Consider the following 57,671-nt stretch of genomic DNA (forward strand, 5'->3'; position numbering starts at 1 on the left):
ATCAGTCGTTATGCAGGGCTGGACGTGCGACTGACCCAGTCTGGAACGAGCATCGACAAGCCCGGACGCCTGAGCAAGGGTGGCAACGCCTACCTGCGCTCGGCGATGTTCATGCCTGCCATGTCAGCGATCCGCTGCGATCCTTATGTGAAGGCTTTTTACGACGTGCTAGTCGGTCGTGGAAAACGAAAAATGCAGGCCATCTGTGCGGTTATGCGCAAATACCTGACAGGCTTGTGGGCCTGCATACGCGCTGGAGAGGATTTCGATACGGCCAAGCTTTTCAGCGAAAAACATCTNCTAAAAGCTTGACCGTGAACAGAGTATCTACAGGTTATGTGTTGGCCGTGAGGTCCGCGCATCCCTGTAGGAGCGAGGCTTGCCCGCGAAGGCGTCGTCACATTCAACACATTCGTTGACTGACATTCCGCTATCGCGGGCAAACCCGCTCCCACAGGATTTTGTGTGGTGCTTAAGATCTGCGCGCCCCCCTACCAACGCACGCCGCCACCTCCTTCGAAAGTAGCATTCGGGCAGTTGGCGCCCCGTGCATTAATGGCTCTACCGGAATCGTCCGGCACAAGAAGAGGAATGACCCATGTGGCATAAACCCGCGTTTACCGATCTGCGCATTGGCTTCGAAGTGACGATGTATTTCGCCAACCGTTGATTGATCGCCCGGTCAGCCGTCGCGTTGGCCGGGCCTGCTTTCTGGAGCCTGCCATGCACATCCGCGTTCTCGGTTCCGCCGCCGGCGGCGGTTTTCCGCAGTGGAACTGCAACTGCCGTCAATGCGCGGCGATGCGCCGCGGCACCCTGCACGCGCAACGCCGCACGCAGTCGTCCATTGCCCTGAGCGACGACGGTGTGGAATGGATACTCTGCAATGCGTCACCAGACATCCGCGCCCAACTCGAAAGCTTCCCGACGCTACAACCGGCCCGCCGCGTGCGTGACACGGCGATTGCCGGCGTGGTCCTGCTGGACAGTCAGATCGACCATTGCACCGGCCTGTTGAGCCTGCGCGAAGGCTGCCCGCATTCGGTCTGGTGCACCGAGCGGGTGCATGAAGACCTGAGCAGCGGCTTCCCGTTGTTCACCATGCTCAAGCACTGGAACGGTGGTTTGCAGTGGCAACCCATCGAACTGGACCGTGAGCCGTTCAGCATCGCAGCCTGCCAACACCTGCAATTTCGCGCCATTCCATTGGTCAGCAACGCGCCGCCGTATTCCCCCAACCGTGGCAACCCGCAGCCGGGGGACACCATCGGCCTGTTCATCGAAGACCTGCGCAACGGTGCATCGGTGTTCTATGCGCCGGGTCTGGGGCAGGTTGACGACGAGGTATTGAGCTGGATGCAGCGCGCCGATTGCCTGCTGCTGGACGGCACGCTGTGGCGCGACGATGAAATGCGCGTATGCGAAGTCGGCCAGAGCCTGGGCCGCGAAATGGGCCACCTGCCGCAAAGCGGCCCCGGCGGTATGCTCGAAGTGCTGGAGGGCTTCAATCGCCAGCGCAAGGTGCTGATCCACATCAACAACACCAACCCGATCCTCGACGAAGACTCAGCCGAGCGGGCGTTGCTGGAGCGGCGGGGGATTGAAGTGGCTTATGACGGCATGAGTATTGAGCTGTAGCGGACTGCCTCATCGCAGAACCCAACGGTTATTCCCCGGAGAACCGCAATGACTGACACCCCCATGACCCCCACCGAATTCGAAGCGGCCCTGCGCGCCAAAGGCGCCTATTACCACATCCATCATCCATTCCACCAAGCCATGTACGCCGGGCGCGCCACCCGCGAGCAGATCCAGGGCTGGGTCGCCAATCGCTTCTACTATCAGGTGAACATTCCCCTGAAGGACGCGGCAATCCTCGCCAACTGTCCGGACCGCGACGTGCGGCGGGAATGGCTGCAACGGATTCTCGACCATGACGGCGCCCCCGGCAGCGAAGGCGGTATCGAAGCCTGGTTGCGTCTGGGCGAAGCGGTGGGGCTGGATCGCGAACAAATTCTCTCGCAAGAGTTGGTGCTGCCGGGTGTGCGATTTGCCGTGGACGCCTACGTCAATTTCGCCCGCCGTGCTTGTTGGCAGGAAGCGGCCAGCAGTTCGCTGACCGAACTGTTCGCGCCGCAGATCCATCAGTCCCGGCTCGACGCCTGGCCCGCCCATTACCCATGGATCGACCCGGCCGGTTACGACTATTTTCGTACGCGCCTGAGCCAGGCCCGGCGCGATGTCGAGCATGGTTTGCGCATCACCCTGGCGCATTACGTCACGGTCGAGGGCCAGCAGCGCATGCTGGAGATTCTGCAGTTCAAGCTTGATGTGCTGTGGAGCATGCTCGACGCGATGAGCATGGCCTATGAGCTGGACCGCCCGCCGTATCACACCGTCACCACCGATCGGGTCTGGCACCGGGGGATCGCCCTGTGAACGCGATCGAGCAGCAACCCGGCCCACCGTTGTGGCTGTTGGCGGAGCTGACCTATCGCTGCCCGCTGCAATGCCCGTATTGCTCCAACCCATTGGATTTCGCCCAACAGGGTGAGGAGTTGAGCACAGAAGAGTGGATCCGGGTGTTTCGCGAAGCCAGGGAGATGGGCGCCGCGCAACTGGGCTTTTCCGGTGGCGAGCCGTTGGTGCGCCAGGACTTGGCCGAGCTGATCAAGGCCGCGCGGGACATGGGTTACTACACCAACCTGATCACCTCGGGTATCGGCCTGACCGAGCAGAAGGTCCGCGACTTCAAGGTCGCCGGACTGGACCACATCCAGATCAGCTTTCAGGCCGCCGACGAAGCGGTCAACAACATGCTCGCTGGCTCGCGCAAGGCCTTCGCCCAGAAACTGGCCATGGCCCGAGCGGTAAAAGCCCAGGGCTACCCGATGGTGCTGAACTTCGTCACCCATCGGCACAACATCGACCAGATCGCGCAGATCATCGAACTGTGCCTGGAGCTGGAGGCGGATTTCGTCGAGTTGGCGACCTGCCAGTTCTATGGCTGGGCCGAACTTAACCGCGTGGGCCTGTTGCCAACCCGCGAACAATTGCTGCGCGCCGAGCGCATCACCAACGACTATCGCCAGCGGCTTGAGGCCGAGGGCCACCCGTGCAAGTTGATCTTCGTCACCCCGGACTACTACGAAGAGCGCCCCAAGACCTGCATGAATGGCTGGGCCAACCTGTTTCTCGACATCACCCCGGACGGCACGGCGCTGCCTTGCCACAGCGCTCGCCAGTTACCGGTGCAGTTCCCCAATGTGCGCGAGCACAGCGTCGAACACATTTGGAACGACTCCTTCGGCTTCAATCGTTTTCGCGGCGACGACTGGATGAAAGAGCCGTGCCGTTCCTGCGATGAAAAACATAAGGACCTGGGCGGCTGCCGTTGCCAGGCATTCATGCTCACGGGGGACGCGAGCAACGCCGACCCGGTGTGCAGCAAGTCGCCGCACCACAGCGTCATCCTCAAGGCCCGGGACGAAGCCGACGCGCCGGGGCAGGGCATGGAACACCTGACCTTGCGCAATGAAAAGGCTTCGCGGCTGATCTATCGCGGATAAATTGCGAACGCGAAGCCCCCACCCCAGGCAGTTGCTACCCATTGGTCTGATTGCATTCGCAGCCGGATGCTTTAGTGTTGGCTTTACCTTTCAAAACAATAAAAACAGGCTTTCCAATGAGCCAGAATCTCAGTCAACTGCGTAAATTCGTTTCACCTGAAATCATCTTCGGTGCCGGCTGTCGGCATAACGTCGGCAACTACGCCAAGACTTTCGGTGCCCGCAAGGTGCTGGTGGTCAGCGACCCCGGGGTGATTGCCGCCGGTTGGGTTGCCGATGTCGAAGCCAGTCTGCAGGCCCAGGGCATCGATTATTTCGTGTACAGCGACGTTTCGCCCAACCCGCGGATCGAGGAAGTGATGCTCGGCGCCGAGCTGTACCGGGAGAATCACTGCGATGTGATCGTCGCGGTCGGCGGCGGCAGCCCGATGGATTGCGGCAAGGGCATCGGCATCGTCGTCGCCCACGGGCGCAACATCCTTGAATTCGAGGGCGTGGACACCCTGCGCATGCCCAGCCCGCCGCTGATCCTGATCCCGACCACCGCCGGCACGTCGGCCGATGTGTCGCAATTCGTGATCATCTCCAATCAGCAAGAACGCATGAAATTCTCCATCGTCAGCAAGGCTGCGGTGCCGGACGTGTCGCTGATCGACCCGGAAACCACCTTGAGCATGGACCCGTTCCTGTCGGCCTGTACCGGCATCGACGCGTTGGTCCACGCCATCGAGGCCTTCGTTTCCACCGGCCACGGGCCGCTCACCGACCCGCATGCGCTGGAGGCGATGCGGCTGATCAACGGCAATCTGGTACAAATGATCGCCAACCCCGGCGACATCGTCCTGCGGGAAAAGATCATGCTCGGCAGCATGCAGGCCGGGCTGGCGTTTTCCAACGCGATTCTTGGCGCGGTGCACGCCATGTCCCACAGCCTCGGTGGATTCCTCGATCTGCCTCACGGTTTGTGCAACGCGGTGCTGGTGGAACACGTGGTGGCGTTCAACTACAGCTCGGCGCCGGAGCGCTTCAAGGTGATCGCCGAGACCTTCGGCATCGATTGTCGCGGCCTGAACCACCGGCAGATCTGCGGACGTCTGGTCGACCACTTGATCGCCCTCAAGCATGCCATCGGCTTCCACGAAACCCTGGGTCTGCACGGGGTCAGCACGGCAGACATTCCGTTCCTGTCGCAACATGCCATGGATGACCCGTGCATCCTTACCAACCCGCGCGAGTCCAGTCAGCGCGACGTCGAGGTCGTCTATGGCGAAGCCCTCTGACGAACAGCAACGGGCGCTGACCGGGTTACTCGGCCTGGGCAATCACTCGGCGCGCAAGAGTCATTACCCGGAACTGGCCGCGCGCCTGGATGAACTGGAGGCCGAGCGCAATCGCTACAAATGGTTGTTCGAAAACGCCGTGCACGGAATCTTCCAGGCCAGCCTGCAGGAAGGCATGCGCGCCGCCAACCCGGCGCTGGCGCGGATGCTTGGCTATCAGGACCCGCAGGAGGTGCTGTTTTCCCTGACGGACCTGGCGGGCACGCTGTTCGTCGGCGGCGCGCAAGAGCTGGAAGGCATCGGCGAAGTCCTCCAGCGTGAGCGCAGCCTGCTGGGCTATGAAACCCAGCTGCGGCGCAAGGACGGCACTGTCCTCGACGTGTTGATGAACCTGCTGCTCAAACCGGATCAGGAAGGCCTGGTGGAGGGGTTCGTCGCCGACATCACCGAACGAAAACAGGCCCAGGAGCGCTTGCAACAGCTCAATGATCAACTGGAGCAACGGGTCACCGCGCGCACCAATGAGTTGCTGGAAGCCGCCGAAGCCTTGCGCGACGCCCGTGATGCCGCCGAAGCGGCCAATCGCAGCAAGGACAAATACCTCGCCGCCGCCAGCCACGACTTGCTGCAACCGCTCAACGCCGCGCGTTTGTTGATCTCGACCTTGCGCGAACGGCATTTGCCCGACGTCGAACAGGTGCTGGTGGAGCGCACCCATCAGGCACTGGAAGGGGCCGAAGACCTGCTCACCGACCTGCTGGATATTTCCCGGCTCGATCAGGCTGCGGTGAAACCGGACATCGCCCTGTACCGCCTCGATGAATTGTTCGCGCCACTGGTCTCGGAGTTTCAGTCGGTGGCCGCGGCGACCGGGTTGAACCTGCGGGTGCACATGGGTGATTACGCGATTCATACCGACTTGCGCCTGATGACCCGCATTCTGCGCAACTTCCTCAGCAATGCCTGCCGCTACACCGACGACGGCAGCATCCTGCTGGGTGCCCGGCGCCGGGGCGACGTACTGCGAATCGAAGTCTGGGACACCGGGCGCGGGATCCCGGCGGATCGTCTCGATTCGATCTTCCTTGAATTTAACCAACTGGACGTTGGCCGCGCCGCCGATCGCAAGGGCGTGGGCCTGGGACTGGCGATTGTCGAACGCATCGCCAAGATCCTCGATTACCGGATTCAGGTGCATTCACTGCCGGGGCGCGGTTCGATGTTCAGCATCGAGGTGCCGATATCCCATGAGATTCCACTGCCGATCAGTCAGGCCGCACCGCAGCCGAGTACCGGCAACCCGTTGCCGGGCCGGCGCCTGTTGGTGCTGGACAACGAAGTCAGCATCCTTGAAAGCATGAGCGCGCTGCTCGGGCAGTGGGGCTGCGAGGTGGTTACCGCCACCGATGAGGCCACCGCGCTGGCGGCCTTGCAAGGGCAGGCGCCGGAACTGATTCTGGCGGACTACCACCTCGATCACGGGGTGGTGGGCTGTGAAGTGGTCCGGCATCTGCGCGAGCATTTCAGCCGGACGATACCGGCGGTGATCATCACCGCCGACCGCACCGATCAGTGTCGACGCTCGTTGCAGCGACTCGACGCGCCATTGCTGAACAAACCGGTGAAGCCCGGCAAGTTGCGTGCGGTGTTGAGTCAGTTGTTGGCGTAGCGAGCCTTGAAAAGATCGCAGTCTGCGATCTTTTCATTCCGGTTTTGGCGGTGATTTGGCTCAGTGGTTGTACGCCGCCTCGGTGTTATCGATCAGCGGGTTCTTTTCGGTCAGCACGATCTGGGCAATCTGATCCTTGCGCATGAAGCTGACCTTCGGATGGGACTTGGCGTAACGGATGAAACGTTCCACCGCCTCGACCATCGCCGGGGTGCCGCCGATCCGGTCATGCAGGCTCACCGACATCATCCGCCGCCGGCTGGCGCCTTCGGCGTACAGGCGGTCGAATTCCAGCACCAATTGCCGGTAGAACTGTTGCGCCGAGAAGTGCCGGCCTTCAATCAACACGATATCGTTGTTGCGCAGGGTGTAAGGCACTACGGCGAATTTCTTGCCACGAACCAGTGTCACAAACGGCTCGTCGCGGCTGACGTCATCGATGTGATAGGTGAAGTTCAGATCCTGCAGCACTTTCAGGGTATTGGGGCTGCGCCGCAGCCAGTTGGCGTTGTAGCCCACGGAGCGCTGGCCGGTGAGTTTCTGCACCGCGTCGACGCCGTCGCCGATGAAGGCTTTCTCTTGTTCGTAGCTCATGTTGTAGGAGTCGGCCCAGCGCATGCCGTGGGCGGCGACTTCATGGCCTCGGTCGGCGATCGCCCGCACCAGTTCGGGGTGTTTCAACGCCGCTTCGCCCACCACATGGGACGTGACCTTGATGCCGTTGCGGTCCCATAAGTCGAGCATCCGCCACAGGCCTTCCTTGTAGCCATAGTCGAACCAGGTCTGTGCCGGCATGTCCGGGTAACCCTTGGGCAATGGAGTGCCGGAGAACGGACTTTCGGCACCGTCGGGCTGGCCGCCGGTTTCGAATTGCATAGAGAACGAAATCACCAGTTGCGAGCCATCCGGCCACGGGCGTTCCTGGGCGAACGCGAGGGACGGCAGCAGCAGGGCGGCGGCCAGCAGATTTTTCAGCCAGCGGGGGGAGCGTTGCCAATGGGCAGTGGTCATAGGGGGCACCTTTTGAGTTGAACAGTGCCGTGAGGGTGTCATTTGGCGCACCCCGGAAAAATCCGCCGCGAGCGAGAAGACTTTTAAACAGAATTTACGAATCCCGCCGAATACACAGTCCAGTGTGGGAGAAGTCCTGTGGCGAGGGGGCTTGCCCCCGTTGGGGCGCGAAGCGGCCCCTATTTTTTCCTGCATGTCGAGTTGTCTGAATTGCGACTGCTTCGCAGCCGAACGGGGGCAAGCCCCCTCGCCACAGGCTCGTGTTTGCAAGGGTGTGTTCTCCCCGTGATTTTGCGGCAAACTGACAACACTCCTTGAACCAAGGCCATCGAATGAATCACTACACCCCGCGCGACTGGCAGCCCCACGAGCGGCCCAGCCTGCCCGGATCGCCCTCGACGCCGTTGCACTCCAACCCCAGGCGGCTGGCCTACGCGCTGGTGGGTGTGTTGGTGGCATTGACCGGTGGTCTCGGGAACTCGCTGGTGGTCGCCAACCTTCCGTACCTGCAAGGCGCGCTGGGCGCGACCACCGCCGAGATGGCCTGGCTGCCGGCGGCCTTTGTCATGACCAACGTGTCGATGAACCTGCTGCTGGTGAAGTTTCGTCAGCAGTTCGGCCTGCGGGCGTTCACCGAAGTGTTCCTGATGCTCTATGCGCTGGTGACCTTCGGCCATTTGTTCGTCAACGACCTGAGTTCGGCGATCGCCGTGCGCGCGGCCCACGGCATGGTCGGCGCAGCGCTGAGTTCGTTGGGCCTGTATTACATGATCCAGGCCTTCCCGGCGAAATGGCGGATGAAGGCGCTGGTATTGGGCCTCGGCACCTCGCAACTGGCCTTGCCCATGGCGCGGTTGTTCTCCGAAGACCTGTTGCAAATCGCCGAATGGCGCGGGCTGTACCTGTTCGAACTGGGCATGGCGCTGTTGTCTTTGGGCTGCGTTTTTCTACTGAAACTGCCGCCGGGTGACCGTTTCAAGACCTTCGAAAAACTCGACTTCCTGACCTTCGCCATCCTCGCCAGTGGCGTGGCCTTGCTCTGCGCGGTGTTGTCTTTGGGGCGGATCGACTGGTGGCTCGAGGCGCAGTGGATCGGAGTGGCCTCGGCGGCTTCGATCGTGTTGATCCTCACGGGCCTGGCCATCGAGCACAATCGCAGCAACCCGATGCTGATGACCCGCTGGCTCGGCAGCGGGGCGATGATTCGCCTGGCCCTGGCGGTGATCCTGATCCGCATGGTGACGTCGGAGCAGTCCACCGGCGCGGTGGGGTTCATGCAAGCGCTGAACATGAGCAGTCAGCAGCTGCACAGCCTGTATGTGGTGATGTTGATCGGCAGTATCGCTGGCCTTGCCACCAGCGCCCTGACCATCGACCCCAAGCACCTGATCATGCCGCTGAACATCTCCTTGGCGCTGATGGCGGTCGGTTCGGTGATGGACAGTTATTCGAACAACCTGACCCGCCCGGAAAACCTTTATTTCAGTCAGTTTCTGCTGGCCTTCGGCGGGACGTTTTTCCTCGGTCCGACCATGGTCTATGGCATGCGTAACGTGCTGTCCAGCCCGCGCAACCTGGTGAGTTTCTCGGTGCTGTTCGGTATCTGCCAGAACCTCGGTGGCCTGATTGGCGCGGCACTGCTGGGGACGTTCCAGATCGCGCGCGAGAAGTTTCATTCCAGTCACATCGTCGAGCAGCTGACGTTGCTCGACCCGCGTGTGGCGGCGCGGGTCCAGAGCGGCGGCAACGCGGTCGGCTCGATAATTGCCGACCCGAGCCTGCGCAACCTGCAGGGCATCCGTAGCCTGGCCGTCGCCGCCACCCGCGAGGCCAATATCCTGGCCTACAACGACGTGTTCATGCTGATTGCCGTGATCGCGGTGCTGACCATGATCTGGATTTCCATTCGCGCCCTGTGGCTGATGAGCACTACCCAAGCCGTCGCCCCGGCGCCTGCCACTCCAACCAAACAATCCAGCGGTGCCACTTCTTCATGACCGAACCGACCACCACGACCACCAACACTATTGCCGCCACCCCCGAAGGCGTGACGCCGCCATCCTCGCCGGGCTCTGAACCGCGCTCGCTGGGGGTGCGGATCATCTCGTCCCTGGGCTTTGCGGCGATTGCTCTCGTCGGTGTACTGATCGTGTTGTACGCCTGGCAACTGCCACCGTTCAGCAGCGCGGTCGAGACTACGGAAAACGCCCTGGTGCGCGGGCAGGTGACGATCATCGGCCCGCAACTCAGCGGTTACGTGTACGAAGTGCCGGTGCAGGATTTCCAGTTCGTGAAGGCCGGCGATTTGCTGGTGCGTCTCGACGACCGCATCTACAAGCAGCGTCTCGATCAGTCCCTGGCGCAACTGGCGGTGCAGAAAGCCGCGCTGGCCAACGTGGTGCAGCAACGCAACAGCGCCGAGGCGACCATCAAGTTGCGTCAGGCCGCCGTCGCCGACGCCCAGGCGCAGTTGCGCAAAAGTGAAGCGGATCTGCGCCGCAACAAAGAGCTGGTCGGTGATGGCTCGGTGTCGAAACGCGAGCTGGACGTAACCCTGGCCGCCAACGCCCAGACCGTTGCCGCCGTGGCGCAAGCCCAGGCCAATCTGGACATCGCCCGCCAGGATCTGCAAACGGTGATCGTCAATCGCGGCTCGCTGGAAGCGGCGGTGGCCAGTGCTGAGGCGGCGGTGCAACTGGCGCGGATCGACCTGTCGAACACCCGCGTGGTGGCGCCGCGCGACGGTCAACTCGGGCAGATTGGCGTGCGCCTCGGCGCCTACGTCAACTCCGGGGCGCAGCTGATGGCGTTGGTGCCGAACCAGTTGTGGGTGATCGCCAACATGAAGGAAACCCAGATGGACAACGTGCGGGTCGGCCAGCCGGTGAGCTTCACCGTCGATGCGCTGAACCACCAGAAATTCCACGGGCGGGTGCAGCGGATTTCACCGGCCACAGGCTCCGAGTTCAGCTTGTTGCAGGCTGACAATGCCACTGGCAACTTCGTCAAGATCGCCCAGCGGGTGCCGGTGCGGATCAGCGTCGATGCCGATCAGGAACAGAGCGAACGGCTGCGGCCGGGGATGTCGGTGGTGGTGAGTATTGATACCGCTGCCGAAGGGGATCCCAGTACCCCTGACTAACGCATAACTCTTGTGGGGGGTGACCTGTGGCGAGGGGGCTTGCCCCCGTTTGAGTGCGTAGCACTCACAGGATTTTTGGTACAACAGAAACTTTGGGGCTGCTTCGCAACCCAACGGGGGCAAGCCCCCTCGCCACAGGTCGCTCCTACAGATGGGGTGTGATTCAGGGGGCGATCATCGGGGGCAGGGTGCCCAGCAGTGAAACCGCTGCTACCGCGCCGATCCCCAGTATCCATTCCAGCATGACGCTGGTGCGCAACAGCCCCGGACGCTGCTGGCAATCCTTGACCCGCAGCCGATTGAACAGCGCCAACCCCAGCATCGCGATCACCAGCACAACCTTGATCAACAGAATCAGCGCAAACCCGGACAGCAACGGCGTCGGCCAGAACACGCCGGTCAGTACACGCACGTTGATCAGGCCGGTCATCACCAACCCTGCCACCAACGCGTAACCGATCCCGCTGAAGCGTTGCAGTATTGCGCTCAAGGGATGATCGTCCGGTTGGCGCAGGATCATCACCAGCAACATCAACCCACCGAGCCAGGCGCCGACGCACGTCAGGTGAACAATCTGGTTGAGGATTAACAGCCGGCCTTGCAGACCATCGAGCATGGCGCCATGACCGACCGGAGCCAGGGTCGCCAGCAGCAGGCTGGCAAGGCCGATGCGCAGGAGCATGCTTGAACGCCAGGGTGTCAGCAGCAACGCCACGAGCAACAGATTGAATAGCAGATGCCAGCGCCAGACCTGACCGAAATAGGTATTGCTCAGCACCAGGCCTAGCGTCGCCGGGTCGAATGCCGCCTCCGGGGAACTGGCCATGCTGGCGGTGATCAGCAGCAACCAGCCGACGCCGCTGAGCAACGCCACCACGCTGAGCCAGCGGGTCACTCGCGCCAGTGCCGGATCCAGCCATTTCGTTTCGCGGCCCAACAGCAAAGGCCTGAACACCCAGGCCCCAAACAGCATCAGCACCACGGTGAAATGCAGGAAGCGGCACAGCACCAGCGCCTCGGTCATGAATTACTGACCCACCTTGAAGCGGTAGGCGCCTTCACTTTTATGGGTGTCGACCGACACGGCATGCCATTCGACCTTGTAATCGCCAGCGGCCAACGGCGCTGCCGGGGTGACGACCAGGGTTTTCTTGTCGCTGCCTTCGGTGACGAGGCTTTTTACCGGTACGTCGGCACCGTCCTTGCTGATTTTCACTTTGGTGAACGTTGCTTCAACCCCTTCGGAAAACACCAGGCGCAGTTCCGTTGGCGCCTGCACGGTGCTGTCGGCCGCCGGGGTCTGGCTTTTCAGATGGGCGTGGGCAAACACCGATGAGGCGGCGAGCAGCGAGCCGAGCAGGGCAGCGGTGGTCAGGGCGTTCTTGATCAGCATCGTGAAGACCTCAGCGGCAGGTTCAAAGTGGCGGGCAGTTTACCTGCCGCAGGGCCGCTGTACGAAGTTTCGTTTTCCCCTGTCGCCGCGACGTAGAGCGGATGCTAGTCTTGAGCAACGCTGTTGTCAGGGAGCCCTCATGGGCAATCACAAGATCGAGATTCGTCGCAGTAACGTCGAAAAAATCCTGTTGGCGGCCGAAAAGGTCTTCGCCGAAAAAGGCTTCGGCAGCACCGCCATGGCCGACATCGCCGCCGAAGTGCAACTGCCGCGCTCCAACCTGCATTACTACTTCAGCACCAAGAGCGAGCTGTACAGCGCGGTGCTCCTGGGTTTGCTGGAGGTCTGGAAGCAGGACGCCCTGTGCTTCGAAATGTTCGACGACCCGCGCGTGGTGCTCAGCAGCTACATCCGCGCCAAGATGAACCATTCCCGCAGCCGGCCGTACGGTTCGAAAGTCTGGGCCAACGAAATCATCCACGGCGCGCCGACCCTGGGTGAGAAGCTGGACGCGAGCCTGTACGACTGGGCCAAGATGAAGGAAGCGAAAATTCGCCAGTGGGTGGAAGACAAACGCATCCTGCCGGTGGAGCCTTCCAGCCTGTTGTACATGATCTGGGCCTCGACCCAGCACTACGCCGACTTCGATCATCAGGTGAACATCTTGAATGATCATCAGCCGTTGTCGGACATGCAGTTCGAACGGGCGGTGCAGACGGTGACCAGTGTGATCTTGCGCGGGATCGGGTTGGAGCCGTAACCAGATCATTCCCACGCAGAGCGTGGGAATGATCGGCGATCAAACCACAACGTGATACGGATTGCGGGGATCATGGTTCCAATCCAGAAACGGCTTGCCCGTATCCACCGGCACCATCTCGATGCAATCCTGCACCGGGCAGGTGATCTGGCACAGGTTGCAGCCCACGCACTCCTCATCGATCACTTGATATTTATGTGTGCCATCGGCCTGTTTGAGGCTGGCAATCGCCTGGTGCGAGGTGTCTTCGCAAGCGATGTGGCAGCGACCGCAACCGATGCACGCCTCCTGATCGATTTTCGCAATCACCTGATAGTTGATGTCCAGGTACTTCCAGTCCGTGGTATTGCCCACTGCGCGCCCGGAAAAATCCGACACGCGGGCGTAGCCCTGACTGTCCATCCAGCGTGACAAACCGTCCTTCATCTCCTCGACAATCCGGAAGCCATGCAGCATCGCCGCCGTGCACACCTGCACCGAGCCGCTGCCCAGGGCAATGAATTCCGCCGCATCGCGCCAACTGCCGATGCCGCCAATGCCGCTGATCGGCAAGCCCTGGGTCTGCGGGTCGCGGGCGATCTCGGCGACCATGTTCAACGCAATCGGCTTCACTGCCGAGCCGCAATAACCGCCGTGGGTGCTTTGGCTGCCGACGGCGGGATTGGCGACCATGCGCTCCAGATTGACGCTGGTGATCGAGTTGATGGTGTTGATCAACGACACCGCATCGGCGCCGCCACGGTGGGCGGCACGGGCGGCGACGCGGATGTCGGTGATGTTCGGCGTGAGCTTGACGATCACCGGCAACGAGCAATAGGTCTTGCACCAGCGAGTGACTTGTTCGACGTATTCCGGCACCTGGCCGACCGCCGCGCCCATGCCCCGTTCCGGCATGCCGTGGGGGCAACCGAAATTCAGCTCGATGCCATCGGCGCCGGTGGCTTCCACCAGTGGCAGGATGTTTTTCCATGACTCTTCGACGCAGGGCACCATCAGCGACACGATCAGCGCGCGGTCCGGCCAGTCCTTTTTGACCTGGGTGATTTCCCGCAGGTTTATCTCCAGCGAACGGTCGGTGATCAACTCGATGTTGTTGAAGCCCATCACTTCACGGTTGGCACCGAAGTGCGCCGAGTAGCGTGAGGACACGTTGACCGCCGCCGGGTCTTCCCCCAGGGTTTTCCAGACCACGCCACCCCAGCCGGCCTCGAACGCACGGACCACGTTGTAGGCTTTGTCGGTCGGCGGCGCGGAAGCGAGCCAGAACGGGTTGGGGGCCTTGATGCCGGCGAAGACAATCGAGAGATCGGCCATTTACGCAGCCTCCACGTTGAGCATGAGTTGAGCGTTGATCGCCTCGGCGGCCAGCTTGCCGTGTTGCACGGCTTGCACGGTAAGGTCCTGATCGAGGCTGGTGCAGTCGCCACCGGCATACACGCCGGGAATGCTGGTGCGCAGCTGTTCATCGACCTGAATCCGATCGCCCTGACGCTTGAGTTCACGGGCCAGCGGGTCGGCGAGGGCGTCGGTGTCGAAGGCTTGACCGATGGCTTTGAAGATCGCGTCGGCGGCCAGTTCGAAAGTTTCGCCGGTGGTTTGCAGGCGACCTTCCACCAATCGGGTACGGGCGAAGCGCATGCCGCGCACATTGCCCTGATCGTCGAGCAGCACCTCTTCGGGTTGCGCCCAGGTCAACAGCCGCACCTGATTGGCCTTGGCGATGTCCTGTTCGTGAGCGGTAGCGCCCATATCCGCGACACCACGGCGGTACACCAGGTTCACGTCCCGGGCACCGAGACGGGCCATTTGCACGGCCATGTCGATGGCGGTGTTGCCGGCACCGAGGACGATGCAGCGCTCGGCCAGCGGCAGTTGCGTCAGGTCATCGGCCTGGCGCAGTTCGCGGATGTAATCGGTGGCGGGGAGCAGGCCGGGGGCATCCTCGTTGGGCAGGCCCAATTGTTTGCTGGCGGCCAGGCCGAGGCCGAGGAACACCGCGTCGAATTGCTGATGCAGTTCGCTGAGGGTCAGGTTGTCGCCCAGCTTCTGCCCGTGGCGAATCTCGATTCCGCCAATTCCCATCAGGAACTCAAGCTCCTTCTGCGCGTAATCGTCCACCAGCTTGTACTTGGCGATCCCGTATTCGTTGAGGCCGCCGGCCTTTTCCCGGGCCTCGAAAATCACCACGTCATGGCCGTGCATGGCGCTGCGGTGCGCGCAGGACAAACCGGCCGGGCCGGCACCCACCACGGCGATGCGCTTGCCGGTTGCGGCGGCGCGCTGGAACGGGTGTTCGCTGAAGTGTGCGTTGTCCACGGCATAGCGTTGCAGCAGGCCGATCAGTACCGGCGCGCATTCCTGGGCGTTGTTGCGCACGCAGGCTTGCTCGCAGAGGATTTCCGTCGGACAGACCCGGGCACAACTGCCACCGAGGATGTTGGCCGAGAGGATCTTCTGCGCCGCACCTTGCACGTTTTCCTGATGGATATTGCGGATGAACGATGGAATGTCGATGTCGCTTGGGCACGCGTTCACGCACGGCGCGTCGTAGCAATACAGGCAGCGCGAGGCTTCCAGATGCGCCTGACGCTCGTTGAGCGGCGGCGCCAGGTCGGTGAAATGGCCGGCGAGGGCGGCCGCGTCCTCATGGGGATGCGGGAGGTGGTTCAAAGTCTTGATCACGGTGTTGGCCTCACGGTTAATTGAGGTACTGCCTCTGGTGGGCATTGGTTTTGTGTTGTCTGGGCCGGCTTCTTCGCGGGCAAGCCTCGCTCCTACAGGGGAACGCATTCCAAATGTAGGAGCGAGGCTTGCCCTCGAAGGCCGAAGGCCTCGATTTCAGCGTTTCACTGCGGTCGGCTTGTGCAACTCAGCCCGCTTGCTCAGCAAATCAAACACCGCCGGATACGCCGGCCGTTCGATATACCGGCCCGCGCCACGCTCGGCGCGCAAATCACCATCGGCCCACACCACACGGCCCTGGCTGACGGTGTGACTCGGTACGCCACGCACGGTCTTGCCTTCGAAGATGTTGAAGTCGACCTGCTGGTGGTGAGTCTTGGCTGAAATCGTCCGCGTGCCTTCCGGGTCCCACAGCACCAGATCGGCATCGGCCCCGACACGAATCGCCCCTTTGCGCGGGTAGAGGTTGAAGATCTTCGCGGTGTTGGTGGAGGTGAGGGCAACGAAGTGCTGCATCGACAAACGCCCGGTGTTCACCCCTTCATCCCAAAGCACCGCCATGCGGTCTTCGATACCGGCGGTGCCATTGGGAATCTTGCTGAAATCGTCACGGCCAGCGGCTTTTTGCTCGGCGCAGAAACAGCAGTGGTCGGTGGCGGTGGTGTGCAGGTTGCCCGCTTGCAGGCCATGCCAAAGGGCTTCTTGATGACCGCGTGGACGGAAGGGCGGGCTCATCACGTAACCGGCGGCGGTCTGCCAGTCCGGGTGTTGGTAAACGCTGTCGTCCAGCAGCAGATGCCCGGCCAGCACTTCGCCGTAGACCGGTTGGCCCTTGGCGCGGGCATAGGTGATTTCGTCGAGGGCTTCCTTGGTCGAGACGTGGACCAGGTACAGCGGCGTGCCCAACGTTTCGGCAATGCGGATCGCCCGGCTCGCGGCTTCACCTTCCACCTGCGAAGGCCGCGACAGCGGATGCGCTTCCGGCCCGGTGATGCCCTGGGCCATCAACTTGCGTTGCAGGTGATAGACCAGCTCGCCGTTTTCCGCGTGTACGGTCGGCACCGCGCCCAATTCCAGACAACGCTCGAAACTCGCCACCAGCGTATCGTCGGCGGCCATGATCGCGTTCTTGTAAGCCATGAAATGCTTGAAGCTGTTGACCCCATGCTGGCTGACCAGCTCGGCCATTTCCTCGCGGACTTGCTCGCTCCACCAGGTGATGGCGACGTGAAAGCCATAGTCAGACGCCGACTTCTCGGCCCAGCCGCGCCATTGATGAAAGGCCTCCATCAATGATTGTTGTGGGTTGGGTATCACGAAGTCGATGATCGACGTGGTGCCACCGGCCAATCCCGCCGCGGTGCCGCTGAAAAAGTCTTCGCTGGCCACCGTGCCCATGAAGGGCAGTTGCATGTGGGTGTGCGGATCGATGCCGCCGGGCATCAGGTATTGGCCGCTGCCGTCGAGCACTTGCGCATCGGCGGGAACATCGAGGTTTTCACCGATGGCTTTGATCACGCCGTCAGCGCAATAGACGTCGGCGCGATAACTTTCATCATGGGTAATAACGGTGGCGCCACGGATCAACAGAGACATTCCGAGTTCCTCGCAGGCATGACCGACTATTGCCGGTTCTAGATGTTTTATATGAAGCAGACGCCAATCGGTGTATTCCTGTCAGCGCTGTCAAGAATAGACGCTAGCTGCAGTTTGTGGATTGAGCAAGAATATTTTTTATAAGCTTATTACTGTTTTAACTGTTTGATAAATAACGATAAAAAGTGAAAATCACCAAAATGGTGAGGCCGCTCACCATTTTGACGCACTTGACAGGTTGGAAATATGGTCAAGATTTTCTATGTGAAATCAGCCGGTTGAGGATGGTCTATGGTTGATGCGCAACCTTTCAAAAAAAGATCGACGCACCAGATTGAGTCCTGACTGTTCGGACAACTTGCCTGGCATTCGGCCTGAGTGACAGGGCAACTGACCGGGGACTCGCTAGTTGGATAAATAAAGCTGATTAACATCAGTTGGTTAGCAAAGTTTTATGGCACTGCCCGAGGCGCAAGCGGGGCACCCGGCACGTTTATTGATGCCGCCGCTGGCACCGTGGCCGGTCCGTAAAAGTTGTCAGTTTCTCCGGCCATCGTCCGGCTCGCGCGCATTGCGCCAGCCTCTGATGAGCAAAAATAATCAAAAGAACAGTGGAGCGGCCATGCAACAGATCAGATCGCAAGTGACCGAGCGCGACGGCTTGTTTGAGCTCGAAGCCGGCAGCGATGTCCTCGACAGTCCCCGATACAACCACGACATGGCACCGACCAAGGTGCGCGAACGAACCTGGAACAAATGGCACATCACCGCATTGTGGGTCGGCATGGCGATCTGCGTGCCGACTTACACCCTCGGCGGTGTGCTCACGGCCTACTTCGGCCTGACCGTGGGCGAAGCGCTGCTGGCGATTCTGTTCGCCAATATCATCGTGCTGATCCCGCTGACCCTGAATGCCTTCCCCGGCACCAAGTACGGCATTCCGTTTCCGGTATTGCTGCGCTCGTCCTTCGGCATTCTCGGTTCCAACATCCCGTGCCTGATCCGTGCCCTGGTAGCGTGCGGCTGGTTCGGCATCCAGACCATGTTCGGCGGGCTGGCGATTCACCTGTTTCTCGGCTCGGTGTTCGATGGCTGGAAGGCCCTTGGCGGTACCGGCGAGGTGATCGGCTTCATGCTGTTCTGGGCCTTGAACCTGTGGGTGGTGATTCGTGGCGCGGACTCGATCAAATGGTTGGAAACCCTCTCGGCGCCGTTGTTGGTGCTGGTGGGCGTGGGGCTGTTGGTGTGGGCCATGCCGAATGTATCGATGACCGAGTTGCTGGCGATCCCGGCCAAGCGTCCGGAAGGGGCCGGCGTGGCCAGTTATTTCGCCGCCGGGCTGACCGCCATGGTCGGCTTCTGGGCCACGTTGTCGCTGAACATCCCGGACTTCAGCCGCTACGCGAAAAGCCAGAAGGACCAGATCGTCGGGCAGATCATCGGTTTACCCCTGACCATGTTCCTGTTCGCCTCCCTCGGCGTGGTGATGACGGCCGCGTCGGTCAAACTGGTGGGTGTCACTGTCTCTGATCCGGTCACCCTGATCGGCCATATCCAGAGCCCGGTCTGGGTCGCACTGGCCATGGCGCTGATCATCATCGCCACCTTGTCCACCAACACCGCGGCCAACATCGTGTCACCGACCAACGATTTCCAGAACGTTGCGCCCAAGTACATCAACCGCACCACGGCGGTGATGCTCACGGGGTTGGTCGGGTTGGCGCTGATGGCCCATGAGCTGCTGAAAAAGCTCGGGCTGATTGTCTCGGATCTAAGCCTGGAGACGGTGTATTCCAACTGGCTGCTCGGCTATTCGAGCCTGCTGGGGCCGATCGCGGGGATCATGGTGGTGGACTATTTCCTGATCAAGAAACAGGAGCTGGATCTGGCAGGCCTCTACCGCGACGACGTGTACCCGGCGTGGAACTGGTTCGGCTTTATCGCCTTCGGCGTGCCGGTGGTGTTGACGCTGCTGTCGCTGGGCAGCGATGCCTTCAGCTGGTTCTACAGCTACGGCTGGTTCACCGGCTCGGCCCTTGGCGGGCTGATTTACTACGGGTTGTGTTCGATGCGGCCGAGCCCGTCTGTTGCGAAATCTACAGTTTGATCGTTCCCACGCTCTGCGTGGCAACGCAGCCCGGGACGCTCCGCGTCCCAGAATCGGACGCAGAGCGTCCATGGATGAATTCCCACGCAGAGCGTGGGAACTAGAAGAACTGAGGAGATCACCATGAACGCTGCTGTAGACGTTCTGCAATCCACCCATCAGCACATCAATCGCGACCGTCTGTGGCAGTCGCTCATGGACCTGGCCAAGCTCGGCGCGACGGTCAAGGGCGGTGTCTGCCGGCTGGCCCTGACTGACCTCGACCGCCAGGCGCGCGATATCTTCGTGAAGTGGTGCGAGGAGGCCGGTTGCACCGTCAGTATCGACGCTGTCGGCAACATCTTCGCCCGTCGTCCGGGGCGCAATCCGAACCTGCCACCGGTGATGACCGGCAGCCACATCGACACTCAGCCCACCGGCGGCAAGTTCGACGGTTGCTTCGGCGTGCTGGCCGGGGTCGAAGTCTTACGCACCCTCAACGACCTCGGCGTGGAAACCGAAGCGCCGCTGGAAGTGGTGGTCTGGACCAACGAGGAAGGCTCACGCTTCGCCCCGTGCATGATGGGCTCCGGCGTGTTCGCGGAAAAATTCACCCTCGAGGAGACCCTGGCCAAGGTCGATGCCGAGGGCGTGACCGTCGGCGAAGCCTTGAACGCCATCGGTTACGCCGGGCCGCGCAAGGTCAGTGGTCATGCCGTGGGAGCGTATTTCGAGGCGCACATCGAGCAAGGCCCGATTCTTGAGGACGAACACAAAACCATCGGCGTGGTGATGGGGGCCCTCGGGCAGAAATGGTTCGACCTGAAACTGCGCGGCGTCGAAGCCCACGCCGGCCCGACGCCAATGCACTTGCGCAAGGACGCGCTGGTCGGCGCCGCGGTGATCGTCGGCGCAGTCAATCGCGCAGCCCTCGGTCATCAACCCCACGCCTGCGGCACCGTCGGCTGCCTGCAAGCCTATCCCGGCTCGCGCAACGTGATTCCCGGCGAAGTGCGCATGACCCTGGACTTCCGTCATCTGGAACCGGCGCGACTCGACTCAATGATCGCCGAAGTCCGCGAGGTCATCGAAACCACCTGCGAGCAACACGGCCTGAGCTTCGAACTGACACCCACCGCCGACTTCCCGCCGCTGTATTTCGACAAGGGGTGCGTCGAAGCGGTACGCGGTGCCGCTCAAGGGCTCGGTTTGTCGCACATGGACATCGTCAGTGGAGCAGGGCACGACGCAATCTTTCTCGCCGAACTCGGCCCGGCCGGGATGATCTTCGTGCCTTGTGAAGGTGGCATCAGCCACAACGAAATCGAAAACGCCGCGCCGGATGATCTGGCCGCCGGGTGCGCCGTGTTGTTGCGGGCGATGCTGGCGGCGTCGCAGGCGATTGCCAGTGGTAAGCAGGCGGCTTGACCACTGGCCTGGCGGGGATGCTCAACGGCGGGTTTGCAGCGCCTTGAACATCAGCATCCCCGCCAGCATGGCGATGGCGAACACCCAGGCCTGCCAGTGCCCCGTCGGCAACAACACCAGTGCCGGGCCGGGGCAGATGCCGGCAATACCCCAACCGATGCCGAAGAGCAGGCTGCCACCGATCAGGCGTCGGTCCAGCTCACGGCTGACCGGCAATTGCATAGGCGCACCCAGCAAGGACGTCGGTTGTTTCATGGCCCAGTGAAACGGCCCCCAAGCCACGGCAATGGCGCCGATCATGACCAGCGCCAGTGAGGGATCCCACAGGCCGGCAATGTCCAGAAAACCCAGCACTTTGGCCGGGTTCGCCATGCCGGCCAGCAACAGGCCGACGCCGAACAGCAGGCCGGCGAGGAAAGCGGTCAGTTTGCGCATGTTCAATACCCCAGCAGATGACGCAGGACGAACACGGTCACGAAGCCTGTGAACATGAAACTCAATGTCGCGGCAATGGAGCGTGGTGACAGGCGCGAGATACCGCACACGCCGTGGCCACTGGTGCAGCCGGAGCCATAACGAGTGCCGATGCCGACGCACAATCCGGCGACGATCAGCCCCACCGTACCGGTTTTGAATTCGATGGCCGGCCACACATGAAACAGCGCCCACACCAACGGTGCCGCCAACAGTCCAAGCAGGAACAGGGCTTTTTCACCTCGTCCTGAATCATTTCGCTCAAGCAGGCTGCCCAACAACCCGCTGATCCCGGCAACTCGCCCGTTGGCCACCACCATTACGCTGGCGGCGAGGCCAATCAGCGCTCCTCCCGCGAGGGCAGACCAGGGGGTGAAGTGAAGAGAATCAAACACCATGGCAACTCTCCGTATAGACAAAAAGCGGCACTAAACCACTCTTTCCGTATTGAGCATAGGGCTACTTTGGGAGGCCGCGGGTGCCGGGCTTTGCACTATCACAAACGCCTGCGGTCGTAATCTTCACTGGGCAGCGCGCAAAAGTGCCGCCGCAATTGTGGAGTTCCAATGAGCCAGGACGTCCTGAGCACTGAAACCAATCGCCGCCAGTTGCAGCAGATCATCGCCGGCCTGTCTGATGGGGTGATTCTGCTGGAGCTCGACCAGACCATTCTCTGGGCCAATGACGCCGCGCTGGCCATGCACGGTGTCAGCGAGATTGGCGAGTTGGGGGCCAATGCCGGGGAGTACGCCAAACGTTTTGCCTTGCGTTATCGCAACAATCATCCGGTAGCGATCGAGAACTATCCGATCAGCCGCGTGGCCCGTGGCGAGACGTTCAGCGATGTGATGGTGGAGGTGACGCAGCTGGAAAATGAAGAGCGCACCTGGGTTCACAGCGTGCGCAGTATGGTGCTGGCGGACCGTGCCGGTGAGCCGGAGTCGTTGGTGCTGATCATGAACGACGTCACCGACTGGGCCAGCGCCGAGCAGCGTTTCGAAAAGACCTTCAATGCCAACCCGGCCCCGGCAGTGATCTGCCGTCTCAGCGATTTACGTTACATCAAGGTCAACCAGGGCTTCGTGGAAATGACTGGCTATGCCCGTGATCAGGTGATCGGCGCTTCGGCTTATGAGCTGGATGTGCTGGAGCGCGCCGAGAACAAGGACTTGGCCAAGCAGCGTTTGCGTGACGGCGCCACCATTCCGCAGATGCAGGCCGAGCTGCGATTGGCCGACGGTGGCAGCAAGCAAGTGATCGTTGCCGGGCAACCGCTTGAGCTCAACGACGAAGCTTGCATGCTGTTTTCCTTCGTCGACATGGAGCTTCGGCACAAGGCCGAAATCGCCCTGCGCCAGAGCGAGGAACGGTTCGCCAAAGCGTTTCGCCTCACTCCGGTGCCGATCCTGGTGTGCCGCGCCGCCGACCAAGTGGTGATGGACGTCAACGAAGCCTTCCTCGAGTCCCTCGCATTTCCCAGTGATGAGGTGCTCGGCAAGACCGTGGCGCAACTCGGTTTCATTGATGAAGCGGGCGCTCGCACTCGACTGTTTACAGCTCTGGAGAAGACGGGGCGGGTGGATCGTGTCGATGTCAGGGTGCGCAGGAAGGATGCCGGGCTGATTGATTGTGCGGTCTCGGCGGACACCGTGAACATTCAGGATGGCTCTTGTTACCTGCTGGTGTTGATGGACATCACCGAGCGCAAACGCACCGAGCTGGAGTTGGTGTCGGCGATCGAAGAGGTGATGAAAGATGCGTCCTGGTTCAGCCGCACGCTGATCGAAAAACTGGCCAATGTGAAGAACGTCAATTCGCCGCAGTTACTCAGTGTGTCGTTCACCGACCTGACCACCCGGGAGCGCGATGTGCTCGGCCTGATCTGTGAAGGCCTGGCCGACAAGGAGATTGCTGCGCGTCTGAAGCTGGCACCCAATACGGTGCGCAATCATGTGTCGACGGTGTATTCCAAACTCGATGTGCATAGCCGTAGCGAGGCGATTGTCTGGGCTCGCGAGCGAGGTCTGTTCTCCGGCGTGAAGCGGATCAAGGGGCAACGTTAAGGTGCAAATGCACTAGTGCGGGTGGTGCAATTTCATGTATTGATCATATGGGGCTTTTTCTAGGCTGTCGGGGTGCGAGACGTGGCTTGGGCCCGGTATCGCGTCCTCTTCGATGCAGCTGAAGGAACAACCTCATGGGTGCGAAAAGAACAAGCGGGCAGTCGGCTTTACGCTGTCGCCAAGGTGAGTCGGGATGAGTTATCTGGTGCAATTGCGTATGCAGTTGGAGCGGAGCTTTTTGCCGTTGGCCTGTGAGTGTGCGCTTGCCGGGGATAATTCGTTGACGGTGAAGCTTTACCATCCGGCGACAGGGCAGGTGGATCTGGTGGTCAGCGGGTTGAACGTGGCGACGCTCCGGACGCCGGAGGCAGTGGCGGCGTTGATTGAAGAGCTGCGCTATGAGCTTGAAAGCAGTGGCTTGAATCGATCCTCCGCTCTTTAGGCGTCATATCCCGCAGGCCAGCGGTAATGCAGTGGTTACTGTCTTTCTGGCATTGGCGGGTAGCTAAGCTATAAGGAATGCGAGGGTATTTCTTTTCTGTGACAGGGCCGCGGGTTCGCGGGGTGGTTTTCGAGTCGCGGAAAATGTCGATTACTTACCGCGGGTCAGCCTATGAACAGTTTTGGGAAATGTGCTTTTTCACCACTGTCGCTCGCACTTTGCGTGGCGATTCTGGGTGGTTGCGCCAGTCCGCCGCCTCCACCCCCGGCCGTACCACCACCGACACCGGTTCGTACCTGTTCGACCACCGAAAGCACCGATGTACAGGGTGATATGAGGGCTGAAGGGCAGGTGACCCGAACCACGACCCTGACCCGTTGCGTCACTCAGTAAACCGGGTCTGGTGTACCGCCAGTAGCACGTGCAACTGGCGGTGTATGACCTGAGCGTCGGTTCAGACTTCCTCGATCCTGACCCACCGCGACTCCCGTGCCGCCAGACGAATCGCCGTCGCCAGGCGTTCGACTTCCCACGCCTGCTCGAAATCGGTCCCGTCCTGGCCGAGACCGGCCAGCGCCATCACCAACTCATGCACTTCAAGGGTCTTGAGTTCGTTGTAACCCAACTGGTGCCCCGGCGCCGGGCTGAAGGCGGCGTAACCCGGCAAATCCGGCCCCGCCAGCAGCCGTTGGAAACCGCCTTGCCCGGCACGATACAACCGCAGTTCATTCAAGCGTTCCTGATCGAACGCCAGGGTGCCTTGGGTGCCGCTGATTTCAAAACTCAGGTGATTCTTGTAACCGTGTTTGAGCCAGCTACTGCTGAACGTCCCTCGTGCGCCGTTGGCGAACCGCAGCAACGCGTGGACCTGATCGTCGACCGCGACCTCGCGTCGTTCCTGACCACCCGCCGTCACGGGGCGTTGCGCATGCACGGTCTGGGTATCCGCGCACACCGCCTCGACGTCGCCCAGTAGATGACGGGCCATGGCCAGCAAGTGACTGCCCAGGTCCGCCAGGGCGCCGCCGGCGTAATTGGCGTCGCAGCGCCAGGACCAGGGTGAAACGGGATCGGCCATGAAGTCTTCGCTGAACTCGCCCTGGAAACTGATGATCTGCCCCAGCGCGCCGTTTTGAATCAAATCCCGAGCCAGGCCGATGATCGGGTTGTGCTGATAGTTGTAACCCACCCGCGTCACCACGCCTGCGGCTTTGGCTGCAAGGTGCATGGTACTGGCCTGCTGGAGGCTGACCGCCAGCGGCTTTTCGCAATACACCGGTTTACCGGCGGCGATGGCAGCCATGGCCATGGGGTAGTGCAGATGATTGGGGGTGGTGATGGCGATCAGGTTGACCTTGGGGTCATCGATCAGCTGTTGCCAGTCGCTGTGAGCAGCATCGAAGCCCCAGGCGTCGGCGCAGTGGCGGGCGCGCTGCGGGTCGGCGTCGGCAAGGGCGGCGAGTTTGAGCTTCAGCGGCAATTCAAAAACAGCGCTGACATTGCGAAAGGCCAGGGCGTGGGCGCGGCCCATGAAACCTGTGCCGATGAGTCCGATACCGAGTTCGCGCATAGCCGGGGTCCTTTGGATTTTTATTTTCAGGAGGGCTATTTATGGAATAAAAATTCGTAACATGCAATAAAGTGGAATAAATATTCTTTTTCTTGGCGAGGTCAGGAAGCGCTGAGAATGGCTACACCGCCTTGCGTCATTGCCTACAACAACGCCGGAATCTGCCGGCTTGTGCGTCTTGTTAGCGGCCTCTATCGTTTCCAGGTGTGCAGAACAGCCACAAATCGCGGGCTTTGATGACGGGACAGACACCACAGACTATATTGGCCACTAATTAATCAAGTTTGAGCAATGCAACCAAGCTCGAATAGAGGTGGCTATGTCGAAGGATCTCGAAAAAACGGCCTATGTTTTTGTTGATGGTGACCGTCACGAAGCTAAGGTTGTACGTGATTCTGCAGGATTCCAGCACGGCGGCATTGTTCGGCTAACGAATGGCAAAATCGTTAGCGGTCGTACCGGTGCTGCCGGAATAAACGCCGAGAAGACATACGGACTTATCGCCGCAGCGGTTGCAAAGAGTGGATCAGGAGTAATGCTGGATATGGATAGAGAGGGACACAAAGCATCGACTGGGACTGGCTGGGTCATGGTTGGTTCTAACGGTAGCAGGCTATCAGCCGCCACTTGTGCTTCGGTACGTATCGATGAATACGCTACTGAAATGCTCAAGGATCCGGACAAGGTTCGGGAGTTCTTCAAACGTGTGAATGGCGAAACCAAGGCTCGCTGATGTATTGCATTTCTCCTTCTTTTGTTCTTGGTTTCCATGGGTGTGAGCGAGAAATTGGGGAGCGTGTGCTGGCTGGAGAAGCAACACTCCTTGATAGCACTAATGACTATGATTGGCTTGGTCGCGGCGCCTATTTTTGGGAAAACAACCCGCAGCGCGCGTTAAGTTTTGCGACCAATGCACAAAAACGGAGCTCTATCAAAAATCCATTCGTGATTGGGGCAGTGATTGACTTGGGGCGTTGCCTGGATTTCACAACTGAGAGTGCGTTGCGTGAAATCCGTCAGACCTACCTCTGGCTTGAAGCCGCCTCAAAAGAAGAAGGCGGTCAACCTCTTAAGAAAAATAGTCAGTATCTACGTCGTTTGGATTGTCAGGTCATTGATGCGTTGCATACCTTCCGGGAGCTTACAGAGGCACCTGCGTATGATTCCGTTCGTTCACCATTCTGGGAGGGCGAATGTCTTTATCCTGATACAGACTTTATGCATGAAACGCATGTTCAGCTGGCGATCCGTAACGTAAAGAGTATCAAGGGCTATTTTAGAGTTCTGGATTTGACAGGTAAGCCGGTTGAGTTTGTGCGGGGTGAATAGTGCCGTCTCTGGCCCAGTCCCATCTATCAAACGATTACCTGACACCCGATGCATCTCAGAAACAGGCGAGAGTCTTCCACGAGTCCTCCGGTAAAACATCAAAGGCAACCCTGAGGCTGCCTTTGGTTTATTCGCAAAACCGAATCAGGACAGGAACCCGCCATCCACATTCAACGAAACCCCGGTCGTATAGCTGGAAGCATCACTCGCCAGGTACAACACCGCACCGGCCATTTCACTCGGATCCGCCACGCGCTTGAGTGGAATCTGCTGCAATGCGGTGTTCAAAATTGCCTCGTTCTTCACCAGCGCCGATGCAAACTTGGTATCCGTTAGACCCGGTAGCAGGGCGTTGCAGCGAATGCCGAACTGCGCGCATTCCTTGGCGAACACTTTGGTCATGTTGATCACCGCTGCCTTGGTCACCGAGTAGATGCCCTGGAAAATACCCGGTGAGATGCCGTTGATCGAGGCGACGTTGATGATGCTGCCACCGCCGTGTTCGCGCATCAGCTTGCCGGCTTCCACCGACATGAAGAAGTAGCCGCGAATGTTCACGTCGACGGTTTTCTGGAAGGCGCTGAGATCGGTGTCCAGCACGTTGCAGAACTGCGGATTGGTCGCGGCGTTGTTGACCAGGATATCCAGGCGTCCGAATTGTTCGCGGATGGCGGCGAATACCTGAGTGATCTGTTCCATTTCACCGATGTGGCAGGCAATGGCGGTGGCCTTGCCGCCGGCGGCGATGATCGCGTCGGCGACGTGCTGGCAGCCGTCGAGCTTGCGGCTCGAAACGATCACGTGGGCACCTTGCTGCGCCAGCAGTTTGGCGATGGCTTCACCGATGCCGCGACTGGCACCTGAGACGAAAGCGATCTTGCCGTCGAGGTCGAACAACTGAGTCTTGGACATGATTTTTCCTTGTTATGGGGCCTGATCAGAGGCTGGATTTCTGAATGACCTGCAAGCTCATCTGCTCCAGCAGTTTGTTCATGTGAATGAACTGTGCGAAGCGTTTGTCCTGGGTCTGACCATGGAAGAAGCGGTAGTAGATCTGCTGCACGATGCCGGCCAGACGGAACAGGCCATAGGTGTAGTAGAAGTCGAAATTGTCGATCTGGATGCCGGCGCGCTCGGCGTAGTAATCGACGAATTCGCGGCGGGTCAGCATGCCGGGGGCGTGGCTTGGCTGGCGGCGCATCAGTTGCACCGGTGCCGGGTCGTCGGCTTCGATCCAGTAGGCGAGGGTGTTGCCCAGGTCCATCAGCGGGTCACCGAGGGTGGTCAGCTCCCAATCCAGCACACCGATGATCTGCATCGGGTTGTTCGGATCGAGGATCACGTTGTCGAAGCGGTAATCGTTGTGGACGATGCTCGACGTCGGGTGATCGGCTGGCATCTTGTCGTTGAGCCAGGCCTTTACCGTTTCCCACATCGGCGCGTCAGGGGTCAGGGCCTTTTCGTAGCGCTCGCTCCAGCCTTTGATTTGCCGCGCGACATAACCTTCGGGCTTGCCGAGATCACCCAGGCCATAAGCCTTGTAGTCGACCCGGTGCAATTCGACGAACTTGTCGATGAAGCTCTTGCACAGGGTTTCGGTCTTCGCTGAATCAAGACCCAGTTCCGGTGGCAGTTCGGAGCGCAGGATGATGCCCTTTACCCGTTCCATCACATAGAACTCGGCGCCGATCACCGATTCGTCAGTGCAGTGCACATAGGCTTTGGGGCAGTAGGGGAAACCGTCCCGCAGCTGATTGAGGATGCGAAATTCGCGGCCCATGTCGTGGGCGGACTTGGCTTTGTGGCCGAACGGCGGCCGACGCAGGACGAATTCCTGTTCGGGGTATTCCAGCAGGTAAGTCAGGTTCGACGCACCGCCCGGAAACTGGCTGATCACAGGCAAGCCACTCAGGCCCGGAATGTGCGCCTTGAGGTACGGATCGATCAGGCTGGCATCGAGTTCTTCGCCAGAGCGGATACGGGTGGACTGGTCAGTAAGCGCCATGCTTATCCCTTCTGCTTATTTTGGAGGCCAGACATCATTGGCTAATCTAATGGCGCGCCGGAGTGGCCACAAGCGCGGCACGGTCTTATAGGTTAGCGTGTTGCCGGATAATCAGCGTTCCTGATGTGCGCGAACAGGCGCGGCGGGCTATGGTTCAGGGAGCGTCGCTTCCAGGAAGGAGATTCGACATGGGCTGTCCGCAAGTTTGCGCCACCGCGACCCTGCAATGCAGTTTCGGCGCGGCGCCGGCGGTACTCAACGTGCTGCCAGTGAACCGCACAATGACCGGGGGCATGCCGGCGGCGAACATCATGGACCACATTCCGTTGGTGAACGTCATGCCGTTCGGCACGTGCATGAGCATGGCCAACCCGATGGTCGCGGCCGCCACTGCCGCGGCGCTTGGCGTGCTGACACCGATGCCGTGCATCCCGGCCACCGCCACCCCATGGATCCCTGGCGGCGCGCCGACCCTGCTGCTGGGCGGCATGCCGGCCATCGATGCCAACAGCACCTTGATGTGCAACTGGGCCGGAGTGATCAAAATCGTGATGCCGGGGCAAATGCAGATGCTGATCCCCTGATCGCCACAACCTCTGTAGCAGCTGGCGAAGCCTGCGTTCGGCCGTAGCAGCTGTCGAGCTTGCGAGGCTGCGTTCGGCTGCGAAGCAGTCGTAAAACCTGAGACTGCGGTACATCAGGCAGACTGCGTCAGCCGGACTTGCGACTGCTTCGCAGCCGAACGCGGCCTCGCGCTGCTCGGCAGCTGCTACAGAGCTCAGGCTTGCTCGGGATCGCTCCAGCGCCTGAACCACCAGCGCACTCGTGAGATCGGCTTGCCGTCGGCGTCCAATGGTCGTCCGTCGCTGGCGAAGCCCTGTTCCGGTTCCAGCAATTGACCGTTGAGATACCGGGCTTCGACGGCCGGCTTGCCGTTCGGATGAAAGCGTTGATAGCGCCCGTCGCGCACGCCGTCGCGGTAGAACTCGACCTCCGCCAGTTGCCCATCGGGAAAGTAATTGAACGCCTCGCCATGCAGCAGCCCCCGGTGGTAAGTCGCCTTGCGCTGCAGACTGCCTTCGGGGGCGTAGAAACTGGCAACCCCCTGCAGCTTGTCACGCATAAACGGCAACTGCGCCGAGACCTTGCCATTGGGGTGGTAGAGCAGGGAGGTGCCTTGCAGCTCGCCCTGGCTGTAGTGCAAATCAGCCTGCGCGCGCCCGTCATCCTTGATGTGCAGCGCACCGTCGAGCTGGCCATCGAGCAAGCGCCCTTTGAGCTGTTTATCGTTCTGCTGCAAATCCAGCGGCGTGATGGCCATGGCTTCTCCTCGTCAGTTGACCTGCACCAGACCCCCCTTGATGGTCAGCATGCCGCCACCATCCACGGTCTGCGAAGCTGCACCCTTGTTGGTCAGGCTGATCCCGGCATCGTTGGTCATCGTCGTGCCGGCCTTGTTCTCCAATGAGGTACCAGCCTGATTGCTCATAGAGGTGCCGGCCTTCTGGCTGATCGACGTACTGGCCTCGGCCGCCAGATCGGCGCCGCTCTTGATCGAAAAACTGCCACCGCTTTGCAGGGTCAGGGTGCCGGTCACTTTGATGGTCAGGTTGCCGTCCACCGTCAGGCTGTAATCGCCGGTGACCTTGTGCGTGTAATTGCCACCGGTGCTGTGAGTCTGGTCAGCGCCCACGGTCACCGTGCGACTGTCCTTCACATCGAGCGTGTCGCTGCCGGTCTGGATGGTCACACTGCGTTTGCCTTTCTCCAGGGTCACGGTCTCGTCGCCTTCTTTCACCGTGCGAGTGCGGGCGTTCTGCACGGTCAGGGTTTCATCGTGGCCGACAATGGCGCTAGTGTCGTTGAGCACGTTGATCTTCAGGTCTTTCTGCGCTTGCAAAAACACCTCTTCGGCGTCTTTCTTGTCCTCGAAGCGCAACTCGTTGAAACCGCCGCCGCCCTTGGACGATTGGGTCTTGATTCCTGACTGGGTCTGATTCGCCGGCAGCGCATAGGGCAGGGCGTTGTCGCCGTTGTAGACGCAGCCGGTTACCAGCGGTCGATCCGGATCGCCATCGATAAAGGTCACGATCACTTCCTGGCCGATGCGCGGCACGAACTGCATGCCGAAGCCCTTGCCGCTCCAGGGCAATACAACTCGCACCCAACAGGAACTGGTTTCGTCGTTCTTGCCGTCGCGGTCCCAAGGGAACTGCAACTTGATCCGGCCGTATTCGTCGGTCCAGATTTCTTCGCCCGACTTGCCGACGACAATGGCGGTCTGGGTGTGCATCCGTGGTTTGGGCGTGGTCCGCGCCGGGCGAAATGGCGTGGCTTTGGGGATCGCTTCAAAGCGGTTGCGATAGCTTTCGTGACTGGCTTCGTGGGTGACCGCCGTCACCACCCAATCGATGTTCAGACTCGCATCATCATGGCCCGCAAGGGTGAACCAATGCCCCGGCACCAACCAGCGGCAGTCGCTTTCTCCAACGAAACGCTTCTCCTGACTGCGCAAGCCGTCGACCCGCTGCTTGGTCAATGCATCGCCGCGCGCCTTGGCGTTGTAGCCGCCCGGATGTTCGTACATCGACCGCGGCCCGGCCACCGCTTCGGCCTGGCCGTACAGCGATGTGGTCGGGGTGGTGAATTCATAATCCGTCGACCGATACACCCCAGCCACCGCCTGCACACAGACCTGCCCGGAGCGAATGCCATGCAATTCACGTTCGCCCAATTGCTGGCCGAGATAGCTGACCTTGGGTCCATTGGGGATCTGCACGAACGCATCGTTACTGTCACCCAGCACCAACGTGTGCTTGCCGTCTTCATGGGTGAAAAACCAGAAAATCCCTTCTTCCTCCAGCAACCGCGAGACGAACGCAAAATCCGTTTCGCCGTACTGCACGCAGTATTCACGCGGGGTGTAACTGCCGGTGAGTGAGAGCTTGAAGTCGGTGAAGGCGTGGGCCTTGAAAATCGTGGTGACGATGTCTGAAGTGCTGAGGTTCTGGAACACGCGGTTGTTGCTGGCAAGGGTCAGCCACCAGAGCCATGGCTTTAACACAAGCTGATAGCGTTCGGCGGTGGCGTCGGCGGGGAGCTGGCGGATTTCGGCGACCAGTGCGTCCAACGGGCGAGTCAGGGCGTCGTTGTGCAGGGTGGCGGTGACGTGGGTGGCGACGGCAGTGGTCAGGCTGAGCGAGGCGCCGTCGTTGAGGCCGTTGAGGATTTGCGAGCCGAGCTGGTTGAGGGCCTCTTCGCCGGAAAGGGATTCAGGGTACAGCGCCGACAGTGAGGCGGCGGTGAGGGAGAGGCTGGTGTTGCTGTCGGTCGTGCGGGGCATTGAATGGCCTCGGTTGGCGGATAAAGGGAGGGCTTACCACTTGAACTTGCCGCCTCTTTCATGGATCGCAGCCTGGTTATCGCTGACCCACCCATCCATCTCTCGGTCATTTCCGTAAACGTAGCTGTACATCACTACCGAATTTTCGACATAGGGACTGAGTTGCGGCCCGCAAAGAGGGCAGGGGCTGAGTTCGATATAGATACGGGTGACGAAGTTGCCGTAATCACCGTCCGGCAGTGCGACGCTATTGATCGCCTGGACCAACGCACTGATTTCCGCATGCCCGCGCAGGGTCGTGACGACTTTTTTGGTCGTGGTGGTGTAGTTTCCGAGGAGGTCCAGTTTCAGGGCGCTGTCGCCGAATTTGTACATCAGTACGCTACGCGAGGCGTCGAAATGTTCGACCACGGCGAAACAGGTTCCATGAGACGCTCCCGAGCCTGCCAGGGCGCGACGGGCTGAAGAGGACTCATGGCAAATACTGGCCAGGTCGGGAATGGTCGCGCCATTCGTGGCGTGGTTGGCGGCCAGCCAGGTGGCGTACAGGGGATTTGCCCCTGACATGGCCACATTGCCGCCTGCGTAACGACCGACTTTATGGACTTCCGTCATGTCTATCTCCTGTTGAAAACCCCCGTCAGGTCGCTCCACTCATGTTAGTGATATCCCCTTGTTGCGCCAGAACAGTTTCCACTCAGTTGTAGTGGTTACGTATCCAACGCAGTTGACGATGTGCTGTTCGGTTCCCCATTTTTTGTCAAAGTGCAATAGTTGCGCATCAAGGTCATGATTTAATTCAGCCAGTCTTTTGTAGATCAGATTCGCACAATTGATAATGGTAGCTACTTGTGGGTCGCTCAACCCCCGCACGTTCTCGGGGCGCGTCCTGAAATACACGATCAGCGCCACTGCCAGGTTGGCGGCAAAGGGTGACAGGTCCGTCGTTTGGGCAATATAAATGGCCAGTTGGGTGCGATTGCTGGTGTTGAAGTTGATGTCCCATTCGAAGTCGATATCGTGGGAGGAGATATGGTTGGCATCAGGGTTCGCCGAGCCTCTAGGTAGATCTTTCCTCTCACTTGTTGTTAATCGGGGTGTAATGAAGACAGCTTTTCTTCCTCCCCTGACGGGGCTGGCCGGTACGTATTCGTTCAGGGCTTCTATGCCTGCCATGACCATGGCAATCCCCTCTGGGGGCTTGGCTGCATCGGGAAGTGTTTTGTTGATCTCCCTGTATGCGGCCAGCGTACTAATAAGTCGGCCTTCATCGCCATGTACCTGCAGCGCACTTCCTCCAAACCCGCCTGCACTACTCATTGCCGAGCCAACCACCATTAATGAACGGTCTTCAGTTCCGATAGCTAATAATGAGGGTGTTGAACTTATGGCTCGGTTTCTGTCGTAAAACGCCACAAGACTGTCGATAAGATCAGGCGCCAATACGCCTCTGACTCCTTGTTTGAGTGTGTGTTCGGCGCCCAGGGCATAAATCAGAAGGTCGACATACGTTACAACGTCATGCCCATCTTGCCGTTCGAAAGTCAGTCGAATTTTTGTTGAACTTTCTACGTTCTCTACTTTCTTGAGTTTATAAACATGCCGACGCGCTTCATAAACTTCTTCTACGGTATTGTTTCTGTCGCCCGCCGGGAACGCTTCGTTGAACCTGACCTTGGCATTCCAGGCATCTTTATCTCTGCCCGGGCGAGTGAACCAGCAAATCACATCCATTTTCCGCATGTCAGCCAATTCTACAGCCCACGCCGCAGTCGCAGACCCACCGTACACGGCCACTGTGGTTTTTTCAGGAGGGAGACTGAGCGGAGTTCTCCAGTCAGGGGACATGAAGTCATTGCCTTTGATAATGCGTCCGCCAAAGCTTGCGATCTCTTCTTCCGACATGACTCCCGCTTCGGTAGCGAGTGGCCTGGCCGGCCCTGGTCCCGGCGCGAAAATGACCCTGTCGCAGGTAATGATGCCGCCGATTTCACCTTCGACATGAGTGGTAAGCAAGTACTTCGATCCCTCTTTGGTGATTCGAGAAACATACGAATCAGGAAGTTGGGCGCAAGAATGTTGAGTCAGGTAATACTGGATGGTTCTTGAAAATTGGCCTGCGGTCAGGAAACCCCGTTCCGACAGTTGCGGCGGGGTAAATCCTCTGTCTTCTCGCCCATGGCCCAGAAGGTTTCCGGTCAGGAGTTGAGCGGGTTGTCCCATGGCGTGAGCGTGACTCATTTTTTGCCAGAGATCGGCGCCACCTACCACGCCAACAGTACCTAATGTTTGACTGACGGATTTTAAGTACTGTTTTACGGACAGGAGATAGGCGGCTGCCGAAATACCTGTGCCGATAACGATGGTGATTGGCATGACTGGCTCCTTGCTATCGTTTATTCAGCTGCTCTTTGGCTGCATTGACGCGATGGAAGACTCCCGACGGGATTCACTCCAACACCCACTCCGCCAACTTCCCCGTCACCTGCGTCATCAACACATTCTCAACATCCCGAGCACCCGCCGCACTGCACTTGGCCAACACCGCCTGCACGATCCCGGCATCGAACTCAAACTGTTTCCCGGTCGCGGCCTTGTACCGGCCGCGCAATTTCTCCAGCTTCGCCAACACAATTCCTTCCAGCGTCGCTTCATCCAGCGGTCGATACGCCACCACCGTCATGCGCGCCAGAAACGCCGGGCGAAAGGCTTTCAGCAGCACGTGATGCAGCGCTTCGTTGAAGGTATCGGTGCCCAGTTGCGTGGTCGGTGTGTCGAGCAGTAACTCAGCCCCGACGTTGCTGGTGGCCAGCATCACGGTGTTTTTGAAGTCCACCACCAGCCCGGTGCCGTCTTCCATGACCCCTTTGTCGAAGACGTTGTAGAAAGCTTCGAGCACGTCCGGGTGGGCCTTTTCGATTTCGTCGAGCAACACCACCGAATAGGGTTTGCGCCGCACTGCTTCGGTGAGTACACCGCCGCTGCCGTAGCCGACGTAGCCGGGCGGGGCGCCTTTGAGTTGGCTGACGGTGTGGGCTTCCTGGTATTCGGAAAGGTTGATGCTGATCAGGTTGCGTTCGCCGCCATACAGCGCGTCGGCCAGGGCGTAAGCGGTTTCGGTTTTGCCGACGCCGGTGGGGCCGACCAGCAGGAACACGCCGACTGGTTTCTGCGGGTCGGTGAGGCCGGCGCGGTAGGCTTGCAGGCGTTGGGCGATGGTGTTCAGCGCAGTGCTTTGGCCCATCACCCGCAGTCCCATGCGCTGGCCGAGGGTGCGCACGGCGTGGGCTTCGTCGGCGAGCATCTTGCCCACCGGGATGCCGGTCCAGCCGGCGATCACCGCGGCCACGGTCTTGCCGTCGACCTGTTCCGGTACCAGCGGATCGTCCTGGCGAATGGCGTCCAGACCGGCCTCCAGGCGCACCAGTTCGGCGGCCAGATGATCGATGCGGCTGTCGGTGGCTTCGTCCGGTTTTTCGTTGTCGGCGCGTTCGCTCAAGGTGAGTAATTCGCGACGGGTTTCCAGCAGTTCGCGCACGGCGATCCGTTCTTCGTTCCAGCGGGTTTCCAGTTCGCGAATGGCCTGCACGTTACCCACGGACTCGGTTTCCAGCAGGGTGATGCGTTCACGGTGATCAAGCCCGGTGGCCTGTTCGCGGCGCAGGCGTTCGACTTCCTCCTTGAGGCTTTGCTGGCGGTGACGCAGGCTTTCCAGCGGTGGCGGCACGTCATGCTGGCCGAGGGCGACCCGGGCACACGCGGTGTCGAGCACGCTGATGGCCTTGTCCGGTAACTGGCGCCCGGAAATGTAGCGGTGGGACAGTTTCACCGCTTCGTGGATCGCCGCGTCGAGCACCTGCACACCGTGATGCTGTTCCAGTTTCGCAGCCACGCCACGGAGCATTTCCACAGCGGTGATTTCGTCCGGTTCCTCGACTTGCACCAACTGAAATCGCCGGGCCAGGGCCGGGTCTTTTTCAAAGTATTTTTTGTACTCAAGCCAGGTGGTCGCGGCCAGGGTGCGCAACTCGCCACGGGCCAGCGCCGGTTTCAGCAGGTTGGCCGCGTCGCTGCCGCCTTCCGCGCCGCCAGCACCAATCAGGGTGTGGGCTTCGTCGATGAACAGAATGATCGGTTTGTCGGCGCTGCGCACCGCGTCGATCACGCCTTTGAGCCGCTGCTCGAACTCGCCTTTGACCCCGGCACCGGCCTGCAACAAACCGAGATCGAGTACCCGCAGGCTGACTTCCTGCAATGACGGTGGTACATCGCCGGCGGCAATGCGCAAGGCCAGGCCTTCGACCACCGCCGTTTTGCCCACCCCCGGTGCGCCGACCAGGATCGGGTTGTTCTGCCGACGTCGGAGCAGGATGTCGATGCACTGTCGAATCTCACCGTCGCGGCCGACGATGGGATCGATGCGCCCGGCGTGGGCATCGGCGGTCAGGTCCTGGGTGAACTGGTCGAGCACTGAATCCTGTTTCGGTTGCGGATGGCTGGCACTGACCGGCCGCGTGCCGCCAACGTGTTCGCGCGAGTTTTCGGTCCACTCCAGCAAATTACTGCGCAAGGCTTCCCGTGGAATTTTCAACAGCGACGAGGCGCTATTGAGCAGCAGGCTGCGACGTTCATCACGGTCGAGCAGGGCCAGTAGCAGCAAACCGGAGCGGATGCTCTCCAGGCCAAGCACACTGGCCTGAACCACCGCATCTTCAAGCAGGCCGATGGTGTGCGCCGAGAGCGCCGGGGTGCGGGTGCTGCCGGATTTGAACAGTTCCAGGGCCTTGTTGATTTCCGCCGTCAGGGCATCGTGCTCCAGCCCGAAACGCGGCAGCAGCCAGGCGAAGTCGCCGCCCTCAATGTCCAGCAACTCCAGCAGCAAGTGTTCGATTTCGACGTAATGATGACCCCGTTGCAGGCAGCGCTGCGCGGCCCGTTCGAGGGCGCGGCGGTTGTCCGGGTTGAGGCGTCCGATCAGACTGGCCAGTTCCATGTTCAGGTGATCTCCAGCTGACGAAGGCGGGTTTCGATCCGTTGCACGGCAAGGCTGGTCTGGCGTTGCAGGCCGCCGTTCCAACTGAGCAGGGGCGGGGCCTGGCGACCGAGTTTCATCGGACTGGCACCGCGCACCAACAGCACCAGTGTGCAATCCAGGTCGGGGCCGAAATACAGCGCGCTGAGACTGGCCAGCGCCGGATGGGCTTCACCGTCCGGCAGAAACCGCGCCGCCTGCGCCGAGGTCAGCGGGCCGAGGGTCAGGCGGATACCGGCGTGTTCATCCCAGACCCGAGTGCCGGCCACCGCGTTGCGGCCCAGTTGCAGGTTGCGCCCGCCCGGTTGCAGTCGACTGCGACTGGCCGGTGGGATTTCCCGCCAGGCACCTTCATAGGCGCTGAGTTCTACCGGCAGTTCGAAGTGCTCGCGCACGATCGCGGCGAAACCGGCCAGGGAGCGACGACCGTCGGCAAACAGTGCGCTGCACGCCAGTACCGCAGAGTCGGGTACAGCCTGGCGTTCCTGCAAGGCTTTGGGCAACAGCCCGGTCAGGGCCCGCAGTTGCGCCTGCACCGGCGACGCGCCGGGGGCCGTGAAGCCGACGGCGATCCGGTGTTTGCGCATCACCTTGTACAGCAGGCTGAGCAAGCGATGCTGGAACAGGTCGAGGAATTCGGCCGGTGCGTGGTCCTTGGCCCGGGCCCGTTGTTGCAGCCATTCCTGATAGGCGTAGGGCAGGGGGCCGTCCGGCCCGCCGAGGCCAAACACTGGTGTCGTGAGCGTCGGGGGCTGGTCAGCTTCCTGAGTCAGGCTTTCGATTTCACTGGCGGAAAACAGCGGCGTAAGCGGCCCGCGCAGGCGCAAGGCTTCCGCTTGAGGGGCGGTGCCGCTGCCCAGGGATTCGGCTTGCGGGTGTTCGCGCTCCAGCAGCAACAATGCTTGCAGCAACTGGAACGCCTGCGGATCGCGCCGCAGCTTCTGACTCAGACTCAGAGGGACAGCGGCATGCCGGCTTGGGGTTGCCATGTCTTGACCTCCTTGTCTGACTGGACCAGAACCGTGCGCACGAAGCGATTGGCCGTGGCATAGAGTGAAAAGAACTGCGCCAGCACCGCGGAAAACAACACCGCGCTGCTGCCGACGAAATGCTGCGGATCGAGTTGCAGCTGAACCTCCAGCCCATTGCGCCAGCCGCGCCAGGCGTCTTCACCAACATGGGCGATCACCCGTTCGCAGCCGAGGCTTAACAAACCGTCGATTTGCCGCAAGGCGCTGGCCTCGTCACGCAGGTTGTGCAACTGCAGGATTTCCTTGAGGGCATCCAGCGCTTGCGGCCCCTCGACCAGTGACAAATGATTGAGGGTCAGTTGCGACACCAGCCGCCAACGGGATTCGCCATCCAGTCGCGGCAAACTCTGCGGGCTCGGCGGGTTGCGCAAACGGGCCCAGGCCACCGGCCCCGGTCGTTCGAAACCCAGGGGGGTGCCGGCCGGCAGGCTCTGGGCCAGATGCCGGTTGGTGCACAGCAGTTCGGCGGTGAGGCTGTATTCGCTGGCCTCGGTCAGCGGATCGAGCCGGGTGTCCACCAGGCTCACCATCAGGTCGGTGCCCAGCCGATTCGGGGTCATGCCGCTGACCCGTCGCGCATGCCAATAGCACTGTTTGTCGCCGCCGATATGCTGGCTGCCGTAATACGCCGGTACCCGTTGCACGCCCTGGCTTGAGCTGGCGCGCATGGCGCGGATGCTGTGGATCTCGACGCTGTTTTCCCGGTGACTGTCGGCGACCAGGCGATACTCGCTGCGGGTGCCGTCCGGGCGCAGGGGCTCCGAGGTTCGTGGAAACAGGTTGATCACCGGTGCGCAGCCCAGGGCGAAGTCGCTGGCCTGAAGGTGCAGGCGGTTGGCCGGGGCACGGTCAAACACGATGTACAGGTACAGCGTCTGGCTATCGCTGGCGGCGCCGGCCAATGGAATGTCGAAGAAGTTGAATTTGTCCGGGAATGCAAAGTACTCGGCGAGCAGGCGCATGCCCGGATGCACACCATCCTCGTCCGGCAACAGCACTTCGTCGCTGGCAAAACCGACGATTTGCGGCAACCCGGCCAGCATGACCGGCACGCTGCCGACCGGTCCGGCCAGCACCTTTACCGCGTGAGCGCCGAGCAGGTCATACAGGCAGGCGTTGATCACCGGCGAGGCGGCCAGGTGCACGCGCAATTGTTTGATGGCCAGCGTCGACCACTGGCTTTCACCGAGGCAACGCAGGCTCAAGCGCAGGGCCGAACGCGCTTGCGCCACACCGGTCAGAGCCTGGGCTTCGTCGCTGCCCAGCAGCAGCGCTTCGTTGATTTCCACCGGCCACAATCGAACCGCGGCGCTGGTGCGAAAGTGGATGCTCTCGCCTTTGCTGGTGGTCACGAACAGTGGTGTGTCCCGTGGCAATGGATAACCATCGTTCAAGTTGCCCTTGCTCGGGTCCGGCTCGAACTGCACGATCGCGCAGGACGGCAACGGCCGCATGGCCAACGGGTAAAGCTGTTCGAGCAAGGCGTCGCTGAACTCGGCATAGTCGTCATCGAGCCGCCGTTGCAGGCGTGCCGCGAGCAGGGCGAAACCTTCAAGTAGCCGCTCGACATGTGGGTCGGGGCATTCACCGGGGGACAGTTCCAGGCGTCTGGCGACCTTGGGATATCGCTCGGCAAAAATGCTCCCGGCGTGGCGCAGCCAGGTCAGTTCGCGTTGGTAGTAATCGAGCAGTTGCGGGTCAATCGAGTCGCTCATGACGCACCTCAAGGCCATGGCTGGCCTTCTCGATGACAAATGCCACGGGCCAGTGCTGCTGGCCGCTGCGCAACTCGCCCAGTAGCCGAATGCTCAGTTGCTGCGGATGGCCGGGGACCGGATTGACCTGGACCTCGCCCAGTTGCAGGCGCGGTTCGAAATGGCTGATGGCCTCGCGGATTTCCCGTGCCAACTGACGACGGTCATCGCTGCGCTGCTGTTGCAAGGCAGTCCAGTCAGCGATGCCGTAGTCGAGAATGCTCGGCGGAGAGGTCAGCGGACGTGAGCCGCGTCGGGTGTTGAACAGGCGCAGCAACTCCGTGTGCACCGAGTCGAGCAGGCCCTGGCGATCGAACACCTGCACGGTGTCGACCTCGCTGGCGGCGAGGCGCTCGAACAACGGTGGGAGCATGCCGGTGCCTGCCATGGCCGACGCGTCCGCTTACTTGACGAGCTTGTTGGCGGCCATGTCCCAGGTCGAGGCGGCCGTGCCTTCCTTGGTGCCGTCGTCTTTCTGGGCGGTGAGCTCCCACTTGATCTTGGTGAAGTTCAGGGAAATGGTTTCCACCGGTTTGCCACCCGTGCCGCCGCTGACGCTGACGTTGGACAGCACCACGTTGGTCAGGGTGTAGATGATGAACGGCATCAACTGACCGCTGCCTTCGGCGGCGTTACGGCCGATGGTGATCTTGGCTTCGGGGATCGGTTTGCCGGCGCAGCAATATTCGTTGAGGGAAGGCGTCGAGCTGTCGACGAATTTGGTCAGGGTGAACTCGCCGATGTGCGGCTTGCCGGAGGTGCGCTCCGAGTTGCTGACGTCGTTGGTCACCTGCATGGCCACGTTGTGGCTGTAGGACATGACTTCGATCTTGTCCTTGTAACCCTCAAGCAAGCTATCGCCTTTGATGTCGCCGCCGAGGTCGAGAATGATTGCATCCATCGCATGAAACTCCTGAAGAAATTCAATTTAGACACGTGAACGGTTGCCGAACCCTTAACCTGTGGCGAGGGGGCTTGCCCCCGTTGGGCTGCGCAGCAGACCTAAAAGCAAGGGCCGCTGCGCGCCCCAACGGGGGCAAGCCCCCTCGCCACAGAGGTTTCACCGACTTTAGGCGGCTACCGGTGGCGGCAGGGCCGCTGCGCGCCCCAACGGGGGCAAGCCCCCTCGCCACAGAGGTTTCACCGACTTTAGGCGGCTACCGGTGGCGGCAGGGTCGCGACCAGGCGGATCGACGCGGTCAGTTCCTCAAGCTGGAAGTGCGGCCGCAGGAACACCGTGGCCTTGTAGGCTCCCGGCTTGCCGGCGACCTCGGTCACATCCACCCGGGCTTCACGCAACGGGTACTGCGCCTTGATCTCTTGCGGCGCGTTGTCGTTGATCAGCACGTAGTCGGCGATCCAGTTGTTGAGGTAGGTCTGCACGTTGTCGCGGGTCATGAAGCTGCCGACTTTGTCGCGCATGATCACCTTCAGGTAGTGCGCGAAACGCGAGGCCGCGAGCACGTACGGCAGCATCGCCGAAATACGCGCGTTGGCGTTCGCCTCGTTGGTGTTGTAGACCTTGGACTTGTTGGTGGTCTGGCCGCCGAAGAACACCGCCACGTCGCTGTTTTTCTTGTGGCACAGGGCGATGAAGCCGAGGTCGTTGAGTTCTTTCTCGCGACGGTCGGTGATCGCCACTTCGGTCGGGCATTTGAGCGACAGGTCGCCGGAGGTTGTACGGAAGGTATGGGCCGGCAAGCCTTCCACCGCACCACCGCCTTCGGCACCGCGAATCGCCGCGCACCAGCCGTATTTGGCGAAGGCCTCGGTGATCCGTTGCGACAAGGCCCACGCGGCATTGCCCCACAGGTATTTGCCGTGGTCACTGCCATTGACGTCTTCGACGTAGTTGATGCCTTCCACCGGCGACGTGTCGGGACCGTAAGGCAGGCGCAGCAGGAAGTGCGGCAGCACCAGCGACACGTAGCGCGAATCTTCGCTTTCACGGAACGAGCGCCACTTGATCAGCTCCTGGCTCTCGAACACTTTCGACAGATCCCGTGGCACGGCCAGTTCGGTGAAGCTGTTCATGTCGAACAACCGAGGGCTCGCGGCGGCAATGAATGGCGCATGGGCGGCCGCCGCGACGTTCGACAGTTTCTCCAGCAGGCCGATGTCCTGCGGGTGCCGACCGAAGGTGTAGTCACCCACCAGCAGGCTGAACGGGTGGCCGCCGAAGGTGCCGTATTCCTCTTCGTAGATCTTCTTGAACAGCGCGCTCTGGTCGAACTCGACGGCTTTTTCCAGGTCGTTCTGCAGCTCTTTCTGGGTCACGTTGAGCAGGCGCAATTTCAGCCGGGAACTGGTCTCGGTGTTCTTTACCAGCAAGTGCAAGCCGCGCCAGGAGGCTTCGAGTTTCTGCAGGTCCGGGTGGTGCAGCACTTCGTTCAGTTGAGCGCTGATCAGCTCGTCGATCTGGCTGATGCGGTCGTTGATCATCGCCACGGTGTCCTTGTCGACGGCCATGCCCTCATCGAGGACCTGGGTGGCGAATTCCGCGAGCATGTCGCGGGCGTAATCCTGTTGGCTGTCGTCATGGGCCATGCGGCCTTTGGCGATTATTTCATCGAGCAAGGACAAGGTCTCGGTCGTACTGTCACTGGCTTGGGTCTGGGCGGCGGATGAGGCGGGCATGGCAAAATTCTCCCTGGATGGATGAGCGATCAGGCTTGCGGTTCAGCCGGTGCTTCGCTGTCGCCAGCAGGAGCGGGAGCGGCGGTGTCCGGACGGGCCGATTTGATCTCTTGCAGTCCCTCGGTGTTGGCAATGACGTCACGCAGCAGCTTGTCCAGATCATCGTTGCCATCGAGTTTGGTCAGCAGGTCGCGCAGACGCTGGCGAGCTTCGAACAGGCGCCGCAGGGGCGTGACTTGCTCGACCACCTTGACCGGATCGAAGTCATCGATGTGTTTGAAGTTGAGCTCGATGTTGAGCTTGCTGTCGTCGCCGCTGAGGGTGTTGTTGACCTGCAAGGTGGCGCGCGGGCCGATCGAGGCGAGGACTTCATTGAAGTTGTCGCGGTCGATTTCGGTGAAACGCCGTTCATTCAATTTCGGGAGTGGTTCGAGAGGCTTGCCGGAGAGGTCGGCAAGAATACCGACAACCAACGGCAATTCTTTCTTCTCGATCGCGTTGCCGATTTCGACGTCGTAGGTGATTTGCACCCGGGGTGGGCGAACCCTGTCTAGCTTGTGCTGAGTACTTTCTGCCATGGTGGCTGACTCCGATGCATGAGGCGGGTGCAATGCATCGGGAGGCCCGTTTCATCGCATTCCCTTACTGGACCGTAGGTTAGAAAGGGAGGGCAGAGGACCTGTCATTCCTTTGACGAACCTTCCACATTCGTCGTGCCGACCGAACTACCCAAGACGCTAGAACAGGTCTATAAAAAAGCAAACGAAAAACGTTTTTGGACCGTGTCGAGAAAAGGAAAATTCATTTTGTACGCACGTCTTTTTTCTTTGCTTGTGCTCCTGTCGTTCGCCGGGTGTTCGTTGTTCGGGCCTCGCGTCGATCTCGATAGCCTGACGCTGGACGTCGCGCCCCGCGCCAACGACGACACGCCGATAGCGGTGGACTTCATTGCGGTGAACGACACGGATCTGCTCAAGCAATTGTCGGGCATCACCGCCCGCCAGTGGTTCGCCGAACGTGAGCAGTATCAGCGCGACTACCGACAGCTGATGACGGTCTGGGGACTGGAGCTGGTTCCGGGTCAATTCATCGACAAACAACCCTTCCCGCTGGGGGGCAAGCGGGCGGCTGGACTTTTAGTCTTCGCCAGCTATACCACTCCCGGAGCACACCGGTTGCGGCTGGACGATCAAAGCAACGCCTGGCTCAAGTTCGACAGTCGCGAGATGACACTGGTCAGCGACCACCCGAACTGAACACCGGGGGATTAAGGCGCGTAAACAGACATGTAGGAGCCAGGCTTGCCGGCGAAGGCGTCCTTGCGAGCGCCTTCGCCGGCAAGCCTGGCTCCTACGAAAAGCGGGCCAGGCCGCCATTGGTGCGGCGTCACGAGAGGTCGAAGGGAATCGTATGAGTCTGCTTCCTGACGCGGTTTGCTGGCATGAGGGCATGCAGTTGCTGCCCCAGCATTTTCAGTTGCAAGGGCTGCGGGCCGAGGCGTTGGTAGCGCATTTCGCCCAAGCATGTAATCCGTGGTTCTGGGGCGTGACCCGCGTTGAATTCGATCCCTCGGCACTGAGCGCCGGGCTGGTGCGCCTGCTCAATTTGCAGGCGACGTTGCCGGACGGTTTGCCGGTCAATTTGCAGGCCGGTGTCGGGCCGATGCTGGAGCTCGACGTCAGTGAGGCGATCGATGCCACGGACAATGCCACCGTCACCGTTTACCTGGCGGTCAGCCCGCTGTGGCGTGCCGGTCAGTTGCTGCCGCTCAAGGGGCGATTGCAGTCCGTCGTCGGCGACGCATTGCCGGACCTCACCAGCGGCGAGTACCCCGAATCGATCACGGTGTGGCGTCCGAATCCGCGTTTGTGCACGCAACTGAACAAGGCCGATTCGGTCTGCCTGCCGCTGCTGAGGATTCGCAAGGAAGGTGGCGGCTTTCTTGCGTTGCCTTACACACCGCCGACGCCGTGCCTGTTGCCCGAGTCGGTGGTGGGCCGGCGCGTGGCGGGACTGTGTGCCAGGGCGCGGGAGAAATGCATGTTCCTCGCCGGTCGCTTGCGCCAGGCGCAGCAGGCCGGCAATCAGGATGATTCGATGGAAATCCGGCGTCAGTTGACGGCGCTGTGGGCGCGGTTGCCGGAAGTCGAAGGTCTGCTGAACAGTCGCGTGGCCACGCCGCAGGCGCTGTATGGCTCGTTGCTCGGGCTGACCGGCGCCTGGTCGGCGCTCGATCCATTGGCGGGTGTTCCGGCGTTCGCCCCGCTGGATTTTCTGGAGTTGCAGCGCGGCTACGAAGCGGTGCTCGACTGGCTGGAAAAGACCCTCGAACTGATCCGCGCCGGCTATCGCAGCCTGGCGTTCGAGCGCAACGAACAATCCTTCTCGATTCAATTGCCCGACGACCAACCGAGCCAACGGCTGGTCATCGGTTTGCGCATGCCCAATGGCGCCAGCGAGCAGGCCGCCAGCGAATGGCTGAGCGGCGCGATCATCGCCTCGCAGCCGCACATCCCGTTGCTCAGCCGCCAGCGCATGAGCGGTTTGTCCCATCAGGCCATGAGTCGCAATGAGCAAGTGGCCTACGGCGTCGGTGACGATACGCGGTTGTTCGTGGTGACGGCCGAAGGCCAATGGTTCGACGGGCAGTTGCCGTTGCTGATTGCCGCACCGGCTTCCAGGCTGGCCAGCAGTCCATGGCAAGTGGTGTTGTTTGTGGCCCAGGCGAGTGAAAGTGCTTGATCGAGGAAGGAACGTCATATGTCTGAGGGGAATGCCGGGACAGGTACACGAGGCCTGAACGAAGCGCCGCTGAGCAGCGCTTTTCGCCAGGCCTGGCAGCAATGGTCCCAGGACTGGAGCCAGTTGCCCAAGGACAGCGAAGACGAAGCGCTGGTGGAAGCGGTGGTCGAACTCTCCACGCAAATCTCCCAACGCCTCTGGCGAACGGCCTTCGCCAAAGTCGGTGACGCCGCCACTGAACAAGTCAAAGCGCTGGTCTATGCCTTTGTCGCGCTGGTCGATGAAACCTTGCTGTTCACGCCGTGGCCGGGCCAGTCCACTTGGCAGGAAAAACCCCTGGAATCGCGAATGTACGCCAGCCGTCAGGCCGGCGAACGTATACCGTTGGCGATCAAGGAGCTGCTGGATGAGCAGCTTCCCACCACGCGCGATCTGGCCAATGTCTATTTGCAGTGCCTGGTGCTGGGTTTTCAAGGGCGTCTGCGGGGCGAACAGAATCAGGCCCAGCATGAAAAATGGCGCCTGGCGCTGTTCACCTTTGCCTGGCAGCACGAGGCGGATTATGCCGACGTCAGTGCCCGGCTCGAACAACCTTCAGCGGTGACGCCGCTGCAATTGCCGGTGCGTCTTTCGTTGCCCGATGGCTTTCGCCTGGGGTTGGGAATTCTTGCCGTGGTCCTGCTGCTGACCGGTTTGGGGCAGTTGTTCTGGCGTGACATTCGCCAGGAGCTCGAACCGGTCTTGCAACTGACCGATTCGGTGGCCACCTCGGAGCAAGACTCATGAGCACGCTGGGGATTATCGGCCTGATCATCGTCGTGCTGTTGGTGCTGGCGATCGTCGCCGTGGCGGTCTGGTGGTTGCGCACGCAAAGCGGCGCGGCGATCCGCAGTTTTTACCTGGCGGTGCGGCAGATGGAGCAGGAGCAGGGCACCCGGGATCGTTACCAGATTCCCTGGCTGCTGATGCTCGGCAACGAGACTCAGGGCACGCAGTTGTGCACCCAGTGGCGCTTGCAGCCCACCGACAAACCGAGCTGGTTCGGTCGCTGGTGGTCGGACCCCGAAGGGGCGGTCCTGGTGGTACCCCAGGCGCTGTTTTTGCCGGATGAAGGCATGCACCTGCAACGGGGTGGCTGGTGGCGCTTGCTGGGGTTGATCCTGCGCTTGCGCAGTCAGCGTCCGCTGGACGGCGTGATCTGGACGGTGCCGATCAGTCGGCTGGGCAATGCCGAGCAGGCGGCGGCCCTCGGCCTGGCGGCGCGTCGACGTTTTATCGATCTATTGCAGCGCTTCGGTTTGAGCCTGCCGGTGTACGTGGTCGTTACCGGCATGGAAGAGTTGCCGGGTTTTCAGGAGTTGATTAGCGCGCTGCCGGTCGAGGCTCGCGAACGTACGCTCGGCTGGTCCTCGCCCCACGGGCCCGATGCGGTGTGGCAAGCGCAATGGAGCGATCAGGCGCTGGATCAGGTCAATCGGGCCCTGGCGGAATCGATCATCGAAATCGGCGCCTTGTCCGGGCAGTTGAGCATTGATCTGTATGGCTTGCCGGAACGCTTCGAAGCCTTGCGGCGCAATCTGCAATCCTTGCTGGAACCGGTTTTCCAGGGTAATGCGCAAGGCGAGGCGCCACGTTTTCGCGGTGTCTATTTCACCGCCAACCAGCCCTCGGACGACAGCGCTGACGGGTTTTCGGCCTACGACACCGGCTTGCAGCAGAGTGCTTTCGCCCGGCAACTGTGGCAGCGGCGGGTGGTCGCCGAGCGCGGTCTGGCTCAGGTGGTGCCGCGTCTGTTACGCCTGCGTCAGCGCTGGCAGCGCGTGACCGGTGGGGTGGCGCTGGTGGTCGCGCTGCTCTGGGGCGCTGGCATGCTGTGGGTGTGGCAGGACTCGGAAAAGGATGCCCATGAGTTGTCGCGCCTGATGCAAGGGGCGCAGAAAAATTACGTGGCGGTCACGGATGAATCTCATCGGCGGGAGGCGACCCGGCGCAACGTCCAGGGTTTCTGGCGGGTGCTGGAGAAGGCGCAGCGCTGGCGCTTCACCTCGGTGGTGTTTCCGACCTCCTGGTTCTCCTCGCTGGATGCGCAGTTGGAGAACGAATTGCGCCTGACCGCACATAGTCACTTGTTGTTGCCGCTGCGCGATCTGTTGAGCGCGGATCTGGCGCAACTCAAGACCATTCGCAACACCGAACGACGGGGCAACGTCGAAAGCGAAGACCCGGCCCAATGGCAAAACTACGTCAAGGCCACGGAGCTGGTCGAGCGTGCGGTGAGTCTGGAGCAGCAGAACCAGTGGTTCAGTCAGGCGCTGAACAACACCAAGGCGCCGCTCGAAGACCTGGTGTTGCTGAGCAACAACGCCCTGTCGCTGAACCTCAACGCTGGCACGTTGCATCGCGTCGGTTTTTACAACCGGGCGCTGCTGGATGTCGACAACAGTGAGTTGAAACCACTTGACCTGACCGTCGAGCGCGCGCAGATCGAGGAAAACTTCCTCGGGCTCATGGAGCGCTGGCTGGACCAGTATTTCCTTGCCGATAACTTTGTCCGCCAGGCCGGTTATCTGCGTTTGCACCTGGAGCGGCTGGAGGCCGGCAGCGGCAATTCCCTCACCGAGCTGGAAGATTTGCGGGCGTTGATCGACGACCTGCAAGCGCTGGTCGGCTTGACCAACTCGGCGTGGAGCCGGGGCAAGGGACAGGATCTGGTGCCAGGTTACCGGGCGATGATGGACAAGGTGCGCCAAAGCACATTGCTTGGCCCGCAGGTCGAACAGCAACTGGATCAACAGGCGTCGAAGTTGCAGCAGAGCTTTCGTGACCAGTGGATCACCCAGGCCGGGGCCAGGGACAATTTGCTGATTCAGCAAGGCAGCGGGCAACTGGTCTTGCAGGAGCATGTGGTGCAGTTGAACAACGCCGTGCAGGCACTGTTCAAGCGTGATTTTGTCGCCATCGCCTTGCAGGCGGATCAGTCCGACGTCCCGGATGGGCAGGGGCGTGGTGTTGATGGCGACGACCTCGACAGTGCGCTGAACTACTTCGCCAGTTACAAGAGTTACGCCGCCGAAGAGCTGCCGCGCATCCCCCCGGCGTATCGTGGCGCGTTGCTGCAAGCGGCCGAAGGCGCGGTGGTCAAGGCCATGTTGTCGAGCCTGCGCGAGCACAATGCGCAGGTCCACAGTGGTGTCTTCAATGTGCAGGCCTCTCAGGCGATTGCCTTGCAAAAGGCCTTTGTCGAGGTGCGCCGCAGCGATCTGGCCACACGTTTGCAAACCGCTTTGAACCGCCGCGCCCTGGCCGACATCGTCAGTGGCCTCGATGAAATCGTCGCCCAGCCTCTGTTCAGCGGGCGCACCGAAATCAGCCAGTGGGACGGCTCGAAGAACTTCGGCCTGCAACTGTACGGCGCCAATGACGTGCAGGATCTGAAACTGAGCCTCAAGCAGCAGTTCAACACCATGCTCGGCATCACCGAACGCCGCACTTCGGCGCTGGAATGGCTGAAAGTCCAGCAACAGAACCTCTCGGCGCTGGATTACGAACGGGTGACGCAGTTCAGTGCGCTCAACGATGAACTGCTCAAATACAAAGAACAGAACCCCGCCAGTTCGCCAGCGCAGATCGAGCAGTTGGTGAGCCGCGACTTCATCGAAATGGACGTCGCGTCCTGCGGGCAGATTCTGCAAACCGCCAACCTGTCCGGCGGGCGCGGAACGTTGGCATTGCGCGCCGTGGATCTGCAACAAACCGCCATGCAACGCTGCCAGTTCCTGCAACAGCAGCAGGCGGCGGCGGCCTGGAATGAGCTGGCCAATTATTTCAACCAGTACCTGGCAGAGCGCTTTCCGTTTGCCAATGGCTTGCAGGCCAGCGACGCCGACCCGGCCCGGGTCCAGCATTTGCTGGAGCTGATCGACAAGCGTTTGCCGGTGGCGCAGGCCGGATTGGCTCTGAGCCAGACCCCGGAACGCCTGGCCGCCGAGGACTTTCTCAATCGTCTGAAGCAAGCCAGTACCTGGCTGGGGCCGATGTTCGTGCGCGACAAGAGCGGCGTGCTGGGGGTGGAGATGGATGTGCGCTGGCGCACCGATCGAGAGGAAGAGCGCGGTGCCGACCAGGTAATTGCCTGGGGCTTGAATGCCGGTAATCAACAGATCAGCTACCCTGGCGAGGCTCAGCAGAACCTGCGCTGGATGGTCGGCCAACCAGTCCGGCTGACCTTGCGTTGGGCCAGAAATGGCTATCAGCGTCCGGCCAACGATCCGTTACAGCCGAGCCTGGTGGTGCGGGATCTGGAAGCGGGTTGGGAGTACAGCGGTCCATGGTCGCTGTTGCGCTTGATGCGTTCGCACATGTCGGTGCAACGCCAACCCAGCATGGACTACACGGATTTTCCGTTGACCTTGCGCCTGCCCGTGACCACGCAGGCCAGCGCAGCGGAGCAAACCCTGATGTTTGTGCGCCTGTCGTTGATGACCCAGGGCTCGAAATTGCCGTTGTCCATCCAGCCCTTGCCGACCCGGGCTCCGCGTTCACCGTTCCTGGTGACGCGCTCAACCGCGGCGATTGAATCCCATGAGGAGGAGGGCCTGTGAATCAACCATCAACACCGTTGCCGGAACTGATTGCGCAACTGCTCGAACCGATCAGCAAGGAGGCGCCTTGTGGTCAGGATTTGCGTTATGAACCCGAGTTCGACCGGTTGCGCGAATTGCGCCGCGAGGATGACACCAGTTTGCCGACGGGGGTGTGGCAGTCGTCGATCAAGCGCGCCCAGTGGCCGGAACTGGAAAAACTGGCCACGAGCCTGCTGCTCGAACGCAGCAAGGATTTGATGCTCAGCGCCTGGCTGGGGGAGGCCTGGCTGCATCAGGACGGTCTCGATGGGTTGCCGGGCAGCCTGGCGCTGGTGGCCGGGTTGTGCGAACGCTATCCCGAACACCTGCACCCACAGGCTGAGGATGGCGACCTGTCGTGGCGAGTGATACCGCTGGAATGGTTGGCTCGACGCTACGCTGAAGTGTTGCTGACCCGAGTGCCGCTGTTTGAACCGCACAACCACGAATTCGATGGTTTCTGTCTGGACGCCTGGCGCCGGTTGCAGTTGCAACAGGTGCAGGGCAGCGACAGTAAAGCGGCCAAGACCTCGGCCGAGAACGCGCGCAACGAACAGAAAAAAATCACCGAACAGATTCGCGCCACACCGTTGTCATTCTGGTTGCGCAGCCAGGGCAGTCTGCTGCTCAGCCAGCAGCACTTGCAGCGCCTGGAGGTGTGGAGCGACGCTTTTCTCGGAAATCAGGCCCCAGGCTTCAAGGCGCTGCAGGACGTGATCGACGCGTTGTTGACGCTGGTTCAGGAGTTTATCGCCATGCATCCACGAAAACCGACCCCGGCGCCTCCGGTCGAAACGCCAGTGGTGGCTGCATCGAGCCCCAGCCCGACCGCCGCGCCTGAAGTCCTTGCAGTGCCCCAGGTGTTCAGCGAACCGGCGAATCGTGAAGAGGCGTACCGGCAGTTGCTGCTGATCGCCGAGTACCTGGCGCGCACCGAACCCCACAGCCCGGTGCCCTATCTGATCAAGCGGGGAGTGGAGTGGGGCAACAAACCCCTGAGCGAGCTGCTGGGCGAACTGATCAGCGCCGATGCCGAATCCCGACGACTCTGGACACTGTTGGGCGTTCTTTAGTGATTGAGTCGGGTGGTTGTCGACGGTGGCGGTAACGCAATGGGCGTCAGTACCGGTTGACCGGAAAAAAACGCCGTCAGGTTTTTGCCGGCCAGTTCGACGGTGCCTTGGGTGGCCTCCGGGGACAAGCCGGCGACATGCGGCGTCAGAATCACGTTGGCCAGCCCCTTGAGGGCGTCCGGTACCTGGGGTTCGTGGTCGAAGACATCCAGCGCGGCACCGGCGATCCGCCGCTGTTCGAGCGCGGTGATCAGGTCTGCCGTGACAACCACACTGGCTCGGGCGATGTTGACGAGGAATCCGTTGGGCCCCAGGGCATCGAGCACTTGCCGATTGATCAGGTGTTGGGTGCCGATCCCGCCCGGGGTGGCAACTATCAGAAAGTCTGAATGGCGTGCCAGCTCGGTAGGCGTCGAGCAATAGCTGTACGGCACATCGCTGCGATGCTGACGGTTGTGGTAACTCACTCTCATATCGAAGCCGTTGGCGGCACGTTTGGCGATAGCGAGGCCAACGGCACCGAGGCCGAGGATGCCTATGTGTTTGCCGGCCAGCGAAGGACGCATGATTTTCGGCCACTCGCCCCGACGGACGGCAGCATCTGCCCGAGGGATGTCACGAACCAGTGCCAGCAGCAACGCCATGGCGTGATCGGCAACGGAGGAGGCATTGACGCCGGCGCCGTTGGTGACAGTGATGCCCCGGTTGACGGCGGCCTGCAGGTCGACGTGTTCGTAACCGGCGCCGATCACGCAAATGATCTTGAGGTTGGGCAGGGCGGCGATTTCATTGGCATACAGGCCCAACGGGCCACGCGTCAGCACCGCATCGATCTGGCTGCCCTGTCGGGCAATGGCGGCAGCGCGCTCGGCCGGGGTTGGGGCCAGGATCAAATGAAACCCTTGATGTTCGAGAATCGGCAGGTATTCATTGATGGTTTCAACCAGTACCAGAACGGTTGCGGTCATGCTGGGCTCCTGTGGGCAGCGGAGTGTCGGGGCTCGAACGTCGCGTCAGATTGCTGACTCCAGAGCAGATTGGCAATGGTCCGAGATCATAGGCTATTGGTTGGCAAGCACCTGTGCAGGCGTTGGCGATACCGGCGAGCTTCTTAGATACAACACTAGATCAGTGCGCGGCAGGTGGAGAGGATTTGTCCGCGATGAAATTGCCGTAGCAGCTGTCGAGCCTGCGAGGCTGCGTTCGGGTGTAGCAGCTGTCGAGCTTGCGAGGCTGCGTTCGGCTGCGCAGCAGTCGTAAAATCAGGCACTGCGGTCCGTCAGGCACACCGTACATTCAGGGTTTACTAAAGCGTGTCAGAAAACGACACATCGCATACCCACTGCCGACAGTTATTTTTCTAAAAGCGACAGGCCTTTGATCTGCTCCGCACAACCATTGCTCAGCTAAGCCTTTGCTTCTGCTCGTTTATCGCGGAGAATCCCGCCCCTGTTTCGGCCGGAGCATGTCTGTCGGTTTTTTCCGACGCGTCCTGACCGAGTGGCAAGTGACCGGAAAGCGGAGATCCGACCGGATGAATGATCAGGCCAATAGCGTCGACGAACGCTATGTAGCGGCGACACCAGCGAGCCTCGAAAGCTGGAATCGCCATGACACCACCTGGATGCTGGGCCTGTTTGGCACGGCAATCGGGGCCGGTACCCTGTTTTTACCCATCAACGCGGGGCTGGGCGGCTTTTGGCCGTTGCTGATCCTGGCATTGCTGGCGTTCCCCATGACGTTTTACGCACACCGTGGCCTGACCCGCTTTGTGCTGTCCGGTCGTGAAGGTGCAGACATCACCGAAGTGGTGGAAGAACATTTCGGCATTAAGGCCGGCGCGCTGATCACCTTGTTGTATTTCTTCGCGATCTTCCCGATCCTGCTGATCTACAGTGTGGCCCTGACCAACACCGTGGGCAGTTTCCTCGAACATCAGCTGCACATCATGCCGCCACCGCGCGCCGTGCTGTCGTTCGTGCTGATTCTCGGCCTGCTGGCGGTGGTGCGTTGCGGTGAGCAGGTGATCGTCAAGGCCATGAGCCTGATGGTGTATCCGTTCATCGTCGCGCTGCTGTTCCTGGCGGTGTTCCTGATTCCTCACTGGAATGGCGGCATCCTCAGTACCGCGTCCACGCTGCCTGAGTCGTCGGCGCTGCTGCACACCCTGTGGCTGGCGATTCCGGTGATGGTGTTCTCGTTCAACCATTCGCCGATCATTTCGGCGTTCGCGGTGGACCAGAAACGTCGCTACGGCACTCATGCCCAAGAGCGCAGCTCGCAGATCCTGTCCCGCGCCCACCTCTTGATGGTGGTGATGGTGCTGTTCTTCGTCTTCAGCTGCGTGCTGACCCTGTCGCCGGCGCAACTGGCGGAAGCCAAGGCGCAGAACCTGTCGATCCTGTCGTACCTGGCCAACCACTTCAGCAACCCGACCATCGCCTTCGCGGCGCCGTTGATTGCCTTCGTGGCCATTTCCAAGTCATTCCTGGGCCACTACATCGGCGCCAGCGAAGGCTTGAAGGGTTTGATCGTCAAGAGCGGCAAACGCCCGGCGCCGAAGACCCTGGACCGTATCGTCGCCGCGTTCATGCTGGTGGTCTGCTGGATCGTCGCGACCCTGAACCCGAGCATTCTCGGCATGATCGAAACTCTCGGTGGCCCGGTCATCGCGGCGATTCTGTTCCTGATGCCGATGTACGCGATCCGTAAGGTGCCGGCAATGGCGCGTTACCGTGGCCAAGCCTCCAACGTCTTCGTGACGCTGGTGGGCCTGGTGGCCATTTCGGCGTTGATCTACTCGCTCACCGCCTGAAGCAGCGGGCGATCAATCGGGGCTGCCCCGGTTGATCGCCCCCTTCGAATGCCTGGCCAGACGACCTTTGGTTCGCTGGCGGCAATGCTCGATAGCCGCAACGGCTTTTTCGCAGGCCTTGCACAATGTGGCCGGCGCAGTGGCTTGCTGCGGTGCGAACCATTCGGGGCAGAAGCTGATCACACCGTCCGGCGAGTGCATCCATTGACTGACAACATGTTGAACCGTCCCGCCCAGTCCCTTTCTGGCTCGTAACGCGTTGAGCTGTGGCGCACAGAGTTGGTCCAGCATCAGCCGGTGGGTCTCGCGCAAGAACGGTGAAATCTGTACCGAAAGGTAGGCAATGCCGAACTTCTCCCGGGCCACACGTGCGCCCAACGCCCAAAACGAGCCCACCACCACGATATCCTCATGGCGCCGCGCTGCGATGTAGTCATAGGTCGGTTCGAGCAGGTGCGAGACCGCGTTCCACTGCTCTGCCAAAGCGCTTTTCGAGTCTCGCGGGCGGGGCGTGTCGTCGCAGCTTTGCTGGCCTAACGGCTCGAATTCCAGCCCGTACTGTTCGACGGTGGCTTTGAACGCCGGCAGGCTGCACAAGGTCGCGCGATGACCGCGCAGGTTCAGCGCATTGGCCAGGCCAATGAAGGGGAAAACGTCACCGGGCGAACCGATGGCGATCAGGATGACCCGCATGACTCCTCCTTGAGATAAGGCCGTGGGGCCTCGTGGCACGCCGTCCTGGTGCCGACATCAGGCAAAGATAGCTGGGTAATTGGCGTCAGGCATAAAAAAAACGCCGCTCATCTCACGATGGGCGGCGTTTTTTCATGGCTTTGTAGCGTTAGGCTTGAACGACCGGGATGTTGGCGTTCGCAGCAGCTTCACGGAACTCGGCGATCTGGTCGAAGGACAGGTAGCGGTAAACGTCGGCCGCCATGCTGTCGATCTTGCCAGCGTATTCCATGTACTCCTCGACGGTCGGCAGGCGACCCAGGATGGACGCAACGGACGCCAGCTCGGCCGAAGCCAGGTAGACGTTCGCGCCGTCACCCAGACGGTTCGGGAAGTTACGGGTCGACGTCGACACCACGGTGGAGTTCGGCTCTACACGTGCCTGGTTACCCATGCACAGCGAGCAGCCCGGCATTTCCATGCGTGCGCCGGCCTTGCCGTAGATGCCGTAGTAGCCTTCTTCGGTCAGCTGGTGAGCGTCCATTTTGGTCGGCGGCGACAGCCACAGACGGGTTGGCAGCTGACCTTTGACCTGTTCCAGCAACTTGCCGGCAGCGCGGAAGTGACCGATGTTGGTCATGCACGAACCGATGAACACTTCGTCGATCTTCTCGCCAGCAACGCTGGACAGCAGACGGGCGTCGTCCGGATCGTTTGGTGCGCAGAGCACAGGCTCATTGATGTCCGCCAGATCGATTTCGATGACTTCGGCGTATTCGGCGTCAGCATCGGCTTCCATCAGTTGCGGGTTGGCGATCCAGGCTTCCATCGCTTGAGCGCGACGTTCCAGGGTACGTGCATCGCCGTAGCCTTCGCCGATCATCCAGCGCAGCAGGGTGATGTTGGACTGCAGGTACTCGGTGATCGACTCTTTCGACAGCTTGATGGTGCAACCGGCAGCCGAACGTTCGGCCGACGCGTCGGACAGTTCGAAAGCCTGTTCCAGCGTCAGGCCTTCCAGGCCTTCGATTTCCAGGATGCGGCCGGAGAAGGCGTTTTTCTTGCCTTTCTTCTCGACGGTCAGCAGGCCATTCTGGATGGCGAAGTAAGGAATGGCATGAACCAGGTCACGCAGGGTGATGCCAGGTTTCATTTTGCCTTTGAAGCGCACCAGGATCGATTCCGGCATGTCCAGCGGCATGACGCCGGTGGCTGCGGCGAACGCGACCAGACCGGAACCGGCCGGGAACGAGATGCCCATCGGGAAACGGGTGTGCGAGTCGCCACCGGTACCCACGGTGTCTGGCAGCAGCATGCGGTTCAGCCACGAGTGGATGATGCCGTCGCCCGGACGCAGGGAAACGCCGCCGCGGGTCATGATGAAGTCAGGCAGGGTGTGGTGGGTGGTCACGTCGATCGGCTTTGGATAAGCCGCGGTGTGGCAGAAGGACTGCATCACCAGATCAGCGGAGAAGCCCAGGCACGCCAGGTCTTTCAGTTCGTCACGGGTCATTGGACCGGTGGTGTCCTGGGAACCCACGGTGGTCATCTTCGGTTCGCAGTAGGTGCCAGGACGAACGCCTTTGCCTTCTGCCAGGCCGCAAGCCTTGCCGACCATTTTCTGCGCCAGGGTGAAACCCTTGGTGCTTTCGGCCGGTGCTTCAGGCTTCTTGAACAGGTCGAACGGTGGCAGACCCAGTTCGGCGCGAGCCTTCTCGGTCAGGCCACGGCCGATGATCAGCGGAATACGGCCGCCGGCGCGGACTTCGTCCAGCAGAACCGGGGTCTTCATTTCGAAGGTGGTCAGGACTTCGTCGCTGTTGTGCTTGGTGACTTTGCCAGCATGCGGGTACAGGTCGATCACATCGCCCATGTTCATGTTGGAAACGTCGAACTCGATTGGCAGTGCGCCGGCATCTTCCATGGTGTTGTAGAAGATCGGAGCGATTTTGCTGCCGAAGCAGAAACCGCCAGCGCGCTTGTTCGGCACGTAAGGAATGTCGTCGCCGAAGAACCACAGTACCGAGTTGGTAGCGGATTTACGCGAGGAACCGGTACCGACCACGTCACCGACGTAGGCGATAGGGAAACCCTGGCCGCGCATTTCTTCGATCTGCTTCATCGGGCCGGTCTTGCCTTGCTCGTCCGGAACGATGCCGTCACGGGCCATTTTCAGCATGGCCAGGGCGTGCAGCGGGATGTCTGGACGCGACCAGGCGTCTGGAGCAGGGGACAGGTCGTCGGTGTTGGTTTCGCCGGTCACCTTGAAGACGCGCAGGCTGATCTTGTCGGCCAGCACCGGGCGCTTCTTGAACCACTCGCCGTCAGCCCAGGATTGCAGCACGGCCTTGGCGTGAACGTTGCCGTTCTTGGCTTTTTCAGCCACGTCGTGGAAGGCATCGAACATCAGCAGGGTGTGCTTGAGTTCTTCGGCAGCCACTGGCGCCAGTTCGGCGTCGTCCAGCAGGTTTACCAGGGTCACGATGTTGTAGCCGCCCTGCATGGTGCCGAGCAGTTCAACAGCGCGCTTCTTGTCGATCAGAGGGGATTTGGCTTCGCCTTTGGCGAGGGCAGACAGGAAACCGGCCTTTACATAGGCGGCTTCGTCCACTCCTGGCGGAACGCGATTGGTGATCAGGTCAACGAGGAAAGCTTCTTCGCCAGCCGGGGGATTCTTCAGCAGCTCGACCAGGCCTGCAGTTTGTTCGGCGTTAAGCGGCTGGGGAACGATACCCAGTGCTGCGCGCTCTTCGATATGTTTGCGGTAGGCTTCAAGCACAGTTATTACCCTCATCAGTGGTCCCAAATGGGTGTCCGGGACGCTCATCCCGAAATTGCCGTACTCATGCGCTGCGTGGCGTTGTGGGCCGCTTAGCCAGAATTACCGGCAATTCCTTACAGAAGCTGCTTTCAAAGTTTTACGCCTGCAGAACGGGGAGCTGATGAGGGTTGGCGTTGGGCTTTTCCCCGCTGGAAAAACCCTTCGCCAACACCGCTCTGAAGGAACGACTGTGCTCGTGACGCTTTGAAAACAGCTTCTTAACGGACATTGGCGCCTTAAAAGGCTGGCTGATTCTACGGCAAAAAAATTTGAAAGGTAAGTTAGGTCCAAAACTTTGAGGGGTGATGAATGTTAGACAAAGGGCTAACATGCCGACCTGTTCTGCTTTCCCGTGTTTTGTCTACCTATGCCCAATCAGACCATCAAGACCCCCTGCGTCGGCCTCTGCTCCACTGTTTACGGTGATTTGGTGTGCCGTGGCTGCAAGCGTTTCCATCACGAAGTGATCCACTGGAACGGTTACAACGAGGAAGAAAAACGCGCGGTGTGGTTGCGGCTTGAGCAGCTGTTGTCGCAGGTGATGGCTGCCAAGGTAGAAATTTTCGATCCCGCGCTGCTGAGAATGCAGCTGGAACAGCGCAAGATCCGCTTTGTGCCGCATCAGTCGGA

At 60.8% G+C, this 57,671-nt stretch carries 49 protein-coding genes (1 of these 49 running past the window's edge); 24 read left to right on the forward strand and 25 right to left on the reverse strand.

Going from position 1 to position 57,671, the window contains the following annotated elements:
- The 7 genes from AF70_RS26820 to AF70_RS26850 form a co-directional block, all read left to right on the forward strand.
- The coding region (locus tag AF70_RS26820; RefSeq protein ID WP_169342505.1) for a transposase at positions 1–312 on the forward strand (312 nt) is incomplete at its 5' end.
- Between the two features lie 286 nt (positions 313–598).
- Positions 599–670, forward strand: coding sequence for a pyrroloquinoline quinone precursor peptide PqqA (gene pqqA, locus AF70_RS26825; RefSeq protein WP_081499480.1), 72 nt, complete (start codon positions 599–601; stop codon positions 668–670).
- A 53-nt stretch (positions 671–723) separates the two neighbouring features.
- A complete protein-coding gene (gene pqqB, locus AF70_RS26830; protein ID WP_028940418.1) occupies positions 724–1,638 on the forward strand; it encodes a pyrroloquinoline quinone biosynthesis protein PqqB in 915 nt (304 codons plus the stop codon).
- A gap of 48 nt (positions 1,639–1,686) precedes the next feature.
- Positions 1,687–2,439, forward strand: a complete 753-nt coding sequence (gene pqqC / locus AF70_RS26835; RefSeq protein ID WP_028940419.1) for a pyrroloquinoline-quinone synthase PqqC — start codon at positions 1,687–1,689, stop codon at positions 2,437–2,439.
- Positions 2,436–3,569, forward strand: coding sequence for a pyrroloquinoline quinone biosynthesis protein PqqE (gene pqqE, locus AF70_RS26840; protein ID WP_028940420.1), 1,134 nt, complete (start codon positions 2,436–2,438; stop codon positions 3,567–3,569). The genes pqqC and pqqE overlap by 4 nt, the downstream gene beginning before the upstream one ends.
- 116 nt (positions 3,570–3,685) lie before the next feature.
- Positions 3,686–4,849, forward strand: a complete 1,164-nt coding sequence (gene ercA, locus AF70_RS26845; RefSeq protein ID WP_028940421.1) for an alcohol dehydrogenase-like regulatory protein ErcA — start codon at positions 3,686–3,688, stop codon at positions 4,847–4,849.
- Positions 4,833–6,518, forward strand: a complete 1,686-nt coding sequence (locus tag AF70_RS26850; RefSeq protein WP_028940422.1) for a NahK/ErcS family hybrid sensor histidine kinase/response regulator — start codon at positions 4,833–4,835, stop codon at positions 6,516–6,518. The genes ercA and AF70_RS26850 overlap by 17 nt, the downstream gene beginning before the upstream one ends.
- Before the next feature lie 60 nt (positions 6,519–6,578).
- Here AF70_RS26850 and AF70_RS26855 read toward each other — a convergent pair whose 3' ends face one another.
- Positions 6,579–7,529 (reverse strand): polysaccharide deacetylase family protein, encoded by a 951-nt coding sequence (locus tag AF70_RS26855; protein ID WP_028940423.1) that lies wholly within the window; start codon positions 7,527–7,529, stop codon positions 6,579–6,581.
- A 332-nt stretch (positions 7,530–7,861) separates the two neighbouring features.
- On the opposite strand from AF70_RS26855, the gene AF70_RS26860 reads away from it, so the two are divergent.
- Complete coding sequence (locus tag AF70_RS26860) at positions 7,862–9,526, forward strand: MFS transporter (RefSeq protein WP_019579388.1); 1,665 nt, start codon at positions 7,862–7,864, stop codon at positions 9,524–9,526.
- The gene (locus AF70_RS26865; protein ID WP_019579387.1) at positions 9,523–10,671 is read left to right on the forward strand and encodes an HlyD family secretion protein; all 1,149 of its coding nucleotides are present in this window, start codon (positions 9,523–9,525) and stop codon (positions 10,669–10,671) included. The genes AF70_RS26860 and AF70_RS26865 overlap by 4 nt, the downstream gene beginning before the upstream one ends.
- Positions 10,672–10,834: 163 nt before the next feature.
- Here the strand turns inward: AF70_RS26865 and copD are convergent, their stop codons facing one another.
- Positions 10,835–11,695, reverse strand: a complete 861-nt coding sequence (copD, locus tag AF70_RS26870) for a copper homeostasis membrane protein CopD (protein ID WP_028940424.1) — start codon at positions 11,693–11,695, stop codon at positions 10,835–10,837.
- Between the two features lie 3 nt (positions 11,696–11,698).
- Positions 11,699–12,064 carry a copper homeostasis periplasmic binding protein CopC gene (gene copC, locus AF70_RS26875; protein ID WP_018929687.1) on the reverse strand — a complete coding sequence of 122 codons (366 nt, stop codon included), beginning with the start codon at positions 12,062–12,064 and terminating at the stop codon, positions 11,699–11,701.
- A 139-nt stretch (positions 12,065–12,203) separates the two neighbouring features.
- Between copC and AF70_RS26880 the strand changes: the two genes are divergently transcribed.
- Entirely contained in the window at positions 12,204–12,824 is a 621-nt protein-coding gene (locus AF70_RS26880; protein WP_007937670.1) for a TetR/AcrR family transcriptional regulator, read from the forward strand.
- Positions 12,825–12,863: 39 nt separating this feature from the next.
- Here AF70_RS26880 and preA read toward each other — a convergent pair whose 3' ends face one another.
- The 3 genes from preA to hydA all read right to left on the reverse strand — a co-directional run bounded on the left by preA (position 12,864) and on the right by hydA (position 17,102).
- A complete protein-coding gene (gene preA / locus AF70_RS26885) occupies positions 12,864–14,138 on the reverse strand; it encodes an NAD-dependent dihydropyrimidine dehydrogenase subunit PreA (protein WP_028940425.1) in 1,275 nt (424 codons plus the stop codon).
- Complete coding sequence (locus AF70_RS26890) at positions 14,139–15,506, reverse strand: NAD(P)-dependent oxidoreductase (protein WP_028940426.1); 1,368 nt, start codon at positions 15,504–15,506, stop codon at positions 14,139–14,141.
- A gap of 156 nt (positions 15,507–15,662) precedes the next feature.
- Positions 15,663–17,102 carry a dihydropyrimidinase gene (gene hydA / locus AF70_RS26895; RefSeq protein ID WP_018929684.1) on the reverse strand — a complete coding sequence of 480 codons (1,440 nt, stop codon included), beginning with the start codon at positions 17,100–17,102 and terminating at the stop codon, positions 15,663–15,665.
- A 622-nt stretch (positions 17,103–17,724) separates the two neighbouring features.
- Between hydA and AF70_RS26900 the strand changes: the two genes are divergently transcribed.
- Complete coding sequence (locus AF70_RS26900; RefSeq protein ID WP_019579381.1) at positions 17,725–19,209, forward strand: NCS1 family nucleobase:cation symporter-1; 1,485 nt, start codon at positions 17,725–17,727, stop codon at positions 19,207–19,209.
- Positions 19,210–19,332: 123 nt separating this feature from the next.
- Positions 19,333–20,616: a Zn-dependent hydrolase gene (locus tag AF70_RS26905; RefSeq protein WP_019579380.1), complete on the forward strand. Its 1,284-nt coding sequence runs from the start codon at positions 19,333–19,335 to the stop codon at positions 20,614–20,616.
- Positions 20,617–20,637: 21 nt separating this feature from the next.
- Here AF70_RS26905 and AF70_RS26910 read toward each other — a convergent pair whose 3' ends face one another.
- Both AF70_RS26910 and AF70_RS26915 read right to left on the reverse strand, forming a co-directional pair.
- Positions 20,638–21,051 (reverse strand): DUF6691 family protein, encoded by a 414-nt coding sequence (locus AF70_RS26910; protein ID WP_018929681.1) that lies wholly within the window; start codon positions 21,049–21,051, stop codon positions 20,638–20,640.
- Positions 21,052–21,053: 2 nt separating this feature from the next.
- The gene (locus tag AF70_RS26915; protein WP_019579379.1) at positions 21,054–21,488 is read right to left on the reverse strand and encodes a YeeE/YedE family protein; all 435 of its coding nucleotides are present in this window, start codon (positions 21,486–21,488) and stop codon (positions 21,054–21,056) included.
- A gap of 168 nt (positions 21,489–21,656) precedes the next feature.
- Here AF70_RS26915 and AF70_RS26920 point away from each other — a divergent pair, with 168 nt between their 5' ends.
- Together AF70_RS26920 and AF70_RS26925 are read left to right on the forward strand one after the other, a co-directional pair.
- Positions 21,657–23,153, forward strand: coding sequence for a helix-turn-helix transcriptional regulator (locus AF70_RS26920; protein WP_028940427.1), 1,497 nt, complete (start codon positions 21,657–21,659; stop codon positions 23,151–23,153).
- A gap of 193 nt (positions 23,154–23,346) precedes the next feature.
- The gene (locus AF70_RS26925; protein WP_019579377.1) at positions 23,347–23,595 is read left to right on the forward strand and encodes a DUF1652 domain-containing protein; all 249 of its coding nucleotides are present in this window, start codon (positions 23,347–23,349) and stop codon (positions 23,593–23,595) included.
- A 454-nt stretch (positions 23,596–24,049) separates the two neighbouring features.
- On the opposite strand, the gene AF70_RS26930 is transcribed toward AF70_RS26925, so the two are convergent.
- Entirely contained in the window at positions 24,050–25,165 is a 1,116-nt protein-coding gene (locus AF70_RS26930; protein WP_028940428.1) for a Gfo/Idh/MocA family protein, read from the reverse strand.
- 319 nt (positions 25,166–25,484) lie between these two features.
- Here AF70_RS26930 and AF70_RS26935 point away from each other — a divergent pair, with 319 nt between their 5' ends.
- Positions 25,485–25,898, forward strand: coding sequence for a hypothetical protein (locus AF70_RS26935; protein ID WP_019648913.1), 414 nt, complete (start codon positions 25,485–25,487; stop codon positions 25,896–25,898).
- Entirely contained in the window at positions 25,898–26,494 is a 597-nt protein-coding gene (locus tag AF70_RS26940; protein WP_019648914.1) for a hypothetical protein, read from the forward strand. The genes AF70_RS26935 and AF70_RS26940 overlap by 1 nt, the downstream gene beginning before the upstream one ends.
- A 144-nt stretch (positions 26,495–26,638) precedes the next feature.
- Here the strand turns inward: AF70_RS26940 and AF70_RS26945 are convergent, their stop codons facing one another.
- Positions 26,639–27,406 (reverse strand): SDR family oxidoreductase, encoded by a 768-nt coding sequence (locus AF70_RS26945; RefSeq protein WP_018929676.1) that lies wholly within the window; start codon positions 27,404–27,406, stop codon positions 26,639–26,641.
- Positions 27,407–27,431: 25 nt separating this feature from the next.
- Positions 27,432–28,499 (reverse strand): phosphotransferase family protein, encoded by a 1,068-nt coding sequence (locus AF70_RS26950; protein ID WP_028940429.1) that lies wholly within the window; start codon positions 28,497–28,499, stop codon positions 27,432–27,434.
- A 188-nt stretch (positions 28,500–28,687) separates the two neighbouring features.
- Between AF70_RS26950 and AF70_RS26955 the strand changes: the two genes are divergently transcribed.
- Positions 28,688–29,083, forward strand: coding sequence for a DUF4280 domain-containing protein (locus AF70_RS26955; RefSeq protein ID WP_018929674.1), 396 nt, complete (start codon positions 28,688–28,690; stop codon positions 29,081–29,083).
- 194 nt (positions 29,084–29,277) lie between these two features.
- On the opposite strand, the gene AF70_RS26960 is transcribed toward AF70_RS26955, so the two are convergent.
- The 11 genes from AF70_RS26960 to tssB form a co-directional block, all read right to left on the reverse strand.
- Entirely contained in the window at positions 29,278–29,820 is a 543-nt protein-coding gene (locus tag AF70_RS26960) for a toxin-antitoxin system YwqK family antitoxin (protein ID WP_028940430.1), read from the reverse strand.
- Between the two features lie 12 nt (positions 29,821–29,832).
- The gene (gene tssI, locus AF70_RS26965) at positions 29,833–31,842 is read right to left on the reverse strand and encodes a type VI secretion system tip protein VgrG (RefSeq protein WP_028940431.1); all 2,010 of its coding nucleotides are present in this window, start codon (positions 31,840–31,842) and stop codon (positions 29,833–29,835) included.
- A gap of 33 nt (positions 31,843–31,875) precedes the next feature.
- A complete protein-coding gene (locus AF70_RS26970; RefSeq protein ID WP_028940432.1) occupies positions 31,876–32,457 on the reverse strand; it encodes a hypothetical protein in 582 nt (193 codons plus the stop codon).
- A gap of 39 nt (positions 32,458–32,496) precedes the next feature.
- Positions 32,497–34,218, reverse strand: a complete 1,722-nt coding sequence (locus tag AF70_RS26975; protein WP_028940433.1) for a hypothetical protein — start codon at positions 34,216–34,218, stop codon at positions 32,497–32,499.
- Positions 34,219–34,291: 73 nt separating this feature from the next.
- Entirely contained in the window at positions 34,292–36,835 is a 2,544-nt protein-coding gene (gene tssH / locus AF70_RS26980; protein ID WP_028940434.1) for a type VI secretion system ATPase TssH, read from the reverse strand.
- 2 nt (positions 36,836–36,837) lie between these two features.
- Positions 36,838–37,863, reverse strand: coding sequence for a type VI secretion system baseplate subunit TssG (tssG, locus tag AF70_RS26985; protein ID WP_028940435.1), 1,026 nt, complete (start codon positions 37,861–37,863; stop codon positions 36,838–36,840).
- Positions 37,827–39,620, reverse strand: a complete 1,794-nt coding sequence (tssF, locus tag AF70_RS26990; RefSeq protein WP_028940436.1) for a type VI secretion system baseplate subunit TssF — start codon at positions 39,618–39,620, stop codon at positions 37,827–37,829. The genes tssG and tssF overlap by 37 nt, the downstream gene beginning before the upstream one ends.
- On the reverse strand, positions 39,604–40,047 hold the full coding sequence (gene tssE, locus AF70_RS26995) for a type VI secretion system baseplate subunit TssE (protein ID WP_019579359.1): 444 nt from the start codon (positions 40,045–40,047) through the stop codon (positions 39,604–39,606). The genes tssF and tssE overlap by 17 nt, the downstream gene beginning before the upstream one ends.
- A gap of 15 nt (positions 40,048–40,062) precedes the next feature.
- The gene (locus tag AF70_RS27000; protein ID WP_007937704.1) at positions 40,063–40,560 is read right to left on the reverse strand and encodes an Hcp family type VI secretion system effector; all 498 of its coding nucleotides are present in this window, start codon (positions 40,558–40,560) and stop codon (positions 40,063–40,065) included.
- Between the two features lie 248 nt (positions 40,561–40,808).
- Positions 40,809–42,296 carry a type VI secretion system contractile sheath large subunit gene (tssC, locus tag AF70_RS27005; protein ID WP_019579358.1) on the reverse strand — a complete coding sequence of 496 codons (1,488 nt, stop codon included), beginning with the start codon at positions 42,294–42,296 and terminating at the stop codon, positions 40,809–40,811.
- 29 nt (positions 42,297–42,325) lie between these two features.
- The gene (gene tssB, locus AF70_RS27010) at positions 42,326–42,874 is read right to left on the reverse strand and encodes a type VI secretion system contractile sheath small subunit (protein ID WP_026331704.1); all 549 of its coding nucleotides are present in this window, start codon (positions 42,872–42,874) and stop codon (positions 42,326–42,328) included.
- A 228-nt stretch (positions 42,875–43,102) separates the two neighbouring features.
- Between tssB and AF70_RS27015 the strand changes: the two genes are divergently transcribed.
- The 5 genes from AF70_RS27015 (at position 43,103) to tssA (ending at position 50,733) form a co-directional block, all read left to right on the forward strand.
- Positions 43,103–43,552, forward strand: coding sequence for a hypothetical protein (locus tag AF70_RS27015; protein ID WP_019579356.1), 450 nt, complete (start codon positions 43,103–43,105; stop codon positions 43,550–43,552).
- Positions 43,553–43,706: 154 nt separating this feature from the next.
- Positions 43,707–45,038, forward strand: coding sequence for a type VI secretion system baseplate subunit TssK (tssK, locus tag AF70_RS27020; protein ID WP_028940437.1), 1,332 nt, complete (start codon positions 43,707–43,709; stop codon positions 45,036–45,038).
- An 18-nt stretch (positions 45,039–45,056) separates the two neighbouring features.
- Positions 45,057–45,824, forward strand: coding sequence for a DotU family type IV/VI secretion system protein (locus tag AF70_RS27025; protein ID WP_028940438.1), 768 nt, complete (start codon positions 45,057–45,059; stop codon positions 45,822–45,824).
- Positions 45,821–49,639 carry a type VI secretion protein IcmF/TssM N-terminal domain-containing protein gene (locus AF70_RS27030; RefSeq protein WP_028940439.1) on the forward strand — a complete coding sequence of 1,273 codons (3,819 nt, stop codon included), beginning with the start codon at positions 45,821–45,823 and terminating at the stop codon, positions 49,637–49,639. Before AF70_RS27025 ends, AF70_RS27030 begins: the two co-directional genes overlap by 4 nt.
- Complete coding sequence (gene tssA, locus AF70_RS27035) at positions 49,636–50,733, forward strand: type VI secretion system protein TssA (RefSeq protein ID WP_018929657.1); 1,098 nt, start codon at positions 49,636–49,638, stop codon at positions 50,731–50,733. The genes AF70_RS27030 and tssA overlap by 4 nt, the downstream gene beginning before the upstream one ends.
- Here the strand turns inward: tssA and AF70_RS27040 are convergent.
- Complete coding sequence (locus AF70_RS27040; RefSeq protein ID WP_028940440.1) at positions 50,730–51,701, reverse strand: 2-hydroxyacid dehydrogenase; 972 nt, start codon at positions 51,699–51,701, stop codon at positions 50,730–50,732. The genes tssA and AF70_RS27040 overlap by 4 nt on opposite strands.
- 566 nt (positions 51,702–52,267) lie before the next feature.
- Here AF70_RS27040 and AF70_RS27045 point away from each other — a divergent pair.
- Positions 52,268–53,548, forward strand: a complete 1,281-nt coding sequence (locus tag AF70_RS27045) for a serine/threonine transporter (protein WP_019579351.1) — start codon at positions 52,268–52,270, stop codon at positions 53,546–53,548.
- 12 nt (positions 53,549–53,560) lie between these two features.
- Here AF70_RS27045 and AF70_RS27050 read toward each other — a convergent pair whose 3' ends face one another.
- On the reverse strand, positions 53,561–54,241 hold the full coding sequence (locus tag AF70_RS27050; RefSeq protein ID WP_050438312.1) for a glycosyltransferase: 681 nt from the start codon (positions 54,239–54,241) through the stop codon (positions 53,561–53,563).
- 148 nt (positions 54,242–54,389) lie between these two features.
- Positions 54,390–56,999 carry a bifunctional aconitate hydratase 2/2-methylisocitrate dehydratase gene (gene acnB / locus AF70_RS27055; protein WP_018929654.1) on the reverse strand — a complete coding sequence of 870 codons (2,610 nt, stop codon included), beginning with the start codon at positions 56,997–56,999 and terminating at the stop codon, positions 54,390–54,392.
- 409 nt (positions 57,000–57,408) lie between these two features.
- Between acnB and AF70_RS27060 the strand changes: the two genes are divergently transcribed.
- Positions 57,409–57,671, forward strand: the 5' portion of a protein-coding gene (locus tag AF70_RS27060) for a DUF1289 domain-containing protein (protein ID WP_007937731.1). The gene runs 208 nt beyond the window's last position; only the first 263 of its 471 coding nucleotides appear in the window; its start codon is at positions 57,409–57,411; its stop codon lies beyond the right edge, outside the window.

This window comes from Pseudomonas sp. KD5 (assembly GCF_012932895.1).
Classification (GTDB): domain Bacteria; phylum Pseudomonadota; class Gammaproteobacteria; order Pseudomonadales; family Pseudomonadaceae; genus Aquipseudomonas.

What these genes read in the sequence shown, in the direction of transcription:
- pqqB (WP_028940418.1), top strand. Translation starts at nt 724, where the DNA reads ATGCACATCCGCGTTCTCGGTTCCGCCGCCGGCGGCGGTTTTCCGCAG.
- pqqC (WP_028940419.1), top strand. Translation starts at nt 1,687, where the DNA reads ATGACTGACACCCCCATGACCCCCACCGAATTCGAAGCGGCCCTGCGC.
- ercA (WP_028940421.1), top strand. Translation starts at nt 3,686, where the DNA reads ATGAGCCAGAATCTCAGTCAACTGCGTAAATTCGTTTCACCTGAAATC.
- AF70_RS26850 (WP_028940422.1), top strand. Translation starts at nt 4,833, where the DNA reads ATGGCGAAGCCCTCTGACGAACAGCAACGGGCGCTGACCGGGTTACTC.
- AF70_RS26855 (WP_028940423.1), bottom strand. Translation starts at nt 7,529, where the DNA reads ATGACCACTGCCCATTGGCAACGCTCCCCCCGCTGGCTGAAAAATCTG.
- AF70_RS26860 (WP_019579388.1), top strand. Translation starts at nt 7,862, where the DNA reads ATGAATCACTACACCCCGCGCGACTGGCAGCCCCACGAGCGGCCCAGC.
- AF70_RS26865 (WP_019579387.1), top strand. Translation starts at nt 9,523, where the DNA reads ATGACCGAACCGACCACCACGACCACCAACACTATTGCCGCCACCCCC.
- copD (WP_028940424.1), bottom strand. Translation starts at nt 11,695, where the DNA reads ATGACCGAGGCGCTGGTGCTGTGCCGCTTCCTGCATTTCACCGTGGTG.
- copC (WP_018929687.1), bottom strand. Translation starts at nt 12,064, where the DNA reads ATGCTGATCAAGAACGCCCTGACCACCGCTGCCCTGCTCGGCTCGCTG.
- AF70_RS26880 (WP_007937670.1), top strand. Translation starts at nt 12,204, where the DNA reads ATGGGCAATCACAAGATCGAGATTCGTCGCAGTAACGTCGAAAAAATC.
- preA (WP_028940425.1), bottom strand. Translation starts at nt 14,138, where the DNA reads ATGGCCGATCTCTCGATTGTCTTCGCCGGCATCAAGGCCCCCAACCCG.
- hydA (WP_018929684.1), bottom strand. Translation starts at nt 17,102, where the DNA reads ATGTCTCTGTTGATCCGTGGCGCCACCGTTATTACCCATGATGAAAGT.
- AF70_RS26900 (WP_019579381.1), top strand. Translation starts at nt 17,725, where the DNA reads ATGCAACAGATCAGATCGCAAGTGACCGAGCGCGACGGCTTGTTTGAG.
- AF70_RS26905 (WP_019579380.1), top strand. Translation starts at nt 19,333, where the DNA reads ATGAACGCTGCTGTAGACGTTCTGCAATCCACCCATCAGCACATCAAT.
- AF70_RS26910 (WP_018929681.1), bottom strand. Translation starts at nt 21,051, where the DNA reads ATGCGCAAACTGACCGCTTTCCTCGCCGGCCTGCTGTTCGGCGTCGGC.
- AF70_RS26915 (WP_019579379.1), bottom strand. Translation starts at nt 21,488, where the DNA reads ATGGTGTTTGATTCTCTTCACTTCACCCCCTGGTCTGCCCTCGCGGGA.
- AF70_RS26920 (WP_028940427.1), top strand. Translation starts at nt 21,657, where the DNA reads ATGAGCCAGGACGTCCTGAGCACTGAAACCAATCGCCGCCAGTTGCAG.
- AF70_RS26925 (WP_019579377.1), top strand. Translation starts at nt 23,347, where the DNA reads ATGAGTTATCTGGTGCAATTGCGTATGCAGTTGGAGCGGAGCTTTTTG.
- AF70_RS26930 (WP_028940428.1), bottom strand. Translation starts at nt 25,165, where the DNA reads ATGCGCGAACTCGGTATCGGACTCATCGGCACAGGTTTCATGGGCCGC.
- AF70_RS26935 (WP_019648913.1), top strand. Translation starts at nt 25,485, where the DNA reads ATGTCGAAGGATCTCGAAAAAACGGCCTATGTTTTTGTTGATGGTGAC.
- AF70_RS26940 (WP_019648914.1), top strand. Translation starts at nt 25,898, where the DNA reads ATGTATTGCATTTCTCCTTCTTTTGTTCTTGGTTTCCATGGGTGTGAG.
- AF70_RS26945 (WP_018929676.1), bottom strand. Translation starts at nt 27,406, where the DNA reads ATGTCCAAGACTCAGTTGTTCGACCTCGACGGCAAGATCGCTTTCGTC.
- AF70_RS26950 (WP_028940429.1), bottom strand. Translation starts at nt 28,499, where the DNA reads ATGGCGCTTACTGACCAGTCCACCCGTATCCGCTCTGGCGAAGAACTC.
- AF70_RS26955 (WP_018929674.1), top strand. Translation starts at nt 28,688, where the DNA reads ATGGGCTGTCCGCAAGTTTGCGCCACCGCGACCCTGCAATGCAGTTTC.
- AF70_RS26960 (WP_028940430.1), bottom strand. Translation starts at nt 29,820, where the DNA reads ATGGCCATCACGCCGCTGGATTTGCAGCAGAACGATAAACAGCTCAAA.
- tssI (WP_028940431.1), bottom strand. Translation starts at nt 31,842, where the DNA reads ATGCCCCGCACGACCGACAGCAACACCAGCCTCTCCCTCACCGCCGCC.
- AF70_RS26970 (WP_028940432.1), bottom strand. Translation starts at nt 32,457, where the DNA reads ATGACGGAAGTCCATAAAGTCGGTCGTTACGCAGGCGGCAATGTGGCC.
- AF70_RS26975 (WP_028940433.1), bottom strand. Translation starts at nt 34,218, where the DNA reads ATGCCAATCACCATCGTTATCGGCACAGGTATTTCGGCAGCCGCCTAT.
- tssH (WP_028940434.1), bottom strand. Translation starts at nt 36,835, where the DNA reads ATGGAACTGGCCAGTCTGATCGGACGCCTCAACCCGGACAACCGCCGC.
- tssG (WP_028940435.1), bottom strand. Translation starts at nt 37,863, where the DNA reads ATGGCAACCCCAAGCCGGCATGCCGCTGTCCCTCTGAGTCTGAGTCAG.
- tssF (WP_028940436.1), bottom strand. Translation starts at nt 39,620, where the DNA reads ATGAGCGACTCGATTGACCCGCAACTGCTCGATTACTACCAACGCGAA.
- tssE (WP_019579359.1), bottom strand. Translation starts at nt 40,047, where the DNA reads ATGGCAGGCACCGGCATGCTCCCACCGTTGTTCGAGCGCCTCGCCGCC.
- AF70_RS27000 (WP_007937704.1), bottom strand. Translation starts at nt 40,560, where the DNA reads ATGGATGCAATCATTCTCGACCTCGGCGGCGACATCAAAGGCGATAGC.
- tssC (WP_019579358.1), bottom strand. Translation starts at nt 42,296, where the DNA reads ATGCCCGCCTCATCCGCCGCCCAGACCCAAGCCAGTGACAGTACGACC.
- tssB (WP_026331704.1), bottom strand. Translation starts at nt 42,874, where the DNA reads ATGGCAGAAAGTACTCAGCACAAGCTAGACAGGGTTCGCCCACCCCGG.
- tssK (WP_028940437.1), top strand. Translation starts at nt 43,707, where the DNA reads ATGAGTCTGCTTCCTGACGCGGTTTGCTGGCATGAGGGCATGCAGTTG.
- AF70_RS27025 (WP_028940438.1), top strand. Translation starts at nt 45,057, where the DNA reads ATGTCTGAGGGGAATGCCGGGACAGGTACACGAGGCCTGAACGAAGCG.
- AF70_RS27030 (WP_028940439.1), top strand. Translation starts at nt 45,821, where the DNA reads ATGAGCACGCTGGGGATTATCGGCCTGATCATCGTCGTGCTGTTGGTG.
- AF70_RS27040 (WP_028940440.1), bottom strand. Translation starts at nt 51,701, where the DNA reads ATGACCGCAACCGTTCTGGTACTGGTTGAAACCATCAATGAATACCTG.
- AF70_RS27045 (WP_019579351.1), top strand. Translation starts at nt 52,268, where the DNA reads ATGAATGATCAGGCCAATAGCGTCGACGAACGCTATGTAGCGGCGACA.
- AF70_RS27050 (WP_050438312.1), bottom strand. Translation starts at nt 54,241, where the DNA reads ATGCGGGTCATCCTGATCGCCATCGGTTCGCCCGGTGACGTTTTCCCC.